The sequence below is a fragment of the Comamonas sediminis genome (genome assembly GCF_041107495.1).
GTDB lineage: Bacteria > Pseudomonadota > Gammaproteobacteria > Burkholderiales > Burkholderiaceae_C > Comamonas > Comamonas sediminis.
This window is the reverse complement of the sequence record NZ_JBGBDC010000005.1, coordinates 284,766-342,436: the sequence shown is the minus strand read 5'-3', so window position 1 is coordinate 342,436 and position 57,671 is coordinate 284,766. Positions and strand designations below refer to the sequence as shown.

General features: G+C 58.7%; 40 protein-coding genes (2 of these 40 cut by a window edge). 33 read left to right on the top strand and 7 right to left on the bottom strand.

Going from position 1 to position 57,671, the window contains the following annotated elements; translation table 11 throughout:
- Nucleotides 1-366: the 5' portion of a PepSY domain-containing protein gene (locus AB7A72_RS13630; RefSeq protein ID WP_312453491.1), read on the bottom strand. The gene continues 153 nt to the left of window position 1, outside the view; only the first 366 of its 519 coding nucleotides appear in the window; it begins with the start codon at nucleotides 364-366; its stop codon lies beyond the left edge, outside the window.
- A gap of 217 nt (nucleotides 367-583) precedes the next feature.
- Between AB7A72_RS13630 and tkt the strand changes: the two genes are divergently transcribed.
- Nucleotides 584-2,623: a transketolase gene (gene tkt, locus AB7A72_RS13625; protein WP_239809983.1), complete on the top strand. Its 2,040-nt coding sequence runs from the start codon at nucleotides 584-586 to the stop codon at nucleotides 2,621-2,623.
- Nucleotides 2,624-2,741: 118 nt separating this feature from the next.
- Here tkt and AB7A72_RS13620 read toward each other — a convergent pair whose 3' ends face one another.
- Nucleotides 2,742-3,737: a glycosyltransferase family 2 protein gene (locus AB7A72_RS13620; protein ID WP_239809982.1), complete on the bottom strand. Its 996-nt coding sequence runs from the start codon at nucleotides 3,735-3,737 to the stop codon at nucleotides 2,742-2,744.
- Between the two features lie 366 nt (nucleotides 3,738-4,103).
- On the opposite strand from AB7A72_RS13620, the gene gap reads away from it, so the two are divergent.
- Nucleotides 4,104-5,105, top strand: coding sequence for a type I glyceraldehyde-3-phosphate dehydrogenase (gene gap, locus AB7A72_RS13615; RefSeq protein ID WP_239809981.1), 1,002 nt, complete (start codon nucleotides 4,104-4,106; stop codon nucleotides 5,103-5,105).
- Between the two features lie 153 nt (nucleotides 5,106-5,258).
- Nucleotides 5,259-5,666: an OsmC family protein gene (locus AB7A72_RS13610; RefSeq protein WP_239809980.1), complete on the top strand. Its 408-nt coding sequence runs from the start codon at nucleotides 5,259-5,261 to the stop codon at nucleotides 5,664-5,666.
- Between the two features lie 162 nt (nucleotides 5,667-5,828).
- Here AB7A72_RS13610 and AB7A72_RS13605 read toward each other — a convergent pair whose 3' ends face one another.
- Entirely contained in the window at nucleotides 5,829-6,071 is a 243-nt protein-coding gene (locus tag AB7A72_RS13605) for a hypothetical protein (RefSeq protein WP_239809979.1), read from the bottom strand.
- A 312-nt stretch (nucleotides 6,072-6,383) separates the two neighbouring features.
- On the opposite strand from AB7A72_RS13605, the gene AB7A72_RS13600 reads away from it, so the two are divergent.
- Nucleotides 6,384-7,295, top strand: coding sequence for a pirin family protein (locus AB7A72_RS13600; protein ID WP_369460290.1), 912 nt, complete (start codon nucleotides 6,384-6,386; stop codon nucleotides 7,293-7,295).
- Here AB7A72_RS13600 and dinG read toward each other — a convergent pair.
- On the bottom strand, nucleotides 7,292-9,472 hold the full coding sequence (gene dinG / locus AB7A72_RS13595) for an ATP-dependent DNA helicase DinG (RefSeq protein ID WP_312834908.1): 2,181 nt from the start codon (nucleotides 9,470-9,472) through the stop codon (nucleotides 7,292-7,294). The genes AB7A72_RS13600 and dinG overlap by 4 nt on opposite strands.
- Nucleotides 9,473-9,777: 305 nt before the next feature.
- On the opposite strand from dinG, the gene AB7A72_RS13590 reads away from it, so the two are divergent.
- From AB7A72_RS13590 to AB7A72_RS13530, 13 genes are all read left to right on the top strand, one after another.
- Complete coding sequence (locus AB7A72_RS13590) at nucleotides 9,778-10,131, top strand: DUF2304 domain-containing protein (protein ID WP_369460289.1); 354 nt, start codon at nucleotides 9,778-9,780, stop codon at nucleotides 10,129-10,131.
- Nucleotides 10,132-10,157: 26 nt separating this feature from the next.
- Nucleotides 10,158-11,588, top strand: a complete 1,431-nt coding sequence (locus AB7A72_RS13585) for a mannose-1-phosphate guanylyltransferase/mannose-6-phosphate isomerase (protein WP_369460288.1) — start codon at nucleotides 10,158-10,160, stop codon at nucleotides 11,586-11,588.
- 33 nt (nucleotides 11,589-11,621) lie between these two features.
- Entirely contained in the window at nucleotides 11,622-12,440 is an 819-nt protein-coding gene (locus AB7A72_RS13580; protein ID WP_369460287.1) for an ABC transporter permease, read from the top strand.
- Complete coding sequence (locus tag AB7A72_RS13575; RefSeq protein ID WP_369460286.1) at nucleotides 12,430-13,749, top strand: ABC transporter ATP-binding protein; 1,320 nt, start codon at nucleotides 12,430-12,432, stop codon at nucleotides 13,747-13,749. The genes AB7A72_RS13580 and AB7A72_RS13575 overlap by 11 nt, the downstream gene beginning before the upstream one ends.
- Nucleotides 13,746-15,986: a methyltransferase domain-containing protein gene (locus tag AB7A72_RS13570; RefSeq protein ID WP_369460285.1), complete on the top strand. Its 2,241-nt coding sequence runs from the start codon at nucleotides 13,746-13,748 to the stop codon at nucleotides 15,984-15,986. The genes AB7A72_RS13575 and AB7A72_RS13570 overlap by 4 nt, the downstream gene beginning before the upstream one ends.
- A 3-nt stretch (nucleotides 15,987-15,989) precedes the next feature.
- On the top strand, nucleotides 15,990-17,093 hold the full coding sequence (wecB, locus tag AB7A72_RS13565; protein ID WP_369460353.1) for a non-hydrolyzing UDP-N-acetylglucosamine 2-epimerase: 1,104 nt from the start codon (nucleotides 15,990-15,992) through the stop codon (nucleotides 17,091-17,093).
- Entirely contained in the window at nucleotides 17,090-18,358 is a 1,269-nt protein-coding gene (locus AB7A72_RS13560; RefSeq protein WP_369460284.1) for a glycosyltransferase, read from the top strand. Before wecB ends, AB7A72_RS13560 begins: the two co-directional genes overlap by 4 nt.
- A gap of 84 nt (nucleotides 18,359-18,442) precedes the next feature.
- Complete coding sequence (locus tag AB7A72_RS13555; RefSeq protein ID WP_369460283.1) at nucleotides 18,443-20,509, top strand: hypothetical protein; 2,067 nt, start codon at nucleotides 18,443-18,445, stop codon at nucleotides 20,507-20,509.
- A 22-nt stretch (nucleotides 20,510-20,531) separates the two neighbouring features.
- Complete coding sequence (locus AB7A72_RS13550; RefSeq protein ID WP_369460282.1) at nucleotides 20,532-21,629, top strand: DegT/DnrJ/EryC1/StrS family aminotransferase; 1,098 nt, start codon at nucleotides 20,532-20,534, stop codon at nucleotides 21,627-21,629.
- On the top strand, nucleotides 21,626-22,570 hold the full coding sequence (locus AB7A72_RS13545; protein WP_369460281.1) for a glycosyltransferase family 2 protein: 945 nt from the start codon (nucleotides 21,626-21,628) through the stop codon (nucleotides 22,568-22,570). The genes AB7A72_RS13550 and AB7A72_RS13545 overlap by 4 nt, the downstream gene beginning before the upstream one ends.
- Nucleotides 22,563-23,513: a WxcM-like domain-containing protein gene (locus tag AB7A72_RS13540; protein WP_369460280.1), complete on the top strand. Its 951-nt coding sequence runs from the start codon at nucleotides 22,563-22,565 to the stop codon at nucleotides 23,511-23,513. Before AB7A72_RS13545 ends, AB7A72_RS13540 begins: the two co-directional genes overlap by 8 nt.
- Nucleotide 23,514: 1 nt before the next feature.
- A complete protein-coding gene (locus tag AB7A72_RS13535; protein WP_369460279.1) occupies nucleotides 23,515-23,928 on the top strand; it encodes a GtrA family protein in 414 nt (137 codons plus the stop codon).
- 26 nt (nucleotides 23,929-23,954) lie between these two features.
- Nucleotides 23,955-25,118 (top strand): glycosyltransferase family 4 protein, encoded by a 1,164-nt coding sequence (locus tag AB7A72_RS13530; RefSeq protein ID WP_369460278.1) that lies wholly within the window; start codon nucleotides 23,955-23,957, stop codon nucleotides 25,116-25,118.
- Between the two features lie 83 nt (nucleotides 25,119-25,201).
- Here the strand turns inward: AB7A72_RS13530 and zigA are convergent, their stop codons facing one another.
- On the bottom strand, nucleotides 25,202-26,431 hold the full coding sequence (gene zigA, locus AB7A72_RS13525) for a zinc metallochaperone GTPase ZigA (RefSeq protein ID WP_369460277.1): 1,230 nt from the start codon (nucleotides 26,429-26,431) through the stop codon (nucleotides 25,202-25,204).
- A gap of 175 nt (nucleotides 26,432-26,606) precedes the next feature.
- On the opposite strand from zigA, the gene AB7A72_RS13520 reads away from it, so the two are divergent.
- The 12 genes from AB7A72_RS13520 to AB7A72_RS13465 all read left to right on the top strand — a co-directional run bounded on the left by AB7A72_RS13520 (nucleotide 26,607) and on the right by AB7A72_RS13465 (nucleotide 40,163).
- Entirely contained in the window at nucleotides 26,607-26,861 is a 255-nt protein-coding gene (locus tag AB7A72_RS13520; RefSeq protein WP_369460276.1) for a hypothetical protein, read from the top strand.
- A 27-nt stretch (nucleotides 26,862-26,888) separates the two neighbouring features.
- Complete coding sequence (locus tag AB7A72_RS13515; RefSeq protein ID WP_239809965.1) at nucleotides 26,889-27,317, top strand: Fur family transcriptional regulator; 429 nt, start codon at nucleotides 26,889-26,891, stop codon at nucleotides 27,315-27,317.
- A gap of 201 nt (nucleotides 27,318-27,518) precedes the next feature.
- The gene (locus AB7A72_RS13510) at nucleotides 27,519-27,647 is read left to right on the top strand and encodes a hypothetical protein (RefSeq protein ID WP_312453642.1); all 129 of its coding nucleotides are present in this window, start codon (nucleotides 27,519-27,521) and stop codon (nucleotides 27,645-27,647) included.
- Nucleotides 27,647-28,378, top strand: a complete 732-nt coding sequence (locus AB7A72_RS13505; protein WP_369460275.1) for a metal ABC transporter ATP-binding protein — start codon at nucleotides 27,647-27,649, stop codon at nucleotides 28,376-28,378. Before AB7A72_RS13510 ends, AB7A72_RS13505 begins: the two co-directional genes overlap by 1 nt.
- Nucleotides 28,375-29,268 (top strand): metal ABC transporter permease, encoded by an 894-nt coding sequence (locus AB7A72_RS13500; RefSeq protein WP_369460274.1) that lies wholly within the window; start codon nucleotides 28,375-28,377, stop codon nucleotides 29,266-29,268. Before AB7A72_RS13505 ends, AB7A72_RS13500 begins: the two co-directional genes overlap by 4 nt.
- Nucleotides 29,265-30,251, top strand: a complete 987-nt coding sequence (locus tag AB7A72_RS13495; RefSeq protein ID WP_369460273.1) for a metal ABC transporter substrate-binding protein — start codon at nucleotides 29,265-29,267, stop codon at nucleotides 30,249-30,251. The genes AB7A72_RS13500 and AB7A72_RS13495 overlap by 4 nt, the downstream gene beginning before the upstream one ends.
- 674 nt (nucleotides 30,252-30,925) lie before the next feature.
- Nucleotides 30,926-31,420, top strand: coding sequence for a type IV pilin protein (locus AB7A72_RS13490; protein WP_369460272.1), 495 nt, complete (start codon nucleotides 30,926-30,928; stop codon nucleotides 31,418-31,420).
- Nucleotides 31,420-31,920: a GspH/FimT family pseudopilin gene (locus AB7A72_RS13485; RefSeq protein WP_369460271.1), complete on the top strand. Its 501-nt coding sequence runs from the start codon at nucleotides 31,420-31,422 to the stop codon at nucleotides 31,918-31,920. The genes AB7A72_RS13490 and AB7A72_RS13485 overlap by 1 nt, the downstream gene beginning before the upstream one ends.
- A gap of 50 nt (nucleotides 31,921-31,970) precedes the next feature.
- On the top strand, nucleotides 31,971-32,438 hold the full coding sequence (locus AB7A72_RS13480; RefSeq protein WP_312414813.1) for a hypothetical protein: 468 nt from the start codon (nucleotides 31,971-31,973) through the stop codon (nucleotides 32,436-32,438).
- 145 nt (nucleotides 32,439-32,583) lie between these two features.
- Nucleotides 32,584-33,639, top strand: a complete 1,056-nt coding sequence (locus AB7A72_RS13475) for a PilW family protein (RefSeq protein WP_369460270.1) — start codon at nucleotides 32,584-32,586, stop codon at nucleotides 33,637-33,639.
- Nucleotides 33,636-34,220, top strand: a complete 585-nt coding sequence (locus AB7A72_RS13470; RefSeq protein WP_239809958.1) for a pilus assembly PilX family protein — start codon at nucleotides 33,636-33,638, stop codon at nucleotides 34,218-34,220. Before AB7A72_RS13475 ends, AB7A72_RS13470 begins: the two co-directional genes overlap by 4 nt.
- Before the next feature lie 81 nt (nucleotides 34,221-34,301).
- Nucleotides 34,302-40,163 (top strand): pilus assembly protein, encoded by a 5,862-nt coding sequence (locus AB7A72_RS13465; RefSeq protein ID WP_369460269.1) that lies wholly within the window; start codon nucleotides 34,302-34,304, stop codon nucleotides 40,161-40,163.
- A 125-nt stretch (nucleotides 40,164-40,288) separates the two neighbouring features.
- Here AB7A72_RS13465 and AB7A72_RS13460 read toward each other — a convergent pair whose 3' ends face one another.
- Both AB7A72_RS13460 and AB7A72_RS13455 read right to left on the bottom strand, forming a co-directional pair.
- The gene (locus AB7A72_RS13460; protein ID WP_369460268.1) at nucleotides 40,289-42,214 is read right to left on the bottom strand and encodes a sensor histidine kinase; all 1,926 of its coding nucleotides are present in this window, start codon (nucleotides 42,212-42,214) and stop codon (nucleotides 40,289-40,291) included.
- Nucleotides 42,215-42,300: 86 nt separating this feature from the next.
- Nucleotides 42,301-43,011, bottom strand: a complete 711-nt coding sequence (locus AB7A72_RS13455) for a response regulator (protein ID WP_369460267.1) — start codon at nucleotides 43,009-43,011, stop codon at nucleotides 42,301-42,303.
- A gap of 601 nt (nucleotides 43,012-43,612) precedes the next feature.
- Between AB7A72_RS13455 and AB7A72_RS13450 the strand changes: the two genes are divergently transcribed.
- The 4 genes from AB7A72_RS13450 to lldP all read left to right on the top strand — a co-directional run.
- The gene (locus tag AB7A72_RS13450) at nucleotides 43,613-54,007 is read left to right on the top strand and encodes a putative Ig domain-containing protein (protein ID WP_369460266.1); all 10,395 of its coding nucleotides are present in this window, start codon (nucleotides 43,613-43,615) and stop codon (nucleotides 54,005-54,007) included.
- A 7-nt stretch (nucleotides 54,008-54,014) separates the two neighbouring features.
- Nucleotides 54,015-54,704: a hypothetical protein gene (locus AB7A72_RS13445; RefSeq protein ID WP_369460265.1), complete on the top strand. Its 690-nt coding sequence runs from the start codon at nucleotides 54,015-54,017 to the stop codon at nucleotides 54,702-54,704.
- Nucleotides 54,705-54,707: 3 nt separating this feature from the next.
- Nucleotides 54,708-55,319 carry a hypothetical protein gene (locus AB7A72_RS13440; protein WP_369460264.1) on the top strand — a complete coding sequence of 204 codons (612 nt, stop codon included), beginning with the start codon at nucleotides 54,708-54,710 and terminating at the stop codon, nucleotides 55,317-55,319.
- An 830-nt stretch (nucleotides 55,320-56,149) separates the two neighbouring features.
- Nucleotides 56,150-57,671, top strand: partial view of an L-lactate permease gene (lldP, locus tag AB7A72_RS13435; protein ID WP_369460263.1) — the 5' portion only. It continues 161 nt past the right edge of the window; only the first 1,522 of its 1,683 coding nucleotides appear in the window; it begins with the start codon at nucleotides 56,150-56,152; the stop codon falls past the right edge of the window.

The following is a 57,671-nucleotide window of genomic DNA, read 5'->3' as shown; positions in this document are numbered from 1 at the left end:
GATGGCGTCGCTGATGCTGATCTTGGCAGCGGCCAGACGGTCGCTGTCCTTTTTCTCGGCGGCGCCGTCGTCCTTGTTTTCCAGCACCTGGGCGGCGTCCAGCGCGCTGAACTTGAGCTTGATCTCACGGCCTTGGGCGTTGATGCCGCTGACTTCGTAGATGGGCTGCTTTTTCTTGGTGTCGATCTCGGCTTGCAAGACCTGGAGGCCATGCTGGCTCTGTGCGCTTTGGATGGCCTGCGTCAGATCGAAACGGGCCGCTTGCATGGCGGCGATCTTTTCTGCCGTGCTGGCAAAGGCGCTGCCGCTCAGCGATGCCAGCGCGAGCGTCAAGGCCAGGGCGGTGGTGGACAGGGTGCGTTGCATGGTCAATCCTTTCAAGCTGGAATTCATTAACGATAGTATGTATTAATAATATTAATAGATTTTTAAAGGCAATAGCTTGCGCATTGTCAGTGTTTGCGCCAGCTGTTGCAGTAGGTGGAGGCCCTGCACCGCCGTAGGCCAAGACTGCCATGCCGGGCGCCTGAAGCGGCAGCCCGCTAAAATGCGGCCTTTGTCGCTTTTTTCCCCCTCCACTCCCATGGTCAACAATCAGAATATGGCGAATGCGATCCGCGCACTCGCAATGGATGCCGTTCAACAAGCCAATTCGGGCCATCCCGGCGCCCCCATGGGCATGGCCGATATGGCAGTGGCCTTGTGGAGCAAGCACCTCAAGCACAACCCGCTCAACCCCCAGTGGATCAACCGCGACCGCTTCATTCTGTCGAACGGCCACGGCTCCATGCTGATCTATGCGCTGCTGCACCTGACCGGCTATGACCTGCCGATCAGCGAGCTGAAGAACTTCCGCCAACTGCACAGCAAGACCCCCGGCCACCCCGAAGTGGACATCACCCCCGGCATCGAGACGACCACCGGCCCGCTGGGCCAGGGCATCACCAATGCGGTGGGCTTTGCGCTGGCAGAAAAGCTGCTGGCGGCTGAATTCAACCGCCCCGGCCACGATGTGGTGGACCACCACACTTATGTGTTCCTGGGCGATGGCTGCCTGATGGAAGGCATCAGCCACGAAGCCTGCGCGCTGGCCGGCGCCTGGAAGCTGAACAAGCTGATCGCGCTGTACGACGACAACGGCATCTCGATCGACGGCAAGGTGCAGCCCTGGTTTGTGGACAACAGCGCCCAGCGTTTCGAAGCCTACGGCTGGAACGTGATCGGCCCGATCGACGGCCACGACCCCAAGGCCGTAAGCGATGCGATTGCCAAGGCCAAGAAGGTCGCTGACAAGCCCACTTTCATCATCTGCAAGACCTCCATCGGCAAGGGCAGCCCGAACCGCCAGGACACCAGCAAGGCCCACGGCGAGCCGCTGGGTGCCGAAGAAATCGGCCTGACCCGCGCCGCGCTCGGCTGGAGCTCGGCACCGTTCGAGATCCCTGCCGATGTCTACGAAGCTTGGGACCACAAGACCTTTGGCGCCAAGGCCGAATCCACCTGGGATGCGCAGTTTGCTGAATACGCGAAGGCCTTCCCCGAGCTGGCCGCTGAGCTGAAGCGCCGCATGGCCGGTGACCTGCCCAAGCAGTTCGCCCAAGTGGCCGTGGAAGCCGTGGCCCAGGCCCACACCAAGGGCGAGACCGTGGCCAGCCGCAAGGCCAGCCAGCTGGCGCTGGAAGACTTCACCGCTGCGCTGCCAGAGCTACTGGGCGGCTCGGCCGACCTGACCGGCTCCAACCTGACCAACACCAAGTCGACCCCCGCCTTCCGCGTGGACGACAGCGGCGCTGTGGTCAAGACCGAAGACGGCAAGATCGGCCGCCACATCAACTACGGTGTGCGCGAGTTCGGCATGGCCGCCATCATGAACGGTGTGGCGCTGCATGGCGGCTTCATCCCCTACGGCGGCACCTTCCTGACCTTCAGCGACTACAGCCGCAATGCCATCCGCATGGCTGCGCTGATGAAGCGCCGCGTGGTGCATGTGTTCACCCATGACTCCATCGGTCTGGGCGAAGACGGCCCCACCCACCAGTCGATCGAGCACGCTGCCAGCCTGCGCCTGATCCCCAACCTGGATGTGTGGCGCCCTGCCGATACCGCCGAAACCACCGTGGCCTGGAGCGTGGCACTGAGCAACCGCAACAAGCCTACGGCGCTGCTGCTGTCGCGCCAGAACCTGCCTTACGCGCCCAAGAATGGTGATGCCATCGGCAACATCAGCCGTGGTGCCTATGTGCTGTCCGAGCCATCGGACATCGGCCTGAACAAGAAGGCGCAAGCGGTGATCATCGCCACCGGCTCTGAAGTGCAGCTGGCCTTGAAGGCCCAGCGCCTGTTGGCCGAGCGCAAGATTGCCGTGCGCGTGGTCTCCATGCCCAGCACGACCACGTTCGACCGCGAAGACGTGGCCTACAAGCGCAGCGTGCTGCCCGCTGGCCTGCCGCGCGTGGCCGTCGAGATGGGTGTGACCGACTTCTGGTGGAAGTATGGCTGCGCTGCGGTCGTGGGTATCGATACCTTTGGCGAATCGGCCCCCGCCGGCGTGCTGTTCGAGCACTTTGGCTTTACCGCCGACAACGTGGCCAACACGGTGCAAGTGGCGTTGCAAAAGGCGTAAACGCGCACTGCCTCAGCCACCCATAACGCAGGGATGCGGGCCGCAGGGCCTGCACCCTGCGTTTTTTCATGGGCGCCTGTGAGGTGTGGGTGGGTGGGTGCCGGTGACGGGACAGCGCCTATCGAGGCAGACCCTCGCCGTCATGGCGGTGCGATTGTGTGGGCTCGGAGGCCACATCGAACGCGATAAAGGCCAGCACCAGCTGCACGCCCAGGATGATGGGCAGCGCGCTGACCATGACGGTACCGGCCGTGGTGGCGACGTTGGAGACGATGGACTGCACCCAGTGGAACAGGCCAAACACGGTGCCCCAGCTGATCAGCGCCAGGCCCAGTGGCAGCTCCAGCGAGGCCACCGACATGCCGCGCAGATAGTAGTTGTAGAAAATGCGCTTGCAGAAATTGCGCAGGTGACCGGCCATGAATTCGGTCAGCACCTTGTGGATCTTGAGGTTGCTGACCTCGTCCTCGTAGCGCGAATCGATGGGGATGTCCAGGACCACTGCGCGCACCGTGTTCAGCCGGAACAGCATGTCGGTCTCGAAAAAATAGCGCTGGCTGATCTTGTGCAGCGGCAACTGTGCGGCCGTGCTGGCGGCAATGGCGGTAAAGCCATTGGTGGGGTCAAAGCTGCTCCAGTAGCCGGTGGAGAACTTGGTCATGAACGACAGCACCGCATTGCCAAAGATGCGGATGCGCGGCATGCGGGTGATCTTTTCCAGGTTGAAAAACCGGTTGCCCTTGGTGTAGTCGGCGCGGCCGCTGGCAATCGGGGCGACAAAGCGCGGCACCAGGGTCGGGTCCATCTGCCCGTCGCCATCGATCTTGACGAGCACGCCATAGCCGTCGGCAATCGCTGCGCGGTAGCCCGCCATCACCGCGCCGCCCACGCCCAGGTTGACCTCGTTGAACAGCACGCGCACGCGGGGGTCCTGGCAGTGTTCCTGCACAAAGCGGCCGCTGCCGTCGGGGCAGCAGTCGTCGACGATGTAGATGCCATCGACCTCCGGGCCAATCTCGGCAACCACCGCCAGGATGTGGCGCGTGACCTTGTAGCAGGGAATGATGACTGCCGTGCGCAGGCTGGAGGGCGAAGAGGGGTGCGACAGACTCATGGCGTTTGTGAGGCGGCCCACCATCTGGGGCGGTGTTGCTGCAGGCTATGGATGACGGTGACGGGAGGCCCCCGTGCTGCCCAGGATTGTTGCACAGCCTGAGCCATGGGCTGCCCACGGCTGCTGCGCGCTGGCAGTCACGCCGGCGATAGCTGGCCGGGGGCGGGCAATGGCCCACTATTCCATGGCCCAGCCAGTGTTCTCTACAATACGCGGCAAAATCAGACCGCCCCGTCCCTGCACCGCCATCCTGGGTGCCCGGGGCCGCGGGCTTGCGGGTCTGGCCAGTCCGGTAAAGCGGCGCTTGCGGCAGCAAGCGTGACCCAGGCCGGAGGGCATGCGGCATTTCATTACTTGGAGATCACTATGGCAATCAAGGTAGGCATCAACGGCTTTGGCCGTATCGGCCGCAATGTGCTGCGCTCTGCGGTGCAGAATTTTTCCGATATCGAGATCGTTGCGATCAACGACCTGCTCGAGCCTGACTACCTGGCCTACATGCTGCAATACGACAGCGTGCACGGCCGCTTCCAGGGCACGATTGCTGTCGAAGGCAACACCTTGATCGTCAACGGCAAGAAGATCCGCCTGACGCAAGAGCGCGACCCTGCCAACCTGAAGTGGAACGAAGTCGGCGCCGATGTGGTGATCGAGTCCACCGGTCTGTTCCTGACCAAGGAAACGGCACAAAAGCACATCGATGCGGGCGCCAAGAAGGTGATTCTGTCGGCCCCATCGAAGGACGACACCCCCATGTTCGTGTTTGGCGTGAACTGCAAGACCTATGCCGGTCAAGCCATCATCTCCAACGCATCCTGCACCACCAACTGCCTGGCACCTGTGGCCAAGGTGCTGAACGACAAGTGGGGCATCAAGCGCGGCCTGATGACCACGGTGCACGCAGCGACTGCGACGCAAAAGACCGTGGACGGCCCGTCGAACAAGGACTGGCGCGGCGGCCGTGGCATTCTGGAAAACATCATCCCCTCGAGCACCGGCGCTGCCAAGGCCGTGGGCGTGGTCATTCCCGAGCTGAACAAGAAGCTGACCGGCATGTCCTTCCGCGTGCCCACCTCGGACGTGTCCGTGGTCGACCTGACCGTGGAGCTGAACAGCGAAGCGACCTACGAAGAGATCTGCGCCGAGATGAAGGCCCAGTCGCAAGGCGCGCTCAAGGGCGTGCTGGGTTACACCGAAGACAAGGTGGTGGCCACCGACTTCCGTGGCGAGACCTGCACCTCGGTGTTCGACGCCGAAGCCGGTATTGCACTGGACAAAACCTTTGTGAAGGTCGTCTCCTGGTACGACAACGAGTGGGGCTATTCGAACAAGTGCCTGGAGATGGTGCGCGTCGTTACCTCCAAGTAAGCGCTTTGCGCGGTCTGTGCCCGGGCCGTGGCCCAGGGCATGCGACACACAGAACCAGCACCGGCAACGGCGCTGGTTTTTTTGTGCCCGTTTGCAACCGTGGTTTGGCAGAAAAGCCTATATTGCCGTATCGAACCAAGGAGATATAGCGATATGGCGCAGCAGGCACAAGCCCAGGCACAGAGCACGACCAGCAACTACCGCGTGGATCTGCACAACCCCCAAGGCCATGCATGGCATGGTGATGAGCCGCAGGCCGTTGGCGGCGGGGATACGGCGCCCAGCCCCATGCAGCTGCTGCTGTCGGCCCTGGGTGCCTGCACGACGATCACGGTGCAGATGTATGCACAGCGCAAGGCCTGGCCGCTGACGGGCGTGAAGGTGGAGCTGGCGCTGAACCCCGATGGCAGTGCCGCTTTGGGCAACGACATCGTGCGCAGCATTCAGCTGGAAGGTGATTTGAGCGAGGAGCAGCGCAGCCGGCTCAAGCAGATTGCAGAAGCCTGCCCGGTGCACAAGTTGCTGGTGGGGGAGGTGAGGGTGGTCACGGCGCTGGCTTGAGCATGCCAATGCATGCGCGGGCGGGCCGGACACCCGGAATAAAGCAGGCCCTTGCAGGCATGCGGGGAACGCACTTCACAGTGCCATGACAGCCGTCAACCGTTGAAACGGCGCATGGCTCCAACAGGAGGCGTGGCGGCGTGTCAACAGCGTCAAGGCGGTTTACTGCACCACAATGTTGCGGTGGTCCACGTGGTAGTCAAAGTCCGGCTTGGCCAGCGAGACGGTCACGGGTTGGCCTTCGATGGTCCAGGACAGCACAAAGCTGGCAATGGCCGTCGAGACATCCACTTCCATGGGGGTGGGAATGGTTTCCAGCTGACCGTCTCCGATACGGTGCTGAACAATGCCTACCACGCGAGCCTTGAAGTTCTCGGGGTAGTTGTGGGAGTGTTGAGTCGTCATTGGTTGTCTCCTTTCCATGAGGGGGCACCGAATTCCAGCTTTGCAGCCGGGGCTGCAAAGCCGCAATGATGAAAACCGCCAGCACGACCTGGCAAATCTGAGAGTTACACCGGCTGCCAGAGCGAATCTCTGAGAGCCTGTCGTCGCGCCACGCAATCTTGGCGCTAACACGTTGAATGTGGCAGCCATGCCCTCTCTGGTCACAACTGCCTCACCACTTGTTTGTACCATACTGCCAAGGCAATCATGTGTAGGCGTGTTTCGGCGGAATCTGCGCGAGCCGGCAGCAGGCGCTGATCAAGGAGATGGAAGATGGATAACAAGGCATTGCGTCACTACCCTGGACGGGTGGCCGATGTAGGTGGTGTTCCGGTGTTGCGTGCACTGCCGCAGCGCGGGCGGCGCATGGTGGGCGCCTGGTGTTTTCTGGACCACGCGGGCCCTTCGCACTTTGAGAGCGGGCCCGGCATGCAGGTGGGGCCGCACCCGCACACCTGTCTGCAGACCTTCACCTGGATGATCGAGGGCGAGATCCTGCACCGCGACAGTCTGGGCAGCGAGCAGCCGATTCGCCCCGGCCAGGTCAACCTGATGACCGCTGGCAAGGGCATCGCGCATTCGGAAGAGAGCCTGGGCAAGCCGGACTTTCATGCGGTGCAGCTGTGGATTGCGCTGCCCAAGGACCAGCGCTTTATGCCGCCGCGCTTCCAGCATTACCCGCAGTTGCCCCGGCTGCAGCAGCAGGGCATCCAGATGACGGTGCTGGCCGGTGACTGGCTGGGCCAGCAGGCGCCGACCGAGGTGCACAGCCCGCTGGTGGCAGTGGATATGGAGGCGGCGCAGGCCACGAGCGCTACCTTGGCACTGCGGCCCGATTTTGAGTATGCGGTGCTCTGCCTGTACGGCGATCTGCAGGTCAATGGCGAGCCTGCCCCCGGCAATGAGCTGGTCTACCTGCCCGATGGGCAGACGAGCCTGGATCTGCAATCCGGCGCCGGCAGCCGCTGCATTCTGCTGGGCGGCACGCCCTATGAAGGCGGCGTGATGATCTGGTGGAACTTTGTCGGCCAGAGCCAGGAAGAGATCGAAGGCTTTTTGCGCGACTGGCAGAACGGCGAAGGCTTCGGGGCGCCCGTCGCATCGCCCTTGCCGGCGCTGGTGCCTCCCTCGCTGGAGGGCGTGCATTTGCGCAGCCCGGGCGAGGCACTTGCCAAGCAGGGTTAGGCGTTGGCCATGCGGCGGTGCAAGGTAAAGGGCGGCAGGCTGGCCAGCAGCCGCTGGCCATAGCCGGTACGCACCAGGCGCTTGTCGTAGCAGTAGACATGGGCCTGGTCCACCTCGGTGCGGATCGCGCGGCCCACCCACTGGGCCAGGCGGATGGCGGTAGCGGGCACCACGATCTCGCTGAACGGATCGCGGCCCGAGTTCTTCAGCCACTCGGCGCGGGCCTCGTCGACGGGGTCATCGGGCGGCGCAAACGGCAGCTTGGTGATGAACAGCGATTCACACAGCGCGCCGGGCAGGTCCAGCCCCTCGCCAAAGCTTTGCATGCCAAAGATGATGCTGGGCAGGCCGGCGGCCACGCGCTCGCGGTGCTGGTGCAGCAGCTGGCTGCGCGGCAAGGTGTTTTGCACCAGCACGTGCTGGCGCATCGCCGTGGGCAGCGCATCGACCGCCAAGCGCATCTGCTCGCGCGAGGTGAACAGCACCAGGCCGCCCGATTGCACCTGGGCCAGGTCTTCGAGCAGCGCATCCACCATCTCGCTGGTGAACTGCTGGGGCGTGCGCGGGTCGGCCTGGGTCTCGGTGACGACCAGACTGCCTTGCTCGGCGTAGTTGAAGGGGCTGGCGACTTCCAGTGTGGAGACGGCCGTATCGTTGTACAGGCCCGATTCGCGCAGGAAGAAATCGAACTGGCCGCCGCTGGTGAGCGTGGCCGACGTGAGCACGGCGCCGCGCACCTGGCTCCAGAGATGGTGGCGCAGGGTGGAGCCGGGGATCACCGGGCTGGCATAGGCCTTGATGGCGACAAAATCGCCCACGACATCCAAGGTGAACCACTTGGCTGCCGGCACACTGCCCTGAGGCGCATCCTGCAGCAGCAGCTGGGTGGTGTCGTGCACGGCTTCCAGGCGCGGGGCCAGGCTGCCTACCTGGGCATACAGGGTGGACAGGCGCTTGGCCTCATCGGGCCGGTCGCGCATCTGCGAGCGCAAGGCCTTGGAGATGGCCTGCAGTACATCCAGGAAGGCGCTGGCGTGGTGCGCGGCCTGGGCCAGCGGCTCGACCAGCGCAGGGGGCAGCTCGCCACGCGGCAGGCGCACGCGGGCAGGGCCCCGGCCGCCCGATTGCAGCTGCTGGCGCATGCCTTCGCCGTACTCGTCCATCAGCAGCCTTGCGCAATCCTGCAAATGCTGGCGCAGTTGGGCGGAATGGCGCGGGATGTCGGCTATCTCGCTGACCTCCACCAACCCGCCTACGCGCTGCGCGCGGCTGGCGAGCTTGTCGATCCAGGTGAGCTGGCTCAGGTTCATCTCACAGGCAAACTGCGACAGCGCGGTGCCGGGCAGGTGGTGGGCCTCGTCGAGGATCAGCAGGCAGTTGTCCAGCTCGGGCAGCAGGCGTGCGCCCAAGGTGGACAGCAGCAGATCATGGTTGGCCACCAGCACCTGGGCCTGGACCAGGTCCTTGCGCTTTTCGTAATAGGTGCAGCTGCCAAACACCGGGCAGTGCTTTCCGGTGCAGGAACTGCCTTCGGCAGCGACCGGGCTCCAGACCTCGGGCTCGGGCGGGGTGTCCAGGCTGTCGCGGTCGCCATCCCAGCCCCGCGTGGTCAGCGCATCGGCCATGCTGGTGTAGAACTGCAGGCGCGCGGCATTCTCTTGCGGGCTGCGTTGCGATTGGCGTGCCTGCGCGGCTTCTTCAGGAAAGAAATCGTCGTCGATGGGCTCGCCGCCGTCCGTGCCATCGCCCTGGGCCACACTGGCCAGGCGCTCCAGCTTGAGCTTGCAGACATAGCGGCCCCGGCCCTTGGCCAGCGCGTATTTGAAAGGCTGGTCCATCTGCTGGGCCAGTGCCGGCAAATCCTTGTTCACCAGCTGCTCCTGCAGCGCCACGGTGGCCGTCGAGATCAGCACCCGGGTGCCGCGCTCCAGCGCCATCGCAATCGCCGGCACTGCATAGGCCAGCGATTTGCCGACCCCCGTGCCGGCCTGGATCACCGCAATGGCGCGTTGCGGCTCCTCGTCTTCTTCAAGCTTGCCCAGCTGCGCTGCAGCAAAGGTCTCCGCTACTTTTTCGGCCATCAGCCGCTGGCCGGGGCGCGAGCGAAAGCCACCCTCGACATTGACCATGCGATCGAAGGCGGAAACAGCGTTGCGGGCCCATTCGGAATTAGACATAGGCGGGAAGTGTGGCATGGATTGGCCGTGGCGGCAGGTACTGGGGTTTTATGCGGTAGTCACCGAAACCCAGGTGGCAGTCAGGGGAAGGTGGAGGTGTTTGTCCACTGTGCAAAGGGCTTGTAGTGACATTTGGCAGCAATCCGTTGCGGCCATGCACAGTAGAATCATGCGGCTGTTCAAATAAGCTATTTGAACGGGGTAAAAGAATTTTCTGTTTCTGGCAGTAAACACGCCGCAAAGGGACATGCTTCGCTTTGGCCTTATCTTGGCCTCATGCCATGTCCCTGTGAATCAAGGTTGGAATGGCCAATTATCAAATTACAACCACAGTCCTGGGCGTGCTTTTTGCCGCTGTGATTCTGTTTCTGATCCGGGGTGACAGGCTGTATTTGCGCCTGGGCCTTTTCTGGATGGCCGTCGCGCTGCTGGCCGTGCTGCTGGGCGTGTGGCCGCGCATGCTCGACCACTTTGCCGATGGCCTGGGCATCCGTTATTCACCGACCTTGCTGCTGGTCTGCGCCGTTGGCGTCTTGTTCATCAAAGCGTTGCATGCGGACATGGTCAACACCCGCATCGAGCGGCAGGTGCGGCGCCTCAACCAAAGTTTGGCGCTGCTGCAGCTGAAGAATCAGCAGACGGCCGATGAGAAGCGCTAGGACGCCCATCCACTGAGATTATTTGAATGTCAAATCTTACGCCTGTCATCCTCTGCGGTGGCAGTGGAACCCGCCTGTGGCCCCTCTCGCGTGAACACCATCCCAAGCAGTTTCTAAGCCTGGGCGGTGATGGCCAGTCCATGCTGCAGAACACAGCTAGGCGTTTGCAGGGCGTCCACTCTGCGATCGTTCAAACCAGCCCAGTGCTGGTCTGCAATGCCGACCACCGCTTTTTGGCTGCACAGCAACTGCAGGAGCAGGGGATTACCGACGCCAAGCTGGTACTGGAGCCTGCGGGAAAAAATACCGCACCTGCGCTGACCTTGGCTGCTTTGGTGGCAGAGGCCGATGCTGTACTTCTGGCCATGCCCGCAGACCATGTGATGACCCGGCCGGAGGAGTTGCATCGTGCTGTGGAAGCGGCCTGGCCGCTGGCCAGTGAAGGCGCGATGGTCACCTTTGGCATTGTGGCTGACCGGCCTGAGACGGGCTATGGCTATATCCAAAAGGGCGCTGCTGCTGGCCACGGCGCCTTTGGTATTCAGACCTTTGCTGAAAAACCATCGTTGGAAGTAGCTGAACACTACCTGCGAAGTGGTCAGTACCTGTGGAACAGCGGGTTGTTCATGGTGCGTGCCGACCAGTGGCTCAAGGCCATGGCTGTGCTGCAGCCCACCATGCTGCAAGCCTGTGAGCAGGCCATGGCGCAGAGCAGCCGCGACTTGGACTTTATACGCCCCGATGCCGACATGTTTGCCTCCTGCCCATCGGACTCCATCGACTATGCAGTGATGGAGAAGCTGCCGGTTCGCCCTGAGTTGGGCGTTCCCGCATGCGTCATACCGCTGGATGCAGGGTGGTCCGATTTGGGGGCCTGGGATGCGCTGTGGGATGTTTTGCCGCGTGACGAACAAGGCAATGCCGGCAGCGGTGAAACCTTGGCCATCGATACCCGCAACAGCCTGCTTTTTTCGGAAAGCCGCTTGATCGCTACGGTGGGACTGGACAATGTGGTGATCGTCGAGACCGCCGATGCGGTCCTCGTCGCTGATAAAGCGCGCACCCAGGATGTGAAGAAGGTGGTGGCTGAGCTCAAGGCCCAGAACCGCAGCATGGCCTCGGCCCACCGCAAGGTGCACCGCCCCTGGGGCTGGTACGACAGCATCGACAGCGGTAGCCGTTTCCAGGTCAAGCGCATCGTCGTCAATCCGGGCGCACAGCTGAGCCTGCAGATGCACCACCACCGTGCCGAGCATTGGATTGTGGTGAAAGGTACCGCACAGGTGACCAAGGGGGAGGAGACCTTCTTGCTGGGTGAGAACGAGTCGACATTTATCCCTTTAGGTCATGTTCACCGCCTCTCCAATCCGGGAAAGCTCCCATTGGAGATTATTGAAGTTCAGTCGGGCGCTTATCTCGGCGAAGACGATATTGTTCGAATTCAAAGCGATTACTAAAATCGCAAATATAAGAAATATTTTTAGAGCTTTATGTCTAGTGATCGAGTCAGCATCATTTCGCCATTCACTTCCTTTTTAAAACACCGGAGGTTGATTTTTGACTTGGCAAAACGAGAAATAGCAAGTCGCTACAAGGGGTCTGCAGCAGGTCTACTTTGGTCGTTTTTCAACCCACTTCTGATGTTGGCAGTATACACATTTGTGTTTAGTGTGATTTTTCAGTCCAAGTGGGCGGGCGGAAGTGGTTCAAAGACAGAGTTCGCGCTGGTGCTGTTTGCGGGGCTTATTATTTTCAGTTTGGTATCGGAGGTAATAGGTCGCGCACCAGTTCTCATCGTAGGAAATATAAACTATGTGAAAAAAATTATTTTTCCCATTGAAATATTGCCATACGTCACTGTCGCATCAGCATTTTTTCAGTTTGTAGCAAGCATCTTTGTCTGGCTAGTCTTTTACTTTGCATTTTTTGGGATTCCGCCAATCACTATTTTTCTATTACCACTGGTCATGATTCCAATTGTGCTGTTGACTTTAGGTTTCTCGTGGATGCTAGCCTCCTTGGGTGTTTATCTTCGAGATACACCTCAAGTGATTGCAATCAGCATCACGATACTTATGTTTTTGTCCCCCATTTTTTACTCAACTGCCTCTATTCCTGCTGATTATCGACAACTGCTTCAGTTGAACCCTTTGACCTTTGCAATTGAAACTGCTCGGGACGTCATGTTGTGGGGGAAGCCGGTTCTATGGGTAATGTGGCTAAAACAGACCGGTATTGCTTTGTTTGTATTTGTAATTGGATTTGCCTGGTTTCAAAAAACCCGAGGAGGTTTTGCTGATGTCCTCTAAATCCATCATTGAGGTAAGCAATCTCGGTAAATGCTATGAGATATATAGCGAGCCTCGCGATCGACTAAAACAATATTTGGCGCAAGGACTGGCAAAGCTGGGAAATTACCAGTCAAAGAAGTACTATCGAGAATTTTGGGCTTTGCAGGATGTATCCTTTAGTATCGGCAAAGGAGAAACGGTAGGCATTATTGGCCAAAATGGCAGCGGAAAATCTACTCTCTTGCAATTGATCTGTGGGACTCTGAGGCCCACAACAGGCGAAGCCAATGTACAGGGCCGCATTGCTGCACTTTTGGAGCTAGGTGCTGGTTTCAATCCGGAGTTTACCGGTCGCGAAAATGCATATCTGAATGCTGCTATTTTGGGGATTCCTCGTGAGGCAATGGAGTCAAGAATGCAAGATGTGCTTGATTTTTCCGAGCTAGGGGATTTTTTAGATCAGCCCGTTAAAACATATTCCAGTGGAATGTATGCACGCTTGGCATTTGCGGTGGCAATTCATGTCGATCCAGAAATTCTTATCGTTGATGAGGCATTGGCGGTTGGTGATGCTCGATTTACCGCCAAATGCATGCGCCGTATCAAGGACATTCAAGCGCAAGGCTCGTCTATCTTATTTGTAAGCCACGATGTAGGATCAGTTCGTACGCTCTGTCAACGCGCCATATGGATCAACCAAGGTAAGTTGATTGACGATGGTGATGTGTTTCCAGTCACAGGCAGATACACGGCATATATGTTTCGTGACGAAGTGGCTGATGAACATGCGAGTCAAATTGCAGATGCCAATGCCGGGATGGATACTCCGACAACCGATTCGCCTCAATCATTGGTAGAAGAAAATTCCCTCAAACCCATCACCCATTGGGGATCACAAGTTGGAATTATAAAATCTGCTGAAATAGTAGACGAGCATTTGGCCCAAAAAAATGTATTCTCCTGGGGGGAGAGGCTGAAGGTTGTGATCGAAGTTGATATCCCAAAAGACCTACCATTGGAGAATATAAGTCTGGCATTTTCGATCAAAGACCTTAAAGGTACTGATCTTATTGTCTCCACAACACATGATTTTGACAAGCTAGCCTTTGTTGATAGTGGAAATGTCAAAGTTTTGTTTGAGTTTACAAACCATCTCACTGAGGGAAAGTACCTGTTGGTGGTCGCGGTGGAAAACAGGCAGCACAGAGACATACATTACTATGAATATATAGAGGGTGCGCAATATTTTGCCTCTGAGTCAGAGCACCGCATGTTTGGGTTGTTTCAGCCCTCCATCAAAAAATCATCTATCCAGCTAACACCATGACCATTGCCAAAAACATCAACTCTCAACCTTATTGGGATATGCGGTTTTCCTCAGACTGGGACTCCTTAAACGGGCCTGCTCAGTCTAGGGGTTTTGCATGGTTGGCGCTTCAAGAAATTCCAGAGTGGTTGCTGCGAACGATTCGCCAAGATGCGCTAACTGTCGTGGATTGGGGTTGCGCCCAAGGCGAAGGAACAAATGTTTGGGCGAGCTACGTACCGGCAGCCAATCTTTTTGGTGTTGATTTTTCTCCAGCAGCCATCGAAAAAGCCAAAGAAAAATATCCGAATATCAGTTTTGAATGCAGTGATTGGTTGAGCGCTGAGGCATCTTCTCAACCCTTTGATATTGTTTTTTCATCCAACACACTGGAGCACTTTTCTGATCCTTACGCCGTTTTGCAGCAACTGGAAAAACGTGCACGGAAAGCGATTGTACTTTTGCTTCCATATAAAGAACTAAACCGTATCGATGAGCATGAGTATACATTTTTACCCCAAAATATACCTGCAAAATTAGACAATGGCTTTTCTTTAGTATGGACTAAAGTATCGGGACCTCATGATTTTTGGAATGGTGAGCAGGTATTGCTCGTCTATGCTAAAGACGATTGGGTGGAAAAATTAAATCTTTCACTGCGCGAGCTTTCTATTGAGAGCGACAATTCCAACAGCTTCAAAAATGAGCTGACTGAGTCTCAGAAAATGAATTCTGACCTCCAAGTGCAGTTGGCAGATCTTCAAGGTAGGTGCAATAGGCTTGAAGAGCAATCTATGCATGCCCGTGTGGAGATTGAGCAAGCCAAGCTCGCTCTTGAGGAAAACGAGCAGGCGAAGCATAGCTTTACGAAGATACAGCAAGAAAATAATATTAAGCTCGATAGTTTGCAAAAGGAAATCGCGTTACGTGATGCAGAATCGTCGCAGTTGCGCTATGAACTTAAAAATTTTCGAGCATCTGCATCTTGGCGAATTACATCACCACTGCGGAGTTTATATAAATCGGTCAGTAAAATTGGAACACCGGCTTTTCTGAGCTTGCCAGCTGGATTGCAAAAATCCATTCTTCATAGAGTTAATCCCGTCGCACATCCGTTGTCGAAGAATATAGAGCAGTTCAATAATCTACGTGATATTTCGTGGGAGAATTTTACCAAGAACATATTGGCACATCGTGGTCGGTATAAAGGAATATTTATCCAAGAGGCCGTGATTGATTGGAATGTCCCATTGTATCAGCGTCCACAGCATATAGCGGTGGCAATGGCTCGGCAAGGCTATTTAGTTATATACCGGACGGAGAATTGGGCAGCGGATGATGTTAACGGCTTTCGGGAGGTTGAGAAAAATGTATGGATCACTAATTGTAGTGAGGTCGATGAAATAGATGATGTGATTCGTTCAATATATTCCACTGCATATGCAACATCTGTGGAAAATATTAAAAAACTCCGTGCCAAAGGGACCGTGCTTTATGAATACATTGACCATATTGATGCAGAAATATCTGGAAATGAAAATATAAAAGATCTAATATCCCTGAAGGATTTTGCCTTTTCCGGTGGGGCGGATTATATTATCGCATCTGCGCAAATACTGTACGATGAAGCAGAATCAAAAGTTGGCGATAATAAAACTATTATGGTAAAAAATGGCGTAGATATACTCCATTATCGTAACCCTCTGCATAAAACTAGAGAGCTTCCTGAATCATTGATGGATTTCAAGAGGAAATTTAAGTACGTAGTTGGATATTTTGGTGCGCTTGCGCCATGGCTCTGGTATGAAACTATTGCTGAGCTTGTCCATCAGAAAAGTGATGTGGGTTTTGTGTTTATTGGTCCTGATTACTATGGTGGGATAGATAGTTTACCCAAGGCAGATAATGTGCTTTATTTGGGGACGGTGGACTATAAAATACTTCCCTCCTACGGAATGAGTTTCGATGTGTGTCTGATACCGTTTAAACCAGGAGATATTGCAAAAACCACTTCACCGTTAAAACTTTTTGAATATTTTGCTTTGGAAAAACCAGTCGTGGTTACCTCAGACATGGCTGAATGTGTTCGATATCCAGAAGTTTTTCACGGAGCTTCTGCAGATGCGCTATCCACAGCCATCGACCAAGCCATTGCCATCAAGGATGACGTTGCATTTAAAAAGCGCCTATCTGCGCTTGCGGATGAGAACAGTTGGGATATGCGTGCCGCAAGCCTGATCGCCGGTATGAAGAACTAAGGTATTCGAATGAAAAATATTCTCTGCGTCGTCGGCACGCGTCCCGAAGCGATCAAGATGGCCCCTGTGATCCTCGAGCTGCGCAAGCAGCCGTGGGCTAACGTGCGCGTGTTGGCAACAGCCCAGCATCGCCAGATGCTGGACCAGGTGCTGTCTTTTTTCGACATTCAGCCTGACATCGATCTGAACATCATGCGCCCCAACCAGGCGCTGACGGAACTCACTGCGCGCCTTTTGCTGGAGCTGGACACAGTGCTCAAGGCAGAGAAGCCAGATGTGGTCTTGGTTCAAGGCGACACAACGACGGTCATGACCGTGGCGTTGGCCTGTTTCTACCACCGTATTCCGATCGGGCATGTGGAGGCCGGCCTGCGCACATGGGATATGCAGAATCCGTTCCCCGAAGAGGCCAATCGCGTTATCGCGGGCAAGTTGGCCCGCTGGCACTTTGCCCCCACAGAGGGCTCGCGCCAGAATTTGCTGAAAGATGGAATAGCTGATTCAGACATCATCGTCACGGGCAACACCGTGGTGGACGCCTTGCTGGCCACCGCGCAGCGAGATCTGGATCTGGGCATCACATTGCCGGCAGACAAGCGCATGGTGCTGGTGACCTCTCACCGGCGAGAGAACTTTGGCGCACCGTTCCGCAACATCTGCCGCGCATTGCAGACGTTGGCGCAAAACAATCCGGATGTAGAGTTTCTCTATCCGGTTCACCCCAATCCAAATGTGAAGGATGTGGCGTATGAGTATCTGGCGCATATCCCGAACGTCACCTTGTGCGAGCCGCTGGACTATGCGCCCTTTGTCGCGGCCATGAAGCGCGCCTATCTGATCCTCACTGATTCCGGCGGGGTTCAGGAAGAAGCGCCCGCTCTGGGCAAGCCGGTGTTGGTGCTGCGTGAGGAAACCGAGCGGCCAGAAGCTGTAGAGGAAGGTGTTGTCAAACTGGTGGGTTCCGACTACGACAGGATCGTCGCTGAGGCCCAACGCTTGCTTGACGATGAAGCAGCCTACAAAGCAATGGCGCGAGGTGTATCACCCTACGGTGATGGACACGCTGCTGAGCGCATCGCTCGTCTACTTCAAGAGCAGCTTCTGTGAAGGTTCTGCTGATCGCCTATGAGTTTCCCCCAATTTTGGCGGCGCAGTCTTTGCGCTGGCTCCATTTAGCGAACGAATTGGTCGCACAGGGGGTTCAGATAGAGGTGATCTGCCCAGACATTGCTCCCAATCAGGCGTTTCCGTTGGCGCTGGATCGACGCGTTATTACTCACCGGGTTTGGCCAGGCCCATTCATTGGCCTTGGTGAATATGCAGCCAAGCGTGCTGCAGCGCAAAGTTCAGTGTCTAACGACCAAGCATCGGTTGCGCCCTCGGCTAAGCCATCGCTGCTGTCTAGAGCTTATGGGATCGCTCGAGATCTGCTCAACCGCGTTGTCTATCCCGACATCCGAAGCGAATGGTATTTTTTTGCGCGCAAGAAACTCAAGGAGCTCTTGGCTGCGAATCGGTACGACATCGTGCTGAGTTCGCACGAACCTGCGGTAGATATCTTCGTAGGGTTGTATGCGAAAAGGGCGAAGCTGCCGTGGGTCGTGGACTTGGGCGACCCGCTGCTCACACCTTACTCTCCGCGTTGGCGCAGGGGAATCGATCTGCGCGTGGAGCGCCGCATCATGCGCCAAGCAGACCATGTGGTGGTCACAGATGACAAGGTCATTGAATTGCTGGTGGAGCGGCATGGTGCTCATCTGCGAGAGCGGATGTCGACAATCTCTCAAGGGTTTCCTGCATCCGCACCTGTTGAGCAAAAAAGTGCCAACGCTAGTTTTAGCATTTGCTTCACTGGTAACTTCTACAGTGACTTCAGAAATCCCACGCAGCTCGCTGATGCGTTACGCACGCTGCAAGGGGTCGATTTCACTTTTCATATCATTGGCAACAATGGCCGCTTCAAGCCCCTCTTTGACGGCATCCAGGGCGTTGAGTTTTTGGGCCAGAAGAACCATAGTGAGTGTCTGGAGTGGCAGCGTCGCGCTGATCTATTGATCAACATTGGTAACGTGCAGAATTACCAGATCCCCGGCAAGATCTATGAGTATCTGGGGTCTGGCACCCCAATTCTGCACATTCAGACCAGCGAATCGACGGATCCCGGCGCTGTGCTCATTGACAGGACTAAAGCAGGTGTTGTCATCAAGAATAAGTCCCAAGAGATAGCCCTTGCGCTCTCCTCCCTCCATGAACAATGGATGGCTGACCCAACTGCACTTGTAAAGCACAGAGAGGAGTCGCTAATTCAATGCCATACTTGGCTGCAAAAGGCGACTCTGTATCGTAAAGTGATCTCTCAATTGCTTATATGATGAAACCGGTGCTGCTTTAATGTGAGAGATATAAATCTGCCGATTTCTTTAATAATTATAAATCCCTGAATATAAAATGCCATCATGTCTAAATATACCAAGCAAGGCATAATAAAATCATCATTTTTGATGATTAATGAATTGATCGCGTCAAGCGCGATAGTGTTCATCAGCATCTTTTGCGGTCTCTTGTCAATTATTTGCGTATTTGTGTATGGAAACTCCATCCTAGCTGATTTAGTTTCCAATGGCCTTGAAGTCAAAAGCTATTTTGTTTCCGCCATCGTTCTCTTCTTATTTATTTTTACCCTGTATAGTTTTATAAATAGAAGAAAGCATATCAATCCTGTACTTTTCATTGGTGTTTCAGTTGTTGTTTCGCTCGCAATCCAATGGTTTTACTACAGTGTGGTTCATGCGAACTGGGTCAGTGATTTTCAGCACATGTGGAATATCGCAGGGCAAATGTCGGCGCAAGGTAGATTAATTCCTAATGATATTTATGAGCAACGGGTTCTGCCCATTCTGCTGCCGCTGGTTTATATTTTTGGAAATAATCCGGTTATCGTGCCCATAGCCAATTCGTGTTTTCTAATTGGCATCATGTTGATAGGCTACAGCATCTTGCAGAAAACCCGTGGTCACTATGTTGCTCAAATATTCACCATTTTGTGGATGGCTTGCGCTGAGCCACTTTTTGCACTCAAGATACCGACTCATGATCTTTGGGGTTTGTTTATCATTGCTTGTATATTTTTTGTTATTGTAATCTTCTTTTATAAAGCACGTAAATCTCTTCCTTTCACCTTGGCTATGGGCGTAGTAGCGGGGCTATTGTGCATAATGCTTGATATGCAACGAGAGTTAGGTGCACTCGTTATTGTTGCATGGATTGTTACTCTCGCTATCTACGCTATTAAGAATAAATCCGATCAACAAAGTACCAGCAGACATGTATCGTATTGGGCAATGCTGGTCGTGGCATGTGTTGTTTTCTTGTCGGGTAATGCTGTTCTAAAGCATACACAGCTGATTGTTAATTCCGACTCCCTTAATTATCTGAAATATTTGCGCATAGCGTCGCTCTCTCCAGGATATTCCCCTGGTACTTACGCTTATGCACATAATTTCGGAAATGGACTTCTTGGAGAATTGCCGCCAAAAGCTCAGAAAGAGACCGCACTATCGCTCCTGCTGTCAGATTATATTCTGCAACCAGAGTTTAGAATTTATGGGATAATTTATAAAACCAATCTGATGGCCTACCTGGGTGGACAACATTACTTCTATCAGAATGGTATGGATGTTCAGTCGCCGGTTCTTCTGAAAAATATTGTAAACTATAACAAAATATTATCTTTAATAATATGCTTTTTATTGCTAATAAAACTGAAGTCAGCACTAAAGAAAGATGAAAGCATATCAACAATATTTTCGCTGTCACTATTGTGTATATTGATCGGTGCGCTTACTACAGTTGGTGAAGCCCAGTCCAGATATCTTTTTCCCTTTTGGTTTTTTAGTTCAATTATCATTGCTTCGCAGTACAGAGTCTCTGAAGTTACGGAAGACTCTAGTTTTCGACTCAAGTTCTATTTCAAATTGGGCAGTGCAACCATACTTTTGGGTGCTGCATTTCTTTGGCTATTGTCGTCTAATGCATACAAACCCGAGGACGGAAGGGTATTGTCTCCATTTTCGCTAAAGGTTGAAAATGAACGGTTGCCTTCGTATTCGCCGCCACTGCAATTAGATAAAAACGCATACACCGGTAGAAGCAATGGGATTGGAAAGCTGGGATTTACACTCCTGAGTCCCCACCCAACAGAAGTGCCAGTTCAAATTTCGGCCGCAAAAGAGCTATGCGTTAGGGAAAAAACATCTTTCCGTTTTGGGTATGTCATGCCTTATGTTAATCCTCAAGTAGACGGTGCATTTCAACTGAGCCTATATTTCTCTGGCCGTGAGGTGTGGTTCCAAAGGCTCCCTGATGATGGAAAAATAAAGAATGTAGTTGTTAAGAATATAGCGCCTGAGAACACCTGTGGGAAGCTCGAGTTCACGCTGTCTAGTAAGGATAGGATCTTTGATGAATCCTGGGTGCAGGCCTCAAGAACAGAAATTTATTTTCCACGCTTAACACAGTATTAAATGATTCAGACGGAGAATCTATATGTTGCAAATTAATAATCTATCCGAGCGTATCAATAAACATAAATCTGAAATTTCAGGTGCGGTTGCACGTGTGATAAATAGCGGCTGGGTGGTACTCGGGCCAGAGGTCAAACGGTTCGAGCAGGAATTTGCGCAATATATTGAGGCGCGCCACTGTATTAGCTTGGCTAACGGCACGGATGCGATTGAGCTGGCTTTGAGGGCCATGGGGGTAAGCGAAGGTGACACTGTGGCAACTGTTGCGAATGCCGGCATGTATACGACCACTGCTCTGTTAGCGATAGGAGCTAGTCCATATTTCATGGACGTCGATACTGCTACCCATAATGTCACGCTTCAAGAAGTGGAGAAAGCGCTTTCATTTGGGGTGAGTGCAGTGGTCGTTACCCATTTGTACGGATTGGCTGTTACTGAGATTGAGAGCATCGCTTCTCTCTGCAGCAAAAAGGGTGTGGCGCTTCTGGAAGATTGCGCGCAGGCACATGGTGCACGCATCAATGGCCGACGAGTTGGCTCCTTTGGTACAGCTGCAAGTTTCAGCTTTTACCCTACAAAGAATCTTGGTGCACTTGGAGACGGCGGCGCCGTTATTACGAACAGCGATCAAGTGGCCCAGAAAGTCCAAGGCTTACGCCAGTATGGATGGTCATCAAAATACAAGGTTGAGCTGGGAAATGCCCGAAATAGTCGGTTGGACGAAATTCAAGCAGCTATATTGCTCGAGTTTTTGCCTGGACTTGATGCTTGTAACAGTTTGAGAAGAAATATTGCCAAGACATATTGCGTTGAAATTAATAACGCTAACGTGACCTGTGATCAGGTTAATGATGATAGCTATGTAGCGCATCTGTTCGTTGTTCGTTCCATGCAACGGAATTCGCTGCGCGAGCACTTGAAAAGTGCAGGTATTGCTAGCGATATTCATTACCCCATTCCTGATTATCAGCAGCCTGTATTCAAGGATGAATACAAATCTCTGCATTTGAAGAATACAGCGCAACTGAGTCAAGAGATATTGACGCTGCCGTGCTATCCGGAAATGACTCATATACAAGTGGAGCAGGTCGTGCATGCAGTTAATACTTGGAAACCATGATGTTCTCCATTGTAATTCCTGTGTATAAGAACGAGGCCTCATTGCCTCGCCTCATTTCAGCACTGGCCGAGCTTAAAAACTCGATTCAATGTGAATTGGAAGTTGTTTTTGTAGTGGACGGCAGCCCTGACAATTCATTTGGTCTGTTAAGAGAGTCACTGCACACACTTCCATTTGCAACCCAGTTGTTACTGCATTCTAGAAATTTTGGTTCTTTTGCCGCAATCCGCACGGGGCTGAAAGCTGCCCGAGGTGATTTTTTTGGAGTGATGGCTGCAGATTTGCAAGAGCCTCCAGAGCTGATGATTTCGTTTGCAGAGGCACTTCAAAAAGACGAATGCGATGTCGTGGTTGGTACCAGAACTGGCCGGGATGATCCTTTTCTGAGCCGAATTGCCTCGCAAGCTTTTTGGTCTCTTTATCGCAAATATGTTGTCAAAGATATGCCCTCAGGAGGCGTAGATGTCTTTGGCTGCAATCGACAATTTCGCGATGAGCTACTGCAGTTGCAAGAGTCACGGTCATCCTTGGTTGCCTTGATTTTCTGGCTCGGGTTTAGGCGTAAGCTGATTGACTATTCTCGGCAGGCGCGACAGGAGGGCGTTTCAGGTTGGACGTTTCGCAAGAAATTGGATTACATGCTAGACAGCATTTTCGCCTTTTCTGATGCTCCTATCCGGGCACTGTTACGTCTTGGATTCATCGGCTGCCTCATCTCCGTGCTGTTGATGGTCATGGTTTTTGTGGCAAAGATCGTCGGTGATATTCCTGTGCCAGGTTACACAGCTACCCTGCTTGTCGTACTTTTCTTTGGCGCACTTAATATGTTCAGCCTAGGGATTGTTGGTACCTATGCTTGGCGAACCTACGAGAACAGTAAGCAACGACCACTTGCAGTCACCTCTCTTATCTTCAATAATTTTGAAAAACACCATGACTGATACGCCTAAGATTCACGCAACAGCAGAAGTGGGTAGTGCACAAATTGGCGCGGGCACTAGCATCTGGCAGAATGTGGTTGTTTTGGCTGGTGCAAAAATTGGCAAGGATTGCAATATCAATGCTCAGTGTTTTGTAGAAAACGATGTTGTCCTTGGAGACCGGGTCACGGTGAAATCTGGCGTCTATTTGTGGGATGGAGTTCATCTGCAAAATGACGTATTTGTAGGCCCCAATGTCACATTCACTAATGATAAATTCCCCCGCTCAAAACAGTATCCAGAGCATTTCTCCAAGACGGTAGTTTGCGAAGGTGCATCTATTGGTGGAGGGGCTATCATTCTTCCAGGTGTTCGCATAGAGCGTGGCGCCATGGTAGGTGCCGGTGCGGTGGTTACAAAAAATGTACCTCCTTTTGCGATTGTGGTTGGAAACCCTGCCCAGATAGTTGGTTACGTTTCTGGATCGGTAACATCAGGCGCATCTACGGTTGTCCCGGCGACCTCACCTCAGTTGGGTAGTCCTGTCAGCGTTGGTGTGGGTGCAGTCAAGCTTCATGCCCTAAAAGTCGTTGGCGACATGCGGGGAGATCTCTCAGTGGGTGAAATTCCTACCGAGATTCCATTCGATGTTAAGCGGTATTTTTTGGTTTTCAATGTACCCAGCACCAAGACGCGTGGGGAACATGCGCATCATCAATGCCATCAGTTTCTAATCTGCGTCAAGGGTTCCTGTTCGGTCGTTGTGGACGACGGCAATCATCGAGCGGAAGTGCTGTTGGATACTCCAGGTAAAGGACTTCATCTTCCTCCGCTGACTTGGGGTATCCAGTATAAGTATTCCAAAGATGCGGTGCTGTTGGTTTTTGCATCTCACGCTTATGATGCAAAAGACTACATTCGAGACTATTCGGAATTTACCAGTGTCGTGAAACATCATTCTTAAGATGAATTATTTCAGTCTGACGCCTCAAGTCAAACGCTGGCTACGCTTTGTCGTGGGTGGCGGGATGAATACTGGGTTCTCTTACTTGATTTATCTTTTAGGCGGTTTGATATTCAGCTACCAAGTTGCCTATTTTATCGCTTACGTTTCAGGGATTATTTTCTCATATTGGTTTAACGCACGATTTGTATTCCATATTCCGCTATCATGGAAGGGTTTGCTTTCATATCCGCTTGTTTACTTAGTGCAATACCTGATATCTGCGCTTTTGTTAGGGAGCGCTGTTGAGTATTTGGGTATTAACAAGTACATTGCTCCCTTAGCTATTACGCTGATCACCCTCCCTCTGACCTATTGCATGAGCAAGCTTCTGCTGGGCGCTGGCAAAAATGCGCCATCCCGCCACTCTCCGTAATGAGCTCTCCTAAGACATCCAAGAAATTGGACCTGATTCTGGGCTCCGATGCCCTCCGCCCCCCATTGACCGGCATTGGCCGTTACACCTACGAGTTGGCCAGGCGTTTGGCAGACAGTGAAGATATCGCTCGCTTGCGCTATTTCTCGATGGGCCAATGGGTTGAGGACCCGATTGCCGCGTTGAGCCAACCCGTTGCCGACGGTGCGCCGGTTGCCACGCCAGAGCACAAAACTTTGCGCGACCACTTGTCCTCCAACCGGGTTGCGGTGCGCGTGTTTGCCGCGCTCACCCCCGCAGTCTTTGGCTGGCGGTTGCGTGGCAACAAAGCTGCCATTTACCATTCGCCCAATTACATCGTCCCACCGTTTTCCGGTAAGACGGTCAGCACGGTTCACGACCTTTCTCACCTTCTGCACCCGGAGTTCCATCCGCAGGCCCGCGTGGACTATCTGCGCCTTGCGCTGGATGCCAGCCTGGCTCGGACAGACCAGGTCATCACTGTCTCGGAGACCGTGCGACAGGAGATGTTGGCCCACGGCCTCATGTCTGCAGACCGCATCAAGGCCATCCCTTTGGCGGCTGATGCGGTGTATCGTCCTCACTCTTCAGAGATGTTGATCCCTGCCATGGAAGCGCTCGGCTTGCAGGCAGGGCACTACAGCCTATTTGTGGGCACGGTTGAGCCACGCAAAAATGTGGCGCGCCTTATCCAGGCTTATCGGCAGCTTCCAGCTGCACTGCGGCAGGCGTGCCCGCTGGTGGTCGCTGGTGGCAAAGGCTGGAACTCTGAAGCCATCCATGCAGAGTTGGCGGCCGCACAGGCAGAGGGTTGGCTGCGCTACGTGTCCTTTATCGACCAACGCTGGCTGCCAGCGCTGTACGCGGGGGCGCGTCTGATGGCCTATCCTTCCCTCTACGAAGGCTTTGGTCTGCCCATTGTGGAGGCGATGGCCAGTGGCACACCTGTGCTCACCTCCAACACCTCCTGCATGCCCGAAGTCGCCGGCGGTGCCGCCTATTTGGTCAATCCACGCGATGTGGATGACATCTGCCACGGTTTGGAGCACTGCTTGAGCGACGAGGCATGGCAGGCCGATGCGCGGGCCAAAGGGCTTGCACGAGCGGCACAGCTGTCATGGGACCGCTGTGCCAGCGAGACCATTGCGGTGTACCAGCAACTGGCTTGAGGCAGCCCGCCCGCTGCATTCCCGCTTCAGAACGGCCGGGATGTACCCACGGACTTGCCTGGCAACAGGTGTGGCAATCTACCTCAAGGCCAATCCACAAACGAATGCCGCCACCCCGTCCACACCGCGGGCCCCTGCGCCATCTCTGCATCACTCAGCAGGCAGCTGTCCAGCTGCGCGCGCAGCGTCTGCTCGTCCATGTCCATGCCGATCAACACCAGCTCCTGGCGGGCATCGCCTACGCGGTCGTCCCAGGCTTGCCGTATCAGGGCCAGCGCCTCTTCGTCCTGCGGCCAGCGCTCTTCGGGCACGGCGGCCCACCAGTAGCCGGCCGCGCTGTGGCGCGCCACGGCACCGGCTTGTGACCACTGGCCTGCCAATGTGGGGTGGCTGGCCAGCCAGAAAAAGCCTTTGGAGCGCACCACCCCTGGCCATTCCTGGTTGATCAGCGCAAAAAAGCGCTCGGGGTGGAAGGGGCGGCGGGCGCGGTAGACAAAGCTGGCAATGCCATAGGCCTCCGTCTCGGGCTGGTGGCTGCCGCGCAGCTCCTGCAGCCAGCCGGGGGCCTGGGATGCCTGCTCAAAATCGAACAGGCCCGTTTGCAGCACCTTGTGCAGCGGCACCTGGCCAAACACGGCCAGCTCAATGCGGGCGCGGCGGTTCAGGCCCCGCAAGATGCCCATCAGCTGCTCGCGCTCTGCGTCAGACACCAGGTCGGCCTTGTTGAGCACGATCACATCGCAGAACTCGATCTGCTCGACCAGCAGGTCGACCACGGTGCGCTGGTCCTCATCCCCCAGCGATTGGCCGCGTGCCCGCAGATGGTCGCGCGAGCTGTAGTCGCGCAGAAAGTTGAAGGCATCGACCACCGTGACCATCGTGTCCAGCTGCGCCACATCGCCCAGGCTGCGGCCGTCCTCGCCGGCAAAGGTAAAGGTCTCGGCGACGGGTAGGGGCTCGGAGATGCCGGTGGATTCGATCACCAGCTGGTCAAAGCGGCCTTCGCGGGCCAGGCGGCTGACTTCCAGCAGCAGGTCCTCGCGCAGGGTGCAGCAGATGCAGCCATTGCTCATCTCCACCAGCTTCTCATCGGTGCGCGACAGCTCAGCCCCGCCCTGGCGCACCAAAGCGGCGTCGATATTGACTTCGGACATGTCATTGACGATGACCGCCACGCGCCGGCCTTCACGGTTGTTCAGGATGTGATTGAGGAGCGTGGTTTTGCCGGCCCCCAGAAAACCGGAGAGCACGGTGACGGGGAGTTTGGAGGGGCGTGTCGTTGCCAGTGGGTAGGAGAGGGTGGTGGAAGTCATCGTGGAATGCGGGGTTGGCGCTGGCTCGGGCGGCTGGCTGCATGCCCAGGTCAGCGCTGGGTGGTGCATGTGTTCGTGATGCGATATGTTATAACATAACACAATCAAGCTGATTTTTCTCAAGCGTTCACTGGGAACCGGGGTTGGCAGCTGTTGAGATGTGGAAAGGACAGCGATGATTCCCCGAACCTACGCGCAGTGGCGGCACTGCATCACCGTCGAATGCGGCATCCCCTTGAGCGCCGACTTCATCGCGCAACGGCTGGCGGTCTGGCGCAATGCGGAGTTGGAAGAGACGCAGCGCTTCAGGCGCCTGTACGGCGATGCGCACTGGCAGGCGGTGCAGCGCTGGTTGCTGCAAGCCGCTCAAGAGCAGGAGCGCGCCGCTGCGGAGCCCCCGCTGGCAGCGTCCGCACAGCAGAGCGGCTAAACTCGGGCCTCTGCCTTTGTTGTCACCATGTCCACAGCCGCCAAAACGCCCCCGCCCGAGTTGACCAAGCACCAAGCGCTGGTGCTGCAAGCGCTAGCGCGTGAGGCCAATCCAGCCAGTGCCTATGCCTTGCTGGACCAGCTGCGCGACGAGGGCCTGCGTGCGCCCCAGCAGGTCTACCGCGCACTGGACAAGCTGATCGAATACGGCCTGGTGCACCGGGTGGAAAGCCTCAACTCTTTTGTGGTCTGCGCGCATGCCCATGCCGAAGGCCATGACCATGGCCTCGTGGTGTTCGCCATTTGCGATAGCTGCGGCCAGGTCGATGAGTTTTTGGAGCCTGCGGTAGAGCGCCGCCTCAAGACCTGGTCCAAGGCCAACGGTTTCCGGCCCAGCAGCACCCATGTCGAGATGCATGGCACCTGCAGCCGCTGCGCTGCTGCGCCCGCCGCCTAGCGCGCCGGATTGCTGTTTCTCTCCCTTTCCTGTACCGCGTTTTTTTCCGCACCGCTTGGCCGCCGTGGTCAGGCAGAGCCGCGCTTTTTTCGCCAGTCTGGTGTTTTGATGTTATAACATCACATTTTTGAAATGTGCCAGGTGTTTAGCCGGTGCCGCCCAGCGTAATCTGGGTGCGCGGCACCTGCGAATGGGCGAGCTATGGGATCAATACACACAACCAGGCGCCGCAGCGCCTTGCAGGCCTCGGCGCTGGCGCGTTGCCTGCTGGCACTGGGCCTGAGCGCGCTGCTATGGGGCGTGGTGGCATGGGCGGTACAACAGCCGTGATGCAGTCCGTTCCCCCTTTGCCAGTGCCGGGCTGCAGCGTGGACTTTGAACTCTCCAACCTGGGCCTGGGCTATGGCGGCAGGCTGGCACTGGGCGGTGTCAGCGGGCAGTTTGCGGCCGGATCGATGACGGCCATCGTCGGCCCCAACGGGGGCGGTAAATCGACCCTGCTCAAGGGCTTGCTGGGGCTGCTTGCGCCGATGCAAGGGTCGCTGCGCTGCCGCTATCCGCGTGCGGCACTGGGCTATCTGGCGCAGGCCTGCGAGGTGGAGCGTGACTTCCCCATCAGTGTGGAAGACTTCGTCAGCCTGGGCCTGTGGGCGCAAACCGGCGCGCTGGGGCCGGTCAGTGATGCGCAGCGCGCGCAGATCGGTGCAGCGCTGGCAACGGTAGGTCTGCAGGGCTGGCAGCCGCGCTGGATTGCCGAGCTCTCGGGCGGGCAGTTTCAGCGCATGCGCTTTGCCCGGCTCTGGGTACAGAACCCGCCGGTGATCTTGCTGGACGAGCCGTTCACCGGCGTTGATGAGCCCTCCGTCGATGTGCTGCTGCAGCTGTTGCGGCAGTGGCATGCGCGGGGCAGAACGGTGCTGGCGGTGCTGCATGACCGCGAGATGGTGGAGGCGTTCTTTCCCGAGGCCTTGGCGCTGGCGGGCACCCAGCTGGGCTGGGGCGCCACCGCCGATGTGCTGCCGAGCCTGGCAGCACGCGCCGGTGCCAGGAGGCGCGCATGATCGCCGAGCTGTTGTGGCAGCCCTTTGTGGACTATGGCTTCATGCGCCGCGCGCTGGCCGGCTGCCTGGCCCTGAGTGCTGGGGCTGCGCCCTTGGGCACCATCTTGCTGCTGCGCCGCATGAGCCTGGTGGGCGACGCTATGTCACATGCCATCTTGCCGGGCGCTGCCCTGGGCTATTTGCTGTTTGGCCTGTCCTTGCCGGCGATGACGATCGGCGGCCTGGCCGCGGGCCTGGTCGTGGCCATGCTCTCGGGTGTGGTGACCCGTTACACCGCCTTGCGCGAGGACGCAAGCTTTGCCGGCTTCTACCTGATCTCGCTGGCGCTGGGCGTGTTGCTGGTCTCGCTGCGCGGCTCCAATGTGGATCTGCTGCATGTGCTGTTCGGCTCGGTGCTGGCGCTGGATGATCCCACCCTATACCTGACCGCCACCATCGCCAGCCTGTCGATGCTGGGCCTGGCGCTGATGTACCGGCCCTTGCTGATGGAATGCCTGGACCCCGGCTTTTTGCGCATGCAGGGACGCATGGGCAGCATCAGCCATGCGCTGTTCATGCTGCTGCTCGTGCTCAACCTGGTGGGGGGCTTCCATTCGCTGGGTACCTTGATGGCGGTGGCCCTGGTGGTGCTGCCCGCCGCCAGTGCGCGGTTCTGGCTGCGCGGTGTGGGCCTGCAGATGGCGCTGTCCACCGGTATCGCGATGGCTGGCAGCGTGCTGGGCCTGCTGCTGTCCTACCACGCGGGCATTGCGGCATCGGCCGCCATCACCTTGAGCCTGGGCTGCCTGTACCTGTTGTCCTTGTGCCTGGGCCGGCTGGGCAGCGTGCGCGCGCAGCGCCACAGGCCGGGCAACGATTCTGTGTCTGAACCAATGGGAGTATCCGAATGAGCAATTTTTACCTGAACCGCCGCGCGATGCTGGGGCTGGCGCTGACCAGCGCCTTGCCGGCCAGCGCCGTCTGGGCTGCGGGCCAGCCGCTGCCCGTCGTGGCCAGTTTCTCCATCTTGCAGGATCTGACCCTCCAGGTCGGCGGTGACTTGGTCAGCGTCTCTGCCCTGGTTGGCCCTGATGGCGACGCCCATGTGTTTGAGCCCACGCCGCAGCAGGCGCGCCAGCTGCAGCAGGCCAAAGTGCTGGTTTCCAATGGCCTGGATTTTGAAGGCTGGTTGCCGCGCCTCAAGAAGGCTGCAGGCTTCCAAGGCCAGGAGATCATCGCATCGCAGGGCATTGCGGTACGCGCCTTGCCCAAGGGCCAGGGCCACGACCACGGGCATGACCATGGCGCTGACAAGGCGGGGCATGACCATGCTCACGACTATGGGCACGGCCACCACCATGGCCCCAACGACCCCCATGCCTGGCAGGACGTGAAAAACGCCATCGTCTATGTGCGCAATATCGCCAAAGGCCTGGCCACGGCAGACCCGGCCAACGCGGCCCGCTACGACCGGCAGGCCACGCAGTACATTGCCCGCCTGACTGCGCTGGATGCCAGCCTGCGCCAGCGCTTTGCCGCCGTGCCCGCAGCGCGGCGCACCGTCGTCAGCACCCACGATGCCTTTGGCTACTTTGCCCAGGCCTATGGCCTGCGCTTTGTGCCGGTGCGCGGCCTGTCGACCGAATCCGAGCCCTCGGCCCGCGACATGGCGGCGCTGGTCAAGCAGGTGCGCGAAGAGCGCATCGGCGCCATTTTCCTGGAGAACATCTCCGACCCGCGCCTGCTCGAACAGCTGTCGCGCGAGACGGGTGCTGCCATCGGTGGCCGGCTCTACTCCGATGCGCTGTCGCCTGCAGGTGGCCCCGCTGCCACCTATATCGACATGGTGGAGGCCAACGCTGCCACCTTGCTCAAGGCCTTGCAAGCGGGCTGACCAACGCTGGTTGCAGAGCACGCTGCCTATCCCTGCGCCAACGCAGGCAGCGTGGATGCTGCACCCGGCTTCTCAGCGGCTGCGCCAAAGCCGACCGGCTGCGTTACCTGCTCGGTTTGCACCGGCGGTCCTTTGCATTGCCGCTGTGGTCGGGGGCTGTCCTCGTGGTCTTCCACCGCAGCGCATCTGTAAGCTTGATCTTTCTCAAGATGCACATTTGCAACGGCATTTTGGATTTTGTGAGCAGATACATGAAATTGAATGTATCAACATTGCGCCGCGACGCCACGCAAAGCCGGGCGAAGGACTGGGCGCGGCTCTCTGCCGGTGTGGACGCCAGCGTCTGATGATTTGTTGCCTGCGTTGCTATCAAAACTTCCTTGCCTGCAGATGTCGGTGTGGCCAAGCGCCGAGCCGCTGGCCCGTGACTCTGCGCTGATCTTCAGTGTAGTTATTGAATATTGGTATATCTATTGACGTAAGTTATTGGTAAGAAACCACCAGGCATCCCCTATGATGCGGCCTTGTTAGAAATAATATGAATTTCTAAATATCAATAAATTCTATTGATGATTGGGTCGGTGGCTGCTCATCTCCATGCCTCAATGCGATCTCTTCATCCAATGGACTTAGAGGATCGCAGCGCCACGCGCAAGCGGGTGGGGGAGGGTGTCATGATGGTGTTTCAAGCAGCAGGCCAATGGCTGCCGGCTCAACCTGCAAGCCGCCGTGCCGTGCGTCTGGCAATCGCGTCCGCGCGGCGCGGCTTCACGCTGATCGAGGTCATGATTGTGGTCGCCATTGTGGCGATTCTGTCGGCGATTGCCCTGCCCAGTTACAGCGAGTACATCAAGCGTGGCCAGATTGTGGAAGGCATCACTCCGTTGGCCGATATGGGCGCCAAGATGGAGCAGTTCTTCCAGGACAACCGAACATACAGAAAAGCTTGTGATAGCAAGGTAGCCGCCGCACCACCGGATACCAAACGCTGGGACTACAGGTGCTTTCCGTTGGGGAGCAGCTACACCGTCAAGGCTATAGGCAAGGGATCCATGTCCGGCTTCGAATTTGTCCTGACCCACGAAGGTGCCCGCAATACCGCCAGCGTGCCACCTGGCTGGACCAAAGGCACGGGCTGCTGGTCCATCCGAAGAGACGGGAGCTGCTGATGGCCTGGCAGCGTTCCAACCTGGGATTTACATTGATCGAGCTGATGGTGGGCTTGGCCCTCACTGTCTTTTTGCTGTTGTTGGCCATCCCATCGGTCTCCGTTTACATCCTCGATTCCAAAATCCGCGCGGCCGCCCAAGCCTACTACGATGGTGCGCAACTGGCGCGGGCCGAAGCGCTGCGCCGCAATGCCTATGTGGCCCTTGGCATGACTGACAGCAACCTGGGCTGGACAGTCACGGTAGGCAACTCACAAATCGCCAGCAAAACCGTGGAAAGTGCAACCGGCCTGACTGTGGAGGCGGAACAAAGCACCGTCACCTTTGACAGCGTGGGCCGGACCCCGCAAGCCAATGCGGTGAACTTCAAGCCCACCAATGCGACCTGTCTCGAAGACAGTGGCGCCCAGCGCTGTCTGCGCGTGCTTATCTCGCCCGGTGGCCAGGTGCGCATGTGTGACCCAGCTGTCAGTGCCGACGGAGACAACCGGAAATGCTGATGCCTCGTATGACCGCGCCTGCATATGCGGCGGCAAGTGGCCAGCGGGGCATGATGCTGATCGAGTCATTGGTCGCCATCATGATCATCGTATTTGGCATTCTGGGCATTGCCGGGCTTACTGCGCGATCGGTCAACTGGTCGGGCCAGGCGCATTACCGCACTGAGGCAGGCATGTATGCAGCCCAGATTGTGCAGGCCATCTCGCTTCGGGTGGATCGCAGCTCGCCTGAGGCGCTGGCTGCATCTCTGCAAAATATGCAGCACCAGCCGGATGGCAGCCTGGAGCTTTGCAGTTTCAGCGGGAAGCAGGCAGAAAACGTCGACGTCCTCAATTTGCTGTCTGCCGCGCGAGGTGGCCCACAACATGTGCAGGGCCTGCCAGGTGGAGTGCCGACAAGGCAGCAGATTTTGGTGAATACCAGCAATGGGTTGAACCAAGTGACGGTCACGCTGTGCTGGCTGTCTCCGCAGGACGCGGCATTGCGCAATTACCAGATCCAGGCCTATGTGCACTAGCCTCCATCCTATGGACACAGGCAGCATGGCCTGGTTGCAGCGGATCCGGCTTGCAGGATGCCGCCATCCGCAACGCTCGCTACAAGCGCAAGCTGGTTTTTCCATCATCGAAATCCTGATTGGCCTAGCTATTGGCCTGGCCAGCATGCTTGTCATCTACCAGCTCTATGGCGTGTCAGAGAAGCAGCGCCGTACGGTCTCCTCTGTGAGCAACGCCCAAACCGCTGGCGCATTGGCGCTGTTCAGCATCGAACGTGATATTCGCTCCGCCGGCCTGGGCTTTGCTTCGATGGAGCCTCGGCATTTGGGCTGCTGGGTGCAGGCGCATAACAATGGCCGCGCCTTTACGTTCCCGCTAGTGCCTGTGCGTATCACAGCCACCAGTGGAAATACGCAGTTGTGGGTGCTCACCGGCTCGTCCGCCAACATGGTGATGGGCTCACGCTACGAGGCCAGTGCCAACGGCGTCTTCAGCATGGAGAAATCCAATGCCGGCTTGCATGCCGGCGATGTGGCCGTGGGTACCTCAGACACCAATACCCAAGAGTGCTTGCTGATGGAAATCACCGCTGGCGCCCGCTCCACGGTGGCTACGGATTCGGGCAGCGAACCCTATCCCGACAAGCGCGTGAGCCAGGGTGCCGGAAGCTATAGCAACTTCTACACCGGAACGAGCGTAACCCCTCGTTTTAACGGCGGCAGCCGCCGCAACATGCTCGATGGCGGCACCACCAGCCTGGGTGAAGGGGCGCTCTACAACCTGGGTCCCGAGCCGCAGTTGCACGTCTGGAGCCTGCAGGGCAATGAGCTGGTCTATTACAACTTTCTGAACGAGACCAGCGAGAGCAGTGTGTCTGTCGCACACGATGTGCTCAGGTTTCAGGCGGAGTATGGCTATGACATCAACGGAGATGGCCAGATTGACAACCGGGCTGAGTGGACAGCTTCGCCGTCGTCGACCGGCTCCAACACCGAACCGGACTGGGAGAAGGTGCTTGCCGTACGCATAGCGGTGGTAGTACGCAGCTCACAGTACGAACGTGACGAGGTCACCCAAAGCCCACCACGCTGGGCCAGTGGCAGCAAGCAGTTCTGGACAGATGACGACGCGCCCGACTCGGACTGGAAGCACTACCGCTACCGCGTCTACGAAAGCGTGATCCCGCTGCGCAACACCCTGTGGGGGCAACTAGCACCATGACGATCCGATACCGCCAACCATTTCCCGCCACGCGTCCACACAGCGCACGCGGCGTCGTGCTGCTGGTAGCGCTGGTCGTGCTTTTGGTGATGACGCTCACCAGCCTGGCGCTGGTGCGTACCACCACGACGGGCTCTTCCATCGCGGGCAGCCTGGCACTCAAACAAACAGCCACTACCGGTGCCGACCTGGGCCTGGAGTATGGGCTGGCACAACTCGATCAGCTGTCGCAAAACGGCGCGGCGCTGGACGGTGACAACGCCGGCGCAGGCTACTTTGCCAGCTTCGACCCCAGGGTCGCGGCCAAGGAGCTGCTATGGGATGCCAGTGGCAAACAAGCCACCGCCGATGACGGCTTGGGCAATGAAGTGCGCTACATGATCCATCGCCTGTGCAGCGCAGCGGGCCCACTGAATGCCGCAGGCCAATCGTGCGTGGCACCCGAAGGCACGGGCTGCCCCGGCTCATCCGACAGCCCTGGCAGCGTAGTGCCCTGCAATGACCGGCCCATGTACCGCATCAGCGCGCGTGCAGTAGGCCCGCGCGCCACCGTGAGCTATGTGCAGATGACCGTGTATTGATGACGGCAGCGCGCAGGCGCGCCCCCTGGCATGCCCCTTACTCCCGGGCAGCAGCCAACGACGAGAACCAAGGAGAGGGAAATGCTTCAAAAATTCAAACCCCCGCTGCGATGGCCCCGGGCCGCAAGCCTGTGGGCCATGCTCGCTGCTGCCACCGTAGTGGCTGGCTTGTTTGCCAGTAACGCAGCCGCCGACTCCACATCCAGCGATGCGGTCGATATTGCCGATATCCCGCTGGGCATTCTGGGCGACCAGACCAAGCCCAATGTGATGCTGCTGCTCGACACCTCGGATTCGATGAAATGGAGCCACATGCCCGATGGCTGGGAGCGGCGTGAAACCAAGTACTTCCCGGTGGGCTACAAAAGCGCGCTGTGCAACGCGCTTTACTACAACCCCGATACCAGCTACCCGCTGCCCAAGCAGGCCGATGGCACCACCGACATGCCCGTGCCCACTTTCTCCGCAGCCTGGAAGGACGGCTACGACCAGTCGCAGGGCGTCGTCAATCTCGCCACCTCATTTCAGGCATACGACGCTAATACGCGCAGCCGAGACCTCTACGTCGATCCACCGCAGCGTGCCTATCACTTCGTTTGGACGCCTCGCGACAGCCGCTTCCCCACCATGCCCAGCTGGGAACGCGAAGAAACCTGTACCTGGCCCGCAGAGCCCAAGCTGTTCGATGATGACGGCAGCGTGCAAGTCAGCGACTTGGTCAACATGTTTGTCAGCGGGGTGCCCAATGGTCGTGTGACGGGGCGCTGGTCGCGCGTGAGGATCACGGCGGCACAAGAGCGCAACTTTGCCATCTGGTACAGCTACTACCGCACGCGCATCAACATGGCCAAGTCCTCCGTCAGCCTGGCCTTTGGCACGCTGAACGACAACTTCCGCATCGGCTTCATGACGGTGGCCAAGCCCGGCTCGGGCGCGCACAGCCACTTCCTGCCGGTGAAGGATTTCTGGGGCACCGACAAGCAGACCTGGTTCCAGACCATCCAGAGCGCCAAAACCGGGGGCACCTCCCCCACGCGCGAGGCCCTGGCCCGCGTGGGCCGTTACTACGCCGGCAAAAGCGACAGCATCAACGACACGATGCTGCCCTTTGTCGACCCCGTCATCTCCGCCTGCCAGCGCCACTACACCATCGTCACCACCGACGGCTACTGGAACACTGGGCAAGAGACCAAGGGCAGAGGCCCGGTGCAGATCGATGGTGTGACCCTGGTCGGCCAGCAAGATGGCCCGCCGCTGGGGCTGACGCCGCCAGAGGGCTTGATTCCGCGTCCTATTTACGATGGTTCGGTCAGTGGTTATCGCCTGGCGCACGATGCCGATGTCGATTACGCACTGGCCAACTGCACGCTTGGCTGGAGAGTGACGGTGCCTGGGGGAGGCACCAAGACCGAGACGACCTATAAACGAGTCGCTAAAAAGGACCGGTTTTATCAACAATGGTATTCCGGCAGTTTGAGCTGGTGGCGCAAGGAAGTCAGCCAGAGCATGCAGATCTTCCGCAAAGCGCCGACCTCGATCGGCAATGACCTGATGAGCACCCGCCAGTACTGGACTGCCCAGGGCAGGCACACGATCACCAAGAACCTGCACCAGCAGCGCCTGAGCTGGAACTACATCAATAAAAAGCAGTACCGCAACAAGCTCACCACCACCTGGAGCACCGAAACCCAGACGCCTTGGGCACGTGCCACAGCCAGTCAAGTGCGCGAGAAGCGCTACTTCTACTGGTACAAAGACCCAGCGCAGGGCGAAGTGGAGTTGAAGACCACGGACAAGTCGGTCTGCGAAGCCTTTCCCAGCGGCTGTACGGTGGAGCCGCGCGGCGGGGACAGCTGGAAAGTGGTACAGGCTTGTACCCCCGGCATGGCCGGTGACTACAACGTGGAGTGCGATGGCCCCCGCCAAGAAGATGTCGGCATCTCGATGTGCAGCCGCAATGGCCAGTTTGTACCGGGCGTGGGCACCATTGCTTGCGAAGGCGTCGCCGTTCCCGCTTATAGCGGCCCGGTACTGACCTGCAATAACCTGCATCCCCAACTGGCTGCCGCTATCCGGGCCGCTGGGGGCAACACGGCCTTGGTGCAATACAGCAATTGCGACAGCAGCCACCGCCAGGAAAGCTATGTGTCAGAAGAGCAGTGCATCAGCGAAGCTGGCACCCAGGCCAACGGCTTTCGCCATACCAGCTGTGCGCGCGAAGCAGTCAATGGGTTTGAAGGAGAGACCGACAACAGCTGCCAAGTGACCAGCACCCCGGCATGGGACGCTGCGAGCAACACCTATACCGAATGCACGCAGCAAAGTGCTTCGGAAATGGTGGCGTCCTGCCAACCCGGTTCACTGCCTGACCAGCCGGGCCGCATCAATGTGCGGTGCGCAGGCCGAGGCATGCCGCAGACCAGTACGGTTGCACCTCGCAACTGCCAGGCAGGCATCGAAGGTGACTATGCCGTCAGTTGCACCGATGCCCAGAGCGTTTGGGGCCCGCCGACGAACACTTGTAGTGAGGGGATCGGTCCTGACTATGACTTGAGTTGTGAGCGGCGCACCACCCCCTGGCGCGGCGTGGCCTCCTGCACGCCAGTGGCACCCAGTTTCTCTAATGGCTGGGTCGGCACCGAGTGCCAAAACACCCCCGTCCAACCACCTGAATCGGGTTTTTGCACGCCGGCGCGTGGCAAGGAAAGCCTGCTGCCGCCGTCGCCCACACCCGCCAACCCTGCCACTTGCACCCCGCAGGTTGCGACACCAGAAAACGGCTGTATCTACAGCGTGTGCCAACAGGTAAGTAGCGAGCCCGAACTGGTTTCTGCCTGTGTCGCCAATGCACCCAGGGCCCCCGATTGGGTGCGGACCTCCTGCTATGGAGAATCGGATCCTGTTCGCCATGTTCCGAATTGCACAGATCCGATTGTGGACGGGTATAAAAAACTGGGCTTGTGTTTTTTCGAAAATTCTGGGGAAGACATGCGCTATGGCACCTGCGCAGCCCGGTTGGCAAATCTGCCCTTCGGACCGCAGCCCAGGCCAGAAAACGACTATGTCACAAGCGCTTGTTATTCACTCGACGGAAGCACCTCCGATGGTGTGACTTACCTGCAGTCTGAAGCTGAATTCGCTGCCTGCGAAGAGAGCACCGATGCCAATGGCGTGGAGTACCTGTGCGTGAAGGAAGGCCCTGTAACGATTGACGTGCCCCAAGGTGAGTTGTGCGTGCCTGGCTATAACCGCTACACCCGCAAGGTGACCGACTGCAGTGGTGTGGGTGTGGGCTCCACGGAGATTTATCCCACCAGACCGGCCCGCTGCCCGGCAGAGACCTGCGAAGAGGTCACAGGCAGAAAGAAGGTCTACAGCGGCCACCGCTGGACCGACCATGTGACCCTGACAGGTACCGCCGAAACGGGCCGTACCCTGGTCAGCCCTCCAGGACGGGTCGCGTTCAATGGCGACCTGGAATCGCCTGCGATCTGCTATCCGCATGAACCTGCGCCGCAGCTGCCGCCCGTCGGAAGGCCCCAGCCCGGCACGGCCCCCTGGGCCGCGTTGCCAGCAACGCACACCCGCTGCGGCAGCCTGCCCTGCAATGAGGACCACCTGAACCCTGCCACTGGCGGCAGCAGCAACTCGCTGGCCGATGTGGCGCAGTACTACTACGCCACCGATCTGCGCCCCGGTGACGAGAACAGTACCCCACGCGGCTGGCCCAACCAGGTGCGGCCGGTGGGCACAGGGGCGGAGGACGACAAGGCCACCTGGCAGCACATGAGCACCTATGTGATCGGCATGGGGGTATCGGGCACGTTGAAGTACCACAAGGACTACAAGGCTGGCGCGGGCGACTTTGCCGATCTGCGCAGCGGCCTCAAGACCTGGCCGATCTGGCCGCGTGAAGGGGCCAATGAGGAGAGCCCGGAATCCATCGACGACTTCTGGCACACGGCCGTCAATGGCCGGGGCCTGTACTTCAGCGCCAATGACCCATCGGCCATCCAGTCCGGCCTGGCAGAGGTGTTTGCCGATATCCGCGCGGCGCTGGGCTCTGGCGGCAGCGTGGGCGTGACCTCGCCGATCACCGAAGCGGGCAACAACTTTGCCTATGCCGCCACCTACCGCACCGGCCGCTGGTCGGGCGATCTGCAGGCTTTCGAGATTGGCCTGAGCTCCGGCAAACGCACGCAAATCGAAGGCTGGTCGGCCAAGGATGCGCTGGACAGGCGCGACCTGGCCACCGACAACCGCCGCATTCTGTTCATGAACGGGGGCAGGCTGGCCGAATTTACCTATGCCAACCTGGGCAGCCTGCGCAGCCATTTCGAAGCGTCCGCCATCAGCACCCGCCTGGCCCAGTACGCGCAGATGAACGATGCGCAAAAGGAGGCCGCCCAAGGCGCCAATCTGGTGAACTACCTGCGCGGTGACCGCAGCCTGGAAGACTTTGCGCTGGGCGATGTGCGCAAGCTTTACCGCCCGCGTGAAAGCCGCCTGGGCGACATCATTAGCTCGCAACCCCTGTACGTGGGAAAGCCCACGCGCCGCTACCGCGATGCCGGCTATGCCGCCTACCGCCTGAGCCAGCAAAACCGCAGGCCCATGGTGTATGTGGGCGGCAATGACGGCATGCTGCATGCCTTCCATGCCGAAACCGATCTGCGCAAGACAGAAACCATTGGCGGCCGAACGGTACCCGTGGCCGCGCGCGAAGCCTGGGCCTTTGTGCCCACCGCCGTGATGCCCGAAATGGCGCGCCTGGCCAGTGTGGACTACGACAGTGCCCACCGCTACTTTGTGGATGGCTCGCCCGTCGTGGCCGATATCCACGACGGCAGCGCCTGGAAGACCATCCTTGTCGGCGGCTTCAACAAGGGGGGCAAGGGCTACTACGCGCTCGACATCACCAACCCGCTGCAACCCCAGCCGCTGTGGGAAGCCAGCCTGCCCGAGATGGGCCTGAGCTTTGGCCGGCCTATGGTCTCCAAACACCCCAATGGCACCTGGGCGGTGTTCCTCACCTCGGGCTACAACAATGCCGACGGCAAGAACCATGTGTTTGTGCTCAATGCCAGCACCGGTGCGACCATCGCGCAAATGACCACCCCCAACGGCACCGGCCTGCGTGAGATCAACAACTACTTGCGCGACCCTGCCGGCGACAACACCACCCGCTTGCTCTACGGCGGCGATCTGGACGGCAATGTCTGGCGTTTCCAGTGGGATGTGGCCGCGAGCCGGTTCCAGGTGCAGCGCGTGGTACAGCTGACGGGCCAACCCATCACCACCCGCATAGAGCTGGTGCAAGGCGGCACACAACTGCCGCGCATTCTGGTCGCCACCGGCCGCTTGTTCGGGTCTGCTGATATGACGGATAGAAGCAAGCAGTCCATCTACGGCTTTGATGACAAGCCGGAGGGCTATGCCATCAGCGCAGCCTCATTCCGGGCAGATCTCAAAGAATCCATATTGGAAGAATACAGGGATACCGAGGGCAAGCTTGTGCGCAGACTGCGCTGCGCAAGCCGTGACCATGCCGTCTGCAATGACCGCCGCAAAGGCTGGTATGTCGATCTGCCCATTGAGCGTGAACGGGTGAACGTCAATATGCTGTTGGCCGGCACCACCTTGGTGGTGGCCAGCAATGTGCCATCCGACGCGCCTTGCCTGGCAGGCGGCTCTGGCTGGCTCAACTACCTCAACTTTGAGACGGGGTTGGCGGTAAATGGCAACCCGGAAGGCGGCGCCGCTGGCGAGCAGGTACCCGATACGATGATCGTCGGCAATGCGCTGACGGCTAACCGGGATGGCACCGTGACCAGCCACATCCAGACCGGTGTCGTGGGAACGCCGATTGATATCATCATCCCCGTGGCGACCCCCAAGCCACAGGGCAAACGCATCAGCTGGCGCGAGGCGGTGACCAACTAAGCACTGAGCCGCTCACACGCATAGTCAAAGGCCACCACAGCTATTGATCTGTGGTGGCCTTTTTTACCGTGCAGCGTACGGCGGGCGCTGTGGCTGGTCAGGCGTGCGGGGATGGGGCCCAGCACTCACCGGGGCTCCGCCCCCGGCGCCGCCACCGGCAAACCGGTGCCCAGCTGCAGCACGGCCGTCACCATTGTCCCGGCAGGGCTCGATTGCACGCTGAAGCTGGCGCCCAGGCGCTGGGCGCGTGCGGCCATGCTGCGCATGCCCACCGATTGGCCAGCGCGCTGCACCGCCTGCACATCAAAGCCCACGCCATCGTCCTCGACCCGCACCAGCAGCTGGTTGGGCTTGGGCTGTGAATACTCCACCCGCACCTTGCTGGCATGGCTGTGCTTGATGACGTTGGACAGCGCCTCCTCTACCAGCCGGGTCAGCAGCAGGCACTGCAGCGCATTGGGGCGCTTGCCTTCTTCGACCGTGCCCTGCCATTGCGCGGCAATGCTCCAGTGCGTCTGCACACCAATCTCATCGAGGATGCGGGTGATGCGGTGGCGCAGCGGTGCGGCCCATTGCACAGGGGTCTCAGGCACTGCCGCGCCAGCGCTGGAGCCGTAGTCGATCAGCTGGTTGAGGTCGTCGCGCATGCCTTTGAGCAGCGACAGCACGCGCGCGCTGCTGATGGTGTCGGGCGACTGCTCCACCAGCGCCATGCTGCGCACCAGGCTGCCGCCCAGGCCATCATGCAGGTCATGGGCCAGGGCCATGCGCTCCTGCAGCTTCGCGTTCTCCAGCGCCTGCAGATGCTCGCGCTGCAGGGCCTGGGCCAGCTCGCTGCGGGCCGATTCCACGCCCACCTTCAGCTCGCGGTTGAAGCGCCGCACCTCGTGCATCTGCCGTACCAGCTGGCCGCCCAGCAGCAGCATCAGCAGGCCGATCACCAGCACGCCGCTGAGTGCCGCCCAGTCGCGCGCCACCTGCCAGCGGTCCAATACCGAATAGAGGTTGTTCAGCGCCACCAAGGTCAGCAGCAGCCAGATGCAGGCGAGCAGGATATGCGCCAGATTGCGCGGCCGTTTGCGTGGAAACCAGGCATGGACCTGGAACTGCAGCCCATTGACCAGAAATACCGCCGTCGCGCCCTGCCACACCAGGCTGAAGCCCTGGCGTGCATGCTCGGGCGGCACCAGGCAAGTAATGGCAGCGCCGATGAAGGCCAGCAGCCACAAAAAGCGCTCCACCCAGGGCAGCTTCTGCGCACCAAAGCGGAATGTGAAAATGCACACGCTTAGCACATAGCCGAGCAAGGCAATAAGGCTGAAGCGGCTGCGGGTCAGCGAATCGGGCCAGGGCCACTGGGTGCCCGCCAGGTAGGTGCTCAGGTACAGCATCCAGCACAGGGCCATCAGCGCAAACCAGCCATAGGTGCGGGCCTTGCGCTGCAGCAGCCAGATGCTGAAAAACAGCACACCCGCCATCGCACAGAGCACGGCATTGACAAAGTAGACCGTGCGCTGGCGCCATTGCTTGCCCGCTTGTACATCGGCTACTTCCTGCGGCGTGCCCAGGCGCAGCTGGCCCAGACCGGGGCTCAGCGCCCGGTGGCCGACCGCGTAGACATAGATGGTATTGGTGCCTGGCTGCAGCGTCGATTCCGGCAGCAGCCACCAGCGCGGCACATTCCAGCTGCGCGACAGCGGCTCGACCAGCGAGGCATCGCTCCACAGCAGGTCATGGTTCACATAGACCGCTCCCGCCACGCTGATGCCATCGATGCCCAGCGCAACCGCCGTCGGTGCCACCGCAGACTCGGCATCGAGCACCTGCGGTGGGCCATCACAGGCGCGTTCCCAGGCAATGCGGTACCAGACGGCGCCATCGTGCGTGGGCCAGCGGCTGGTCCACAGATCGGGCAGCGTGACCGGCTCCCAGCCATCGGCCGGGGCGGGCAGGGCGGGGTTGAGCGTGCTGGCGCGGGCGGCATCGGTCTGCAGAATCCGCACGCTGCAGCTGGCCATGTTGCTGGGGCCCGAGGGCGGGTGTTGGGCCATGGCCGGCCCTGCCCACAGCCAAAACCACAGTGCGAGCAGATACGCCCCGGCTTGCAGCAGCCGGGGGAGGGGGTTCCAGCGCCGGCTCACTCAATCATTCCCCGGACACGCGCTTCGCGCACGGCCATCATGCGCGACGAGACCGCGAGCTTGCGGTAAATGCGCTTGACATGGCTCTCCACAGTGTGGCGCGACAGATGCACTTCGTTGGCGATTTCCCGGTTGCTCATGCCATCGGCGACCAGGCGCAAAATCTCGGCCTCACGGGGTGTCAGGCCCACGTCCAGCTCGCCACTGTGGGCTGCGGGGGTGGCGCTGCCGGCCGGCTTGGGCGCACGCATGGGCAGCAGCTGCAAGATGCGCCGCGCGATGAAAGGGTCTATCGGTGCACCACCCCGCAGTACGCTGCGGATGGACAGCATCACCTCGAAATCATCGCGCTGCTTGAGCACATAGCCGGTGGCCCCGGCGCGCAGCGCGCTCAGGATCAGCTCTTCGGAGCTCCAGGCCGACACCACCAGAATGCCCAGGCCCGGGTCTTCGGCCCGCAGCTCTTCGATCAGCGACTGGCCATTGCCATCAGGCAGGCGCAGATCCACCAAGGCCAGGCCTACCGGCTCTTCGGCCACCACAGCACGGGCTTCGGCCAAGGTGCCGGTAAAAATCAGCGCATCGTCCTCATAGCCCAGCTGCCTGAGCACCTGGCGCAAACGTTGCTGCAAAAGCGGCTCGTCCTCCACGACCAACACCGGGACCGGCAAAAGGGCATCTTCAACAAGCAACGAGGGTTCAAGCATGGGCAACCAGACAAACGCGGGGGTGGACCCCCGCGATGGTATGCGAGTGGACAAAAAATGCCATCCCTGAAACTGGGGAATTTGTCGGGAATGGTGTTGTAACGGCGCTGCGTTGTTTTGGCGTCTATCTCGCCGTGGTAGCCCGGAAACCGATAAAGGCCTGTGTTCCATAAATGGGGGCTGCGCCCTCTGAGGAAATGCGGGCGTGGCATCCCAACATGCCCTAAAAATACCCGCGGGTTATGGGTGTAAGAAATAAATAAGTTAAGAAACCATAAGTAACTATAGTGCTTTTTAAAAACAGTGATAGTTGAAAACAAAGGTTTCAAGCGAGAATCTCGCCCATTTCTATAATCAAGCGATCGGGTGGGGTATGACAGGTCAGCAGGCGCCGCAGCGACAAAAAACAAAGCTGCAACGAAAAATAATTCAAGTAAGCAGTTTTTGGTTAGGTGTATGGTTTTTGCTAGTGGCCGGCATGGCCGCCGCACAGACGGCCAGTTTCACTGTGGAACGGGTAAGCCTTTTTCTCAGCGATGGAGCCGCTACCGAAGAAATACGCCAGATTCCGGCTAAAAGCCTGGCGCCGCTTCAAAATGGCTTGACCCTCGTCAATACCGAGAAGTCCAGCTTTGGCAAGGATGGGGTGCAGTGGAAGTGGTTACTTCGCAATAACTCCGCATTGCCGCTGGAAAATGTCCGTATTACCGGCTTTGTGGATATAGACCAGGACGCCGCCCAAAATACCTTCTTCAACGAAGCGGTGGTGGCCCCGTCGCTGACAGCGCCTGCCGGCCATATCGCTGCAGACCGCTGGGAAGCGGGAGAGATGGGTTATTGGAATGGCTCCCTGCTTGCGCGTGCGGCAACCGGCGATCTCAGTAACAGTACCTTGCCGAATGCCGGCGGTGAGGATATGGCCATTGCGATGTCCGCAGTACCAGGGGCCATCGCACCCGGGCAGGATGTCCGTGTCTGGCTGGTGGTCGGCGACGAAGAAAATGCCGGTGCCACGCAAAATGACCTGGCATCGGCGCGCAGGCATTTTGCCCAGTTTTATCTGTTCAAAGGTGCCGCTCCCGATACCCGGGCGCAGGTGGATTACGCGGTCACGCAGACAGTGGCACAGGCCCACTACCAGGTGGGCGAGCGGGTGCAGTACCGACTGGTGGTCAGCAACGCCGGTCTGGCTGCCGGTACGGGCGTGACGCTGAGCAGCGCCGTGCCCGCGTCGCTGGCCGATGTGCAGTGGTCGTGCAGTGCCCAGGGACTGGCCGCCTGCGATGCGAGCCCTCGCACAGGCCACCAGTTGCGGGTCGATGCCCAGGTGCCTGCGGGCACGGGCAACCAGGTGGTGGTCACGGTCACCGGCACAGCGACCGTAGACGGCGTGTTGACGCACCGCGCCACGGTGGCGCCAACGCACACCGATACGGTGGACACCGATGCAGCCAATAACGACAGCCTGGTGCAGGTCAGCGTCGGCTCGGCAGGCGCTGCGCAGGCCGATCTGGCCGTATCCAAGACCACCAGTACGCCCCATGTGTTGCCTGGTGGCCCAGTGGCCTTCCAGCTGGTGGCGGTCAACCATGGCCCGGCAGCAGTCACCGCTGCGCAACTGGAAGACCTGGTGCCCTCGGGCGTGGAAGCGGTGCGCTGGACCTGCAGCGCCCGGGGCGGCGCTGTCTGCGGCGCAGCATCTGGCCAGGGCAGCGATGTCCGCGTGCGCGCCGAGATGCCGGTGGGCGCCTCCATCACCATCGATGTGACCGGCGTGATGGCGCAGGCGGATGGCCCGCTGGTCAACACCGTGACCTTGGCTTCAGAGCTGCCCGATCCGGTGTTGTCGAACAACCGCGCCTCGGTCTCCGTCAATGCACCTGCCGGTGCGCTCAAGGCCATTCCTGCGATGGGATGGCTGGCGCTGAGCGTGCTGTCGGTCAGTACCCTGGTGTTGGGCGCCCTGTGGCTGCAGCGTAGAGACGCGCTGCGCAGCCGGCGCGGCTGGACCCTGGCCTTGCTGCTGGTGCTGGGCCTGGGTGCGGGCGGCGATTCGCACGCGATCTTTGTCAATGGCGATTTTGAAAGCCAGACCCTGACAGGCTGGACCAAGCGCTTTGGCCTGAACCCGGGCTTGACCGGTGCGCCTCCGTTCCAGGTGGGTGATGTGCGCTTCAATGGCGGAGGTGTTGAAAAAGTCACCGTGGTGGACGGCCGTTTTGACCCGCGCGCACCACAGCTGGTGCTGCCGCGCCAGGGCAATTTCTCGGCCAAGGTCAATGACGATGACAACGGCGCACACATCAACGAGATCAGCCAAAAAGGCGTGATCACCGAGACCGACCGCGACCCGGGCGACGGCAAGCTCCATGTGCGATTCAGCTACGCAGCGGTGCTGGAGGACCCCAGTCACGAGCCCACGAACCAGCCCTACTTTTTTGTCGAGATCAAGGATCTGACCAAGGGCGAGACGCTGTATTACGACTTTGCGTTTGCCAACCAGCCTGGCCGCGTGTTCTACACCACGGTCTACAAGGGCAGCAAATGGGTGTCCACGCCGTTCATCGATGTGGACCTGGAGGTGCCCGACAGCAGCCTGGGCCATGAGCTGCAAATCCGCGTCGTGGGTGCCGATTGCTCCCAGAGCGGTCATGGCGGCTATGTCTATGTCGATGCCTTTGGCTCGGTCAGCATTCCGCCGCAAGGCGCCTGCGTCAACGACCTGCAACTGCGCGCCAAACCCGGCAATGTGCAGCTGACCTGGGCCGATACCGGCGCTGCCAGCTATGCGGTCTACCGTGCCGACAAGTTGGAAGGCCCTTTTGTGCGCCTGGGCACCACGCAATCGCACCACGCCACCTGGCTGGACCGCACGGTGCAGCCGCAAAAGACCTACTACTACAGCATCCGGGCGCTCGATGTGGATGGCCATGCGCTGTGCAGCTCTGGCGAGGTAGCGACCTATGTGCCCGCGCATTGGAGCATAGGGGATCCGGTAAACCGCCCGCCGATCTTCACCAGCCAGCCGGTGCTTGCCGGGGATGTCCGCCAGCTGTATGAATACCAGGCCACCGCCGTCGATGCCGATGGCGACCCGCTCAGCTACCAGCTGATGTATGCCCCGGTGGGCATGACCGTGGATGCCGCCAGCGGCAAGATCAGCTGGCAGCCCGGCCTGATGGGGGATTTCCGCGTCAACCTGCAGGTGAGCGACGGCAAAGGCCTGCTGGCCAGCCAGGCCTTCTCCATCCATGTGGTCGATGGCAACCTGCCGCCGCAGATCACCAGCCAGTTCCCGGCCAAGGTGCCTGCGGGTGTGAGCTTCTCCCACCAGGTCACCGCGACAGATCCCGAGAAAGGGCCGTTGCAGTACACCTTGGGCAGCCAGGCAGAGGGTATCAGCATTGATGCGGCTGGACGCATCTCATGGATGACCCCCCAGCCCGGCACCTATCCACTGGTGATTCAGGTCACCGACCAGTATGGCGCCCGTGATGTACAGCGCGTGGTGGTGTCGGTGCAGGCGTTCCCGGAATTCACCAGCCTTCCCGTGGTGACGGCGACCGTTGCCCAGCCCTATAGCTACCAGGCCTTGGTCAGCGACCGCGACGGTGACCCGGTCATCTACAGCGTGCTCAGCGGCCCGGCAGGCCTGGTGATCAACGCCAGCAGCGGCGCCGTGACCTGGCCCTCGCCAGTGACGGGCACAGCAGCGGTGGTGCTGGCCGCCACCGATCCGGATGGCAACCAGGGCAAGCAGAGCTTCAGCATCCGCGTGACGGCATCGCCTAACCGTGCGCCCGTGTTCACCGCCACACCGGTGACCTATTTGGCCTATCCGGCGGCCTACAGCTATACGGCCTCGGCCAGTGATGCCGATGGTGACAACCTGGTCTGGACGCTGTTGGAGGCACCAGCGGACATGGCGATCAACGCGCGCAATGGCGCGATCGCCTGGAAATTTGCCAGCAACACCGCCGGCAAGTTTGCCGTGCGCGTGCTGGTGGACGACCAGCGCGGTGGCCAGACCGAGCAGGCGTTTGAAGTCCAGGTGCCCGTGTATGGCAATGGCGCCCCCACCATCACCAGCCGCCCGCCCAGCCAGGTGCGCGCTGGCGCCATCTATAGCTACTCGGTCAGTGCGACTGACCCAGAGGGCGAAACGCTCAGCTACCGCCTGGCCTCCGGGCCTGCAGCAGCCGCCTGGGTTGGCAACCAGCTGAGCTGGGCCACCAGCGCTGCCGATGTGGGCGTGCATGCGATGCTGATCGAGGTGGCCGATACCGCCGGCAATGTCGCGCAGCAAAACTGGCAGCTTGAAGTGCTGCCCGCCAGCGGCAACCAGCCGCCGGTGATCAGCTCCACCCCCAAGGTGACGGCCGTTGCCGGCGGGGTGTATGAGTACCAGGTCGTAGCCACCGACCGCGATGGTGACCCGCTCAGCTACCAGTTGCTGACCGGTCCCGCAGGCATGACGCTCTCTGCCACCGGCAAGCTCGAATGGCCCGTGCCAGCAGGCTTCGCTGGCAGCGAGACGGTGGAGATCCAGGTGGCCGATGGCCGGGGCGGCGAAGTGACCCAGGCCTATGCGATTGGCGTGGGCATCACCGCCAACCGGCCGCCGCTGATCAATTCCACACCGGTTGCTACCGGCACGGCCGGTGCAGCCTACCTGTACCAGATTCTGGCCAGTGACCCGGATGGCGATGCGCTGACCTACAGCGTCTCCACCAGCGAGCCCGGTATCACCGTTGATGCGCAGACGGGCCGGGTCTCCTGGGCCGTACCGGCAGGCGCGAGCGGCCAGGCGCAACTGACCGTGTTGGTGACAGATGGCAAGGGCGGCACCGCATCGCAGACCTATGCGATCGGTGTGGGCCAGCCCGGCAACCGTCCGCCTCGGGTAACCACGCAGCCAGGCACCAGTGGTATCTCCGGTGCGAGCTATACCTATGCGCTCAAGGCCGTGGATGCCGATGGTGACACCTTGGCCTATGCGCTGACGGAGTTCCCGCAGGGCATGGTGATCGACAGCAGCACCGGAGCTGTCCAGTGGAGCATTCCGGCCAATGTGGCAGGGCTGGCGCCCGTGATGGTGGAGGTGACGGACGGCAAGGGCGGCATCGCCACCCAGGGCTACGCCATCTCGGTCTCGGGCGCGTCCAACCGCGCACCGGCATTCAGCTCCACACCGGTTACCTCGGCCACCGCAGGTACGGCTTACGCATACACCGCGCGGGCGAACGATCCGGATGGCGATGCCATCAGCTATACGCTGGACGCGGCCCCTGCTGGTATGGCCATCAACGCCACATCGGGCGCCATCAGCTGGACGCCCACGTTGGCGCAAGGCGGCACCCACGCGGTAGCGGTGCGCGCCACCGATGCCAAGGGCGCCTACGCCACGCAAAGCTTCGGCATCTACGTGCAACTGCCCAACAACAACCCGCCACAGATCAGCAGCAAGCCCACCTTGCGCTGGGCGCCGGGCGTGCCCTACCAATACCAGGTCACGGCCACCGACCCTGAAAACGATCCACTGACCTATGCCCTGGACAAGGCCCCTGCCGGTATGGCGATGGCGGCCGGCACGGGCCTGCTGACCTGGAACAGCCCGGTACTGGGCAGCCATGCGGTGGAGATCAAGGTGCAGGACACCCGGGGCGCCTATGTGGTGCAAAGCTACACTTTGCAGATTGCGGCCAACCGCGAGCCGGTCATCACCAGCGCGCCCGTGCCCTCTGCGGCCATCGCTACGCCTTATGCCTACCAGGTGGTGGCCACGGACCCGGACGGCGACTTCCTCACCTACCGGATGAGCGGCGCACCGGCCAGCTTGACGATGTCGGCCACAGGCCTGATCTCGGGCACGCCGACGGCGCAAGGCACGCATGCGATCACGGTGACGGTGTCGGACGGCCAGGCCTCCGTCACCCAGAGTTGGACCTTGCGTGTGTCCGAGCCCGCAGCGGGCGGGCCGCTGGAGGCCGGCGTGACGCCATCGCCCAAGTACCTCAACCTGGGTGAATCGACGACCCTGCAGGTGTTTGCGCAGGGCGGCACCGCGCCCTATACCGTCAGCAGCCTGACCGTGAACGGCCGCGCCGTTACGGTGGATACCGCCTACCAGGCTGTCTTCACGCCCACAGCAATGGGCAAGCACAACCTGCGCCTGACCTTGCGCGATGCCAAGGGCAGCAGCGTGACCGTGGACGACTGGTTCGGCGTCAAAGACCCCAGCGATGTGCTGGCGCCGTTGGCCGCCATCACTGCACCGGGCAGCTCGGACGACATCACGGTGACCGATGTGTTCGAGCCCACAGCCATCATCGGCACGGCCTCCGATGCCAACCTGGCCGAGTACCTGCTGATGATCTCGCCGGCCGGGCAGAACCAGTGGAGCAAGCTGGGCGGCGGCAGCGCCAGCGTCACTGCGGCCAAGCTGGGCGACCTGAACCCCCAGACCCTGGCCAACGGTTTGTATGACCTGGGTTTGATCGTGCGCGATGTCTCCGGCAACGAGACCAGCGCCAAGGTGACGGTGGCCATCAGCGGTGAGCAAAAGGCGGCGCCGCTGCAGCTGACCTTTACCGACATGGCTTTTGAGATCGAAGGTCTGCCGCTGACGGTTCGCCGCAGCTATGACTCGCTCAAGCGCGCGCAGCGCATGGACTTTGGCTACGGCTGGTCGGTGGACTACCAGGACGTCTGGTTGCAGACCAACGGCGTGCTGGGCCGCTCCTGGGTCATGCAGGAGACGGGATCGGGCTTCAACCGCAAGATCTGCGTGCGTCCCCAGGGCTCCCGCGTGGCATCGGTGCGTATGCCCGATGGCAGGCTTGAGCAGTTCGACCTGCGTGCCAGCCCGGAGTGCGTGAGCGTGCTGCAGTGGGCCTCCAACCCCAGCGTCAGCCTCGCGTTCAGCGCCAAGGCCAGCAACAAAAGCGGCAGCAAGCTCGAAGCGCTGGGCTACAGCGATCTGCGCCTGGCCGGTGGTGACCTGTTCGACATGGGCACGACGGAGACCTTCAACCCCACGCAGTACAAGCTCACCACCCTGGATGGCATCGAGTACATCCTGAACAAGGACTTCGGCATTCAGCAGATCAAGGACCGCAATGGCAACAGCCTGCAGTTCACGCGCAGCGGTATCAGCCACTCCGGCGGCTGGGCACTGGCCTTTACCCGCGATGCCCAAGGCAAGATCAGCAAGATCACCGGCCCCGGCAGCCAGGTGCTGAACTATGGCTACGATGCGGCCGACAACCTGATCTCGGTGGTCGACCAGAGCAATGCGGTTTCCGACTTCCGTTACGAGAACCCCAAGGTAGCGCATGGCCTGACCAGCTACACCGATCCGCTGGGCCGGCTGGCGCTGAAGACTACTTATGACGACGCCGGGCGCGTACTCAGCCAGACCGATGCCGCCGGCAAGGCCGTGACGGTGAGCACCGACAACACGGCCAACAAGCAGACCATCAAGGACCGCAACGGCAACACCACCGTGTATGACTTTGATGACCGGGGCAACATCACCCGCGTGCTGGATGCCGCAGGCGGCATCACCCAGTACGCCTATGACGCCCATGACAACGAGATCGAGGTGATCGACGCGCTGGGCCGCAAGACCACGCGCAGCTACGACGCCTTCGGCAATGTCACCAGCGAAACCGACCCCGCCGGCCGCGTGACCCAAACGGCCTTCAATGCGCAAGGCAATGTCACCACCATCACCGATGCGGCTGGCAACGTCACCACCAATGGCTACAACGCCAGCGGTGATCTGACAGCCATCACCGATGCCGCTGGCAAGGCCTTTGGCATGGGCTACAGCCCCACAGGCAGCCTGAGCAGCATGACCGACAAGGTCGGCAATGTCACCCGCTACACCTATGCCAAGATAAACGGCACCACGCTCAAGCAGACCGAGACCGCTCCGGACGGTACGGTGACCACCTACGCGTATGACAGCGCAGGCAGCGTCACCTCCACCACGCGCGCCATCGTCACCCAGCCGGGCCAGCCTGCCACCACGGTGGTAGAAAAGACCAGCTACGACAGCAAGGGCAATGTCACCAGCCGCACCAACGCGGTGGGCGATACCACCACCTACCTCTACGATGCGGCCGGCCAGCTGTTACAAGAGACCGACAGCCAAGGCCGCAAGACGGCGCATGAGTACAGCCTGCGCGGTGAAAAGTCCAAGACCACCTACCCCGATGGCAGGGTAGAGAGCTGGGCCTATGACAACAACGGCAACGAAACCCAGAGCTGCACCGGCAGCCTGTGCACGCGCACAGCCTACGATGCGCTGGACCGTGCCACCAAGGTCACCGACCCGATGGGCTTTGCCGTCGAGAGCGTGTACGACGCAGCAGGCCAGCTCACCTCAAGCAAGGATGCGCGCGGCAACACCACGGCGTTTGAATACGACCTGGCCGGCCGTGAAACCAAGCAGACCAATGCCGCTGGTATTGCGGTGACGCGCGAGTACGATCTGGCGGGCAACCTCGTCAAGACCACCGATGGCTTGGGCCGGGCGACGGTCCACGCCTACAACAGCACCCAAAAGCGCACCAGCACCACCTTGGCCCATGGTGCGGTAACGCAGTTTGCGTATGACGCCAATGGCGTGCTGTTGAGCGAGACCAACCCGCTGGGCCATACCTACCAGTTTGGCCACGATCCGCTGGGCGCCCTCAAGACCGTGACGGACCCACTGGGCAAGGCCACCGGCTACACCTGGAATGGCAGCAACCAGCTGCTGACCCAGACCGACGCCAACGGCCATACCACCCGCTATGGCTATGACAGCGCTGGCCGTCGTGTGGCCCGCACCCTGCCAGGCGGCAAGAGCGAAGGCCTGGTCTACGACAGCGAAGGCCGTCTGGTGAGCCGTACCGACTTTGACGGCAGCCAGACCATCTACAGCTATGACGTGGGTGGCAAGCTCAGCAAAGTTACGCGCAGCGATGGCCGCAGCCTGAGCCAAGGCTATGACAGCTTCGGCCGCATGAACAGCCAGACCGATACGGCCTATGGCAACCTGGGTCTGACCCTGGACGGCAACGACCGCGTCACCCGCGAGGTCTGGAGCCACAACAGCCTGGGCACCAGCTTCAGTGCCACCCTGGACTACGCCTGGGACGCCAACAGCAACCGCACCCAGGTCAGCACCTCGGGCCAGGCCATCAAGGCCAGCTACAACATGCTCAACCAGCTGGAGACCCTGACCCACCCCGATGGCAGCACCACCCGTTTTGCCTACGACAATGCAGGCAACCGCGTGCAGGTGATGCGGGCGGACGGCAGCACCACCGACTACCAGTACAACCTGGCCAACCAACTCACCGCCGTGCTGCACAAAAAGGCGGACGGTGCAGACATTGCCAGCTTTGTCTACACGCTCAATGCCGCAGGCCAGCGCACCCAGGTGGCTGAGCGCATGGTGGGGGTAGGTAGCCCGGCAGCGACGGTGGAGCGCTCGGTGCACTACCAGTACGACGCGGCCGGCAAGCTGCTGCAGGAGCGCGTGGCACAAACCGCCCCTGCGGTGTTCGACTCGACCATCGACTACGTCTACGACGACGTAGGCAACCGCAGCCGTCGCACTGTCGGCCACAACGGCCAAGTCACTACCTACCAATACGACAGCCATGACCGTCTCACGCAAAGTGTGGACAGCCTTACCGGCACCACCACCTACCAGTGGGACGAGCGCGGCAACCTGGTGCAGAAGGCATCACCAGCGGAGACCACCACCTATGCCTGGACGGTGGACAACCGCCTGGCCAAGGTCAGCACCGGCGCCAAAACGGTTGAGTATGGTTATGACAGCAGCGGCCGCCGCATCAAGCGCCTGGTCAAAGAGGGCGCCACCACCACCGAGACCCACTGCAAAGTGGACCACCAGCGCGGCTACAGCGAGATCCTCGTCGAGAGTACCAAGGTCAACAGCGGTGCCTGGGTCGATACCGTGCATGTGCACACCCCTGATGGCCTGGGCGAGTTGATCGCCAGCACCTCGGCTGGTGCGCAAACCCAGCTGTTCAGCGATGGCCTGGGCAGCGTGCGTATCGCCCAAACGGCTGCCACCAACCATGTCTTCAGCTACGACGCATTCGGCATTGCACTGGGCGCCACCGAAGGCATGCCTGCCAATGCGGCCGATGCCGCTGCCACCAGCCACCGCTACACCGGCGAATATGCCGACAGCCAGACGGGCCTGCTGCACCTCCGTGCGCGTGATTACGATCCGCAGGTTGGCCGGTTTATCTCGATGGATGAGCATCCGGGTGCGAATCGCATTCCGCTGACTTTGAACAAGTACCTGTATGGCAATGCGGACCCGGTCAATGCGGTGGATCCGAGTGGGAACATCTTTATATCCATGGCAATGCCCAATTTCGGACATTTGTTGCGCGCAACTTCCGCTGGTACAAGAGCACTCGGGATTTTGGACAAGCTAGACCATGCACTGACCTTGCTGCAGTTGGTACATGCCTACCAACAGGTATGGAGTGTTTTCCAAGGCCCAGAGTGGCAAAATTCCATGAAGGATGCAAAAAATCAAAAGGGTTTCGTCAATGCCATGGCAGATTTTGACTCCGCAGTTGCAGAATTGGCGGGAAAATCTGCCGGAATATTCTCGAAAAAAGGGGTTGTTTCCGCTATAGGTGAATTTATTAAAGGCCCTAAAAATGCGTTGCTGATTTATGGGCCGACCCCCGAAATAACGGGTAAAGTTTCTCCGTTTCCGTTTAAACAGGTTAAGGTGGGCACGTTGTCTCTCAGTAAATCGCATCGAGACATATATGTTGAGTTAGGTGTTAGATCGGGGCAAGGGGGCCGCATGCTTGGCGCCGGTCATCGGTGGAGCCGCGAAGGGAACTTGCAATGGTTCCGACAGGATTGGCACAGCACTGTGGGCCATAACTCCCAAAGTTTATGCTTTCCTCCTGCAGGAGGGGCATATCATTATCACTGTGCAAAATAGGTTTACTATGAATAAAAATGCACTTATTTTTGATAAATTGACAGCCGATGAGATGAATATATTGCTGTCAGAGTTGCATGGAGAATTTCCTCATTTCAGTTTGATTTCGAAGCACCAAGATGACTGGCAGTCGTGTTTTAAAGAGGCAATGGAAAATATTGGTTCATATGAAGCAGACTACGATCCGCCTAGATTTTTGAGGGAGAACTGGCCGACAACCGGGCCAGTTTGGGAGTTGGTCAATTTCCCACACATGGGTGTATGCTCTTTTGATGTGCTGACCAAGGTGAATTCGTCCTTCTTGTGGTTGATTTCTTTTTGGTATTGCTGGGATATTAATTTTATTGCTTACTCTTGTGCTGATTGCTCAAAAGACATAGCGACAAAATTTCATGCGCTTGCAATAAATGCGTTGGATTTTGATTTGGAGCTCAATGCCTTAAATGCCTATGACTCAGTACTAACTGTATTTGAGGATATGGATATGGTTGGCGCGGCATTGGATTTTTATTTAACGGGGGATATGGGAGGCGATGATCCATTTCGTCCCATTCTTTTCTGTAAGCAGAGTGAGGTAGTGGAGCGACTTAAAAATCATCCCGTCTTTGGCGGGAGGTGCGACTATTACAGTCGTGAAGAATATTTAAAGGATCCGCTTTTGAATCCGCTGCGCCTGCAGTTGCCGCCTGAAGTGTGAGAGATGTTTTCTCTAAGTGATCAGGAACTTTGGCAATACGAAGTTTATTACCTAATGAACTTTGTTTTGATTAATCCCGAATCACAGCTGGCGCATTTTTACGTTAAGAGGATTATGCCTGTCTGTGCAGAGTTGCACTTTCAAGCCGTTGATCTGGATCATGATTTTAACTCGAACATCACAAATCCTTTGTATCAGCTTTTTGTGTCTTGTTTTCTGAACTCGCAAAAAATAATGCCGCTATTGGAAAGCATGTTTGGAGGCGGTGATATATATCATGAGATGACTAATGAGCGAGAGAATCTGTTTGGCGAGAAAATATCAAATAGGTTTTTTGAAAATCTTGAATTTAATACATCCCTGGATGGGTTTGAGAATGGAGCGTGCTGGCAAGAATTGAGAAATAGATCCAGATTATTTTTAAAAAAGTACAGCCTCTTGGATGATTTTGACTTTCCCAATCCTATGAGATTCTCTGAATTTTTATATCCAGATGATTTTGAAGAATATGATCCGGCTCCTCGTTGGTCTTCGTGTGGGCAGTTCATTTCGTTGGAGGATTGGACACAAATGAAAAATATCACGATGGCTGCCTATAAAGACGCGGAAACTTAGTCTTATCTTGCGCGTTAATACATCAAGGTGTGACGTCTGCAGAAAATTATGAACAGGCTGCAGGGGGGCTAATCAGCCCAGCCCCACGTTGAAAAGAAATGCAACGGTTCTTCTGTGAGGCTCCCCAAGAGGAAGCCGCAGGCCCATATGCCTGCTGTTCCCTAGGGACTCTTCGCAAAACTCTAGGCCGTGGTCTGAACGCGGACGCGGGCGATTCGCTGCGCTGTCTTCCTTGTCCACAGCTACGGCTCGACTGCAAAAGACCCGTTGCGTCGTATCCCGATCCGCGTCGATCCCGCTTGGAGAGGGTTTTGCAGAGCATGCCAATGCATGCTTTCCTCCGAGCACGCTACGCGCCAGCAACCAAGACAAGTTCTTGCTGCTAGCGATGCCGGTTCCATTCACACCCAGTCAACCTGAAAACCGCAGGACGATCTCGTCCATTTGCGGCGTCTTGGTATGCGACTGAGGCGGCCATTCCTAAAAGAACCCAGGCGTGTTCCCTCCGAAGCCATTTGTGCTTTGATTAGTTCATATTGGTATGACCAATATGAAAATTGGCGCACTAGATTGTCAAATTACGGGTTTACCCTGGCAGTAAATTCGCGTGATTCCCCAATAATCGCCGAACTTTGCCGCAAGTTGAAGACGAAATGGTTTATTGGTAATACCAATTTAGACCAAAGGTCCAACCATCGGCACAGCGAACAAGCCATTCACCAGGCTAGGCCAAGCACAGGGCAACCCTAGCAGCCCGATAGCGCCCTCCTGGTGAACAGCCCAAGAACAAGGCGCGCCATGCGCCCGTCCTATAACTTCGAGACATCGCCATGCAAACTCTCTGGCAGCAAAACTACGACCCGGCTGGCAACATTTGGGTGTCGGCCCTGGTGGCATTGATTCCGATCCTGTTTTTCTTTTTGGCGCTGACCAAGCTGCGGCTCAAGGGCTACCAGGCAGGCACCATCACGGTGGTGCTGGCCCTGGCGGTGGCGTTGTTGTTCTACCGCATGCCCGTCAGCGCGGCGCTGGCCTCGGCGGTCTATGGCTTCTTCTATGGTTTGTGGCCCATTGCCTGGATCATTGTGGCGGCCGTCTTTCTGTACAAGATCTCCGTCAAGACGGGGCAGTTCGATGTGATCCGCTCGTCGATCCTGTCGGTCACACCGGACCAGCGCCTGCAGCTCATCCTGGTGGGCTTTTGCTTTGGCGCGTTTTTGGAAGGTGCTGCAGGCTTTGGCGCGCCGGTCGCGATCACGGCGGCCTTGCTGGTCGGCCTGGGCTTCAAGCCGCTGTATGCCGCAGGGCTGTGTCTGATCGCCAATACCGCGCCGGTGGCCTTTGGTGCGATGGGTATCCCGATCATCGTCGCTGGCCAGGTCTCGCAGGTCGATGCGTTTGCGATTGGCCAGATGGCGGGCCGCCAGCTGCCGTTCATGACCGTGCTCGTGCTGTTCTGGCTGATGGCCATCATGGATGGCTGGCGGGGTGTGAAGGAGACCTGGCCTGCGGTGCTGGTCGGCGGCGGCTCGTTTGCGATCGTGCAGTTCCTCACCGCCAACTACATTGGCCCGGAGCTGCCCGATATCACCTCGGCCATCGTGTCCTTGATTGCGCTGACCCTGTTCCTCAAGGTCTGGCAGCCCAAGCGCATTTTCCGTTTTACGCTGGAGGCGGGTGAGCAAGCTGCTACGGCCGTGCCCGCAGCACCGGCGCCCTCGGGTGCACCACTGACGGCCCTGGCCGTCATCAAGGCCTGGTCGCCCTTCATCATCCTGACTGCGATGGTCACCGTCTGGAGCATCAAGCCCTTCAAGGCGCTGTTTGCCGCAGGCGGCCCGCTGGCGTCCACCGTCATCAATATTCCGGTGCCGTTCCTGCACAACCTGGTCGAGAAGACGCCACCCGTCGTGGCCGCTGCCACCTCTTATGGCGCTGTCTACACCTTCAACTGGCTGCTGGCCACCGGCACCGCCATCCTGATTGCGGCGCTGATCACCATTGCCTTCACCCGCCTGTCGCCGTCCAAGGCAGTGGCTACTTTGGGTGAGACCTTCAAGGAACTGGCCGTGCCGATCTACTCCATCGGCATGGTGCTGGCCTTTGCCTTTGTTGCCAACTACTCGGGCCTGTCGGCTACCTTGGCGCTGGCCCTGGCGCACACGGGCCAGGCCTTTACCTTCTTCTCGCCGTTCCTGGGCTGGATTGGCGTGTTCCTGACCGGGTCTGACACCTCTGCCAATGCGCTGTTTGCCGCGCTGCAAGCCACCACCGCGCAGCAGCTGGGCCTGCCCCAGGTGCTGACCGTTGCTGCCAACACCACCGGCGGCGTCACCGGCAAGATGATCTCGC

Bases quoted from the DNA above. Each gene is read 5' to 3' on its own strand.
- tkt (WP_239809983.1), top strand. From the start codon at position 584: ATGGTCAACAATCAGAATATGGCGAATGCGATCCGCGCACTCGCAATG.
- AB7A72_RS13620 (WP_239809982.1), bottom strand. From the start codon at position 3,737: ATGAGTCTGTCGCACCCCTCTTCGCCCTCCAGCCTGCGCACGGCAGTC.
- gap (WP_239809981.1), top strand. From the start codon at position 4,104: ATGGCAATCAAGGTAGGCATCAACGGCTTTGGCCGTATCGGCCGCAAT.
- AB7A72_RS13610 (WP_239809980.1), top strand. From the start codon at position 5,259: ATGGCGCAGCAGGCACAAGCCCAGGCACAGAGCACGACCAGCAACTAC.
- AB7A72_RS13605 (WP_239809979.1), bottom strand. From the start codon at position 6,071: ATGACGACTCAACACTCCCACAACTACCCCGAGAACTTCAAGGCTCGC.
- AB7A72_RS13600 (WP_369460290.1), top strand. From the start codon at position 6,384: ATGGATAACAAGGCATTGCGTCACTACCCTGGACGGGTGGCCGATGTA.
- dinG (WP_312834908.1), bottom strand. From the start codon at position 9,472: ATGTCTAATTCCGAATGGGCCCGCAACGCTGTTTCCGCCTTCGATCGC.
- AB7A72_RS13590 (WP_369460289.1), top strand. From the start codon at position 9,778: ATGGCCAATTATCAAATTACAACCACAGTCCTGGGCGTGCTTTTTGCC.
- AB7A72_RS13585 (WP_369460288.1), top strand. From the start codon at position 10,158: ATGTCAAATCTTACGCCTGTCATCCTCTGCGGTGGCAGTGGAACCCGC.
- AB7A72_RS13580 (WP_369460287.1), top strand. From the start codon at position 11,622: ATGTCTAGTGATCGAGTCAGCATCATTTCGCCATTCACTTCCTTTTTA.
- AB7A72_RS13575 (WP_369460286.1), top strand. From the start codon at position 12,430: ATGTCCTCTAAATCCATCATTGAGGTAAGCAATCTCGGTAAATGCTAT.
- AB7A72_RS13570 (WP_369460285.1), top strand. From the start codon at position 13,746: ATGACCATTGCCAAAAACATCAACTCTCAACCTTATTGGGATATGCGG.
- AB7A72_RS13555 (WP_369460283.1), top strand. From the start codon at position 18,443: ATGTCTAAATATACCAAGCAAGGCATAATAAAATCATCATTTTTGATG.
- AB7A72_RS13550 (WP_369460282.1), top strand. From the start codon at position 20,532: ATGTTGCAAATTAATAATCTATCCGAGCGTATCAATAAACATAAATCT.
- AB7A72_RS13545 (WP_369460281.1), top strand. From the start codon at position 21,626: ATGATGTTCTCCATTGTAATTCCTGTGTATAAGAACGAGGCCTCATTG.
- AB7A72_RS13540 (WP_369460280.1), top strand. From the start codon at position 22,563: ATGACTGATACGCCTAAGATTCACGCAACAGCAGAAGTGGGTAGTGCA.
- AB7A72_RS13535 (WP_369460279.1), top strand. From the start codon at position 23,515: ATGAATTATTTCAGTCTGACGCCTCAAGTCAAACGCTGGCTACGCTTT.
- zigA (WP_369460277.1), bottom strand. From the start codon at position 26,431: ATGACTTCCACCACCCTCTCCTACCCACTGGCAACGACACGCCCCTCC.
- AB7A72_RS13520 (WP_369460276.1), top strand. From the start codon at position 26,607: ATGATTCCCCGAACCTACGCGCAGTGGCGGCACTGCATCACCGTCGAA.
- AB7A72_RS13515 (WP_239809965.1), top strand. From the start codon at position 26,889: ATGTCCACAGCCGCCAAAACGCCCCCGCCCGAGTTGACCAAGCACCAA.
- AB7A72_RS13510 (WP_312453642.1), top strand. From the start codon at position 27,519: ATGGGATCAATACACACAACCAGGCGCCGCAGCGCCTTGCAGGCCTCG.
- AB7A72_RS13505 (WP_369460275.1), top strand. From the start codon at position 27,647: ATGCAGTCCGTTCCCCCTTTGCCAGTGCCGGGCTGCAGCGTGGACTTT.
- AB7A72_RS13500 (WP_369460274.1), top strand. From the start codon at position 28,375: ATGATCGCCGAGCTGTTGTGGCAGCCCTTTGTGGACTATGGCTTCATG.
- AB7A72_RS13495 (WP_369460273.1), top strand. From the start codon at position 29,265: ATGAGCAATTTTTACCTGAACCGCCGCGCGATGCTGGGGCTGGCGCTG.
- AB7A72_RS13490 (WP_369460272.1), top strand. From the start codon at position 30,926: ATGATGGTGTTTCAAGCAGCAGGCCAATGGCTGCCGGCTCAACCTGCA.
- AB7A72_RS13485 (WP_369460271.1), top strand. From the start codon at position 31,420: ATGGCCTGGCAGCGTTCCAACCTGGGATTTACATTGATCGAGCTGATG.
- AB7A72_RS13480 (WP_312414813.1), top strand. From the start codon at position 31,971: ATGATGCTGATCGAGTCATTGGTCGCCATCATGATCATCGTATTTGGC.
- AB7A72_RS13475 (WP_369460270.1), top strand. From the start codon at position 32,584: ATGCTTGTCATCTACCAGCTCTATGGCGTGTCAGAGAAGCAGCGCCGT.
- AB7A72_RS13470 (WP_239809958.1), top strand. From the start codon at position 33,636: ATGACGATCCGATACCGCCAACCATTTCCCGCCACGCGTCCACACAGC.
- AB7A72_RS13465 (WP_369460269.1), top strand. From the start codon at position 34,302: ATGCTTCAAAAATTCAAACCCCCGCTGCGATGGCCCCGGGCCGCAAGC.
- AB7A72_RS13460 (WP_369460268.1), bottom strand. From the start codon at position 42,214: ATGGCCCAACACCCGCCCTCGGGCCCCAGCAACATGGCCAGCTGCAGC.
- AB7A72_RS13455 (WP_369460267.1), bottom strand. From the start codon at position 43,011: ATGCTTGAACCCTCGTTGCTTGTTGAAGATGCCCTTTTGCCGGTCCCG.
- AB7A72_RS13445 (WP_369460265.1), top strand. From the start codon at position 54,015: ATGAATAAAAATGCACTTATTTTTGATAAATTGACAGCCGATGAGATG.
- AB7A72_RS13440 (WP_369460264.1), top strand. From the start codon at position 54,708: ATGTTTTCTCTAAGTGATCAGGAACTTTGGCAATACGAAGTTTATTAC.